This window comes from Neobacillus sp. D3-1R, from assembly GCF_052180215.1.
GTDB lineage: Bacteria > Bacillota > Bacilli > Bacillales > Cytobacillaceae > Pseudoneobacillus.
Genome location: NZ_CP197471.1, coordinates 3,400,938 through 3,458,608, shown reverse-complemented (window position 1 = coordinate 3,458,608; position 57,671 = coordinate 3,400,938). Strand labels below are relative to the sequence as shown.

Here is a 57,671-nt window from a genome sequence, read left to right as displayed (position 1 = left end):
AGAGCGACAAGGATTAAACTTAGAACCCTCATCCAAGGTGCAATTCGTTCTGCAGCATACACATAAATAGACATGAAAAGAGCCTCTATAAAAAAAGCATAAATTTCAATCTGAAAAGGTAAAGGCATGACTCTACCAATAACCTCCATAAATCCCGGCCATAGTAAAGACAATTGAACTCCAGCGATTGTCCCGGTTGGTATGCCCACTCCTAGTAATACAGCAAAAGCTTTTGTCCAACGCTTTGCCATAACGACATAATCCTGATCCTTTGTCTTTTGATACATAAGTTCTGCAACGATCATCATAAACGGGAGACCAACGCCAATCGTAGCAAATATAATATGGAAAGCCATAGTTGTCCCGAATAAGGAACGGGCAATGAATAAATCATCCATCATTTTTTCGTCCTTTCAGCATTTCATTATATTTCCATATTGTCTACAAAATGGTCTGGATTATGTATAAAAAAGAACACCTCCCCTAAAATAGAGAAGGTGTTCACAAATTATTCATTTAATGCTTTTGAAAGTACCTGCAAATTTTGATTCATTAAAGTAAAATACGTTTCCTTATTTTGAAGATTTTCTTCTGTAAGCGTCGCAAGGTTATGGAGTGTTAAAGGTTTTGCACCAATTTCGTTTTGTAATATTTTTCCTAACTTTGAACTTACATTTTGTTCAAAGAAAATGTAGTGGAGGTTTTTCTCATCAGCTATTTTCACAATCTCCTCTAAATCCTTTTGAGAAGGCTCTGATGCTGTAGATAAACCTGTAATACTAATCTGATGTAAGCCATAACGCTTTTCCCAATATCCAAAAGCCGAATGGGAAACAATGATATCTTTTTGTTTTGAATTAGAAATGGTTGTTTGAAAAGATGAATCTAATTGAGCTAGTTCTTTTGAGAGTTTTTGATAATTCGTTTCAAATGTTTCTTTTTTGTCTGGAAGTTTTTCTACTAGCGCATCTTTAATGGCTAAGGCAAGTTCATTCGCATAAACAGGATCTAGCCAGACATGAGGGTCTATATCACCATGCTCATGTTCTTCTTCATCATGACTGGCGGTTAAATCTGCAGGATTTAATTTTTCACCCGCAGCGACTAATGTAACATCTTCATTTTTTAAAGTTGTTTTAGCTTTCTCTACAAATCCTTCAAGTCCAAGACCGATATATATAAATAAATCCGAATCAGCTAATGTCATCATATCTCTCTGGGAAGGTTCAAAGGTATGCTCATCAGCACCAGCTGGGTAGATCGTATCAACGGTAACCAGGTCACCAGCAATTCTTTCCGTAAAATATTTAAGTGGATATACCGTTGTATAAACGGTTAATTTCCCAGAATCCTTATTGATGTCTTTCTCACTTGGTGCACAACCAGTTACGAAAGAACTAACGAGGAGTAGAAAAAACGAAAATATAAGTGCTTTTCTCATGTGTATTCCCCCTATATGAAACTTAAATCGTATTTATTCCGATTTAGAGCACAAAAAAATAGTAGTTATTATTATTTGTACTTTTATCAATTTTTAAATAAAATAGTATTAATAATTTTTAAATAAAATAGTGTTAATACGGAATCATTCCGATTTCCCTATAGTATCATACATAAATTTTTTCGATATGGCAAGGGAATATTTTGTAGAGGGAAAAGAGAACTTTTGAAAGAACTTTTTAGAAAGTTAGGTGATTATATGGAAAAAACAAGATTATTAGACAATATGTTAGCATACAATGAAAAATTTGTTGAAGAGAAACGCTATGAGGAATATGAAACTACCAAGTTTCCTAATAAGAAAATGGTAATTTTAACATGTATGGATACTCGTTTGCTGGAGCTCCTGCCGAAAGCGATCAATGCATCCAATGGAGATATTAAACTAGTTAAAAATGCGGGTGCTTTAATCATGCATCCTTTTGGAAGTATTATGCGAAGCATCCTAGTTGCTGTTTATGAATTACAGGCTGAAGAAGTCATGATCATTGGCCACTACGATTGCGGAATGAGTGGAATGAAGGCAGACCCACTTTTAGAAAAGATGAAATCAAAAGGTATTGCACAAGAAACATTTGAAACTCTTTCTTATTCAGGCATTAATGTTTTCGAATGGTTAGAAGGATTTACTTCTGTGAAAGATAGTGTGGCTCACAGTGTGGATATTGTAAAAAAACATCCATTAATGCCAAAGGATATTCCTGTTCACGGCTTAGTAATAGACCCTAAAACCGGAAAACTCGATTTAGTCATTAATGGATATAACGATTAATTTTTATTGTTTTTTTGATGCCGCCACTCATCAGGGACTGGATCAATTCCACCAGGATGAAGGGGATGGCATTTTAATATTCGTTTAATTGTCAACCAACCACCCTTAAAAGGACCAAAACGAGTGACCGCTTCTAATCCGTAATGAGAGCATGTAGGATAAAATCGACATGATGGCGGTTTTAACGGTGATATAACAACTTGGTAAAATCGTATCAAACCTATAAATACTTTTTTTATCATATTATCAGCTTCTTTTAGCAGTTTTTTTGGGATAATGTTCATTCCTTTATATGATTGAACATTATCATAATTTTTATAAATGTTCCAAAAAAATAAATTCAGTGTAAACTGATGAATTAACTCGGGATTTAATGTATAATAGAAAAATCAAGGGATAGAGGAGTGAACAACATGCCTTCAGTAGAAAGCTTTGAATTAGATCATAATGCCGTTAAAGCTCCGTACGTAAGACACTGCGGTGTTCATAAAGTAGGCAGCGATGGCGTTGTAAATAAATTTGATATTCGTTTTTGCCAACCAAATAAACAGGCAATGAAGCCTGATGTGATTCATACATTAGAACACTTATTAGCGTTTACCCTTAGAAAACATTGTGAAAAATATGATCATTTCGATATTATTGATATTTCTCCTATGGGATGTCAAACGGGCTATTATTTAGTTGTTAGTGGAGAGCCTTCTGTCGAGGAAATTATTGACCTACTTCATGATACGATGACTGATGCACTTGAAACAGTGGAGATACCAGCTGCTAATGAAACTCAATGTGGTCAAGCTAAATTACATGATCTTGAAGGGGCAAAACGTTTGATGCGTTTTTGGTTAGAGCAAAGTAAAGAAGATTTAAAACAAGTATTTGCCTAAATAGCAATAGCAAAAGGACTCATAGAATGTTATTTTTATGAGTCCTTTTGCTTGTTCAAATTTACTTCATCATTTGTATCAGGTTCCAATGGATTCGGGTCAATCGTATGTTTAAAGTCATATGCTTTTGAAGTGGTACCGACAGCTAATACAAGAACAACCAAAACAATAATAACGGCAACAATAATAAATATCGTCAACAATTTTTTCTCCCCCTAACCATTTATATAGTAGCATATTTTGGTATAAAATGAGCGAGGAAATCATAAAAAATAGGCTTTCCTTTATCGGATTAGCCTATTATAGATATGTATGATAAGGATTACATGAAAAAATCTAATGAATATTCCTTTGCGGGTAGATTGGAGCTCTCCGTTGACCATATTCTTCTTGAGCAAATTTACCTTTTAAACTTTCAATTAAATATACGCCCATAAGATTATATACTTCCTGTTTATCCATTTCTTGAATGATATGTAATAAATCTTCATATTCCATTTCCTCTAAAAAGGCAAACGCTAACATATCAATATCTTCTTCGTCACCAGTTAATTTGTCACGATATAGTTCATACAGTTCATCTACTAATTTCATTTGTTTCCACTCCCCTCTAAAAAATATAATCTTATTTATTCAATACCCTATAAAAAGGAAATTATTCCTTTTAGGGAAGTTTAATTTCAGAATAACGATATAATTTAAAACTTGCATAAATTATATACCATTGTGGGAAACGAATAATAGTATTAAATCAAAAATAAAAGAGGAAAAATCTCGACTTCTATTGTCGAAAAAAATCGTATTTTAGAGAATGGAAATGTATTAAACGAAAAGGAAGATGTGAAAAATGGATAACAAAAAGACTTATTATATTGAAGTTGCGACGGGAGAAATATCTCAAAGTGCAACTAGCTCCACCTGGAATTATAAAATTGAAGCAACGGATGAAGAAATCATAAAATTACGAGAATATTTCGACCAAAATTATTCAACAGAATGGCAGAACTTTTTCCGGGCCCATGTTCCTTTTGTTCAATACCATTATGATCGTGAAAATGATGCATATGACAAAACAATGAAAGAAGTTTATGGAATGCTTTATGAGCTTGGAGACGAAGAGGCGAAAAAACATATAGAGAGTATAGGAATTTTAGAATAGAACCTATGGATATTTATTTTCCATAGGTTTTGTTTTTTTTGTGTATAATTTAGAAAAGAATGATTCTGTAGACATTGTTGCTATTAGATTAGTGTTGACTTTCACTCCAGGTTGCTCGCTTTCCGCGGGGCGGGCGGTGAGCCTCCTCGGCGCTACTGCGCCTGTGGGGTACAAATGATCCCTCATCATGTGGATCATTTTACTTGGTCTCACCTGTCCCGCTGCTCCCGCAGGAGTCTCGCACCTTCCGTTCCAGTCAACTGTTTGATAAAAAATTAAATTTAAAAACAATATTCTTTTAGAAAGGCTTCTTTCGTAAAGTTTGTTGCTTTTTAGTTAATTTAGTTTTGACAGTCTGAGTTGATTGTAGCGGAGGGCACTTGACTCCTACGGGAAAAAGAGGGAAGTGGGAGACCCCACAGGCGCTTGCGCCGAGGAGGCTCCCATCCCTCCCCGTGGAAAGCAAGTGACTGGAGCGGAAATCAACGGACCAGTTATACGCTAAACAATAATTGATGTGAAAAAACTTTTAGAAAGATAAAGTTAAATCAAGGGGTTAGAAGGATGAAGGAATTTCTCGATTTTTTTGGTCATAATGTTCAATTTTTTGACGTTAATGAACCATTTTCTAGTGAAATAAAACATGTTTTAATCATATGTAAATTTAAAGATAACTGGCTATTAACCAATCATAAAAGCAGAGGTTTTGAGTTTCCTGGAGGAAAAGTGGAGCAAGGTGAGTCTTTAGAGGAAGCGGCCAAGCGAGAAGTCTGGGAAGAAACGGGTGCCATTTTAAAACAGTTAAGAGAATTAGGCACGTATAAAGTTTTTGATTCAAAGGGGCCATTCAGTAAAAAAGTTTATTTAGGTATGGTGGACCATTTAGAAATAACAAATCAGTACATGGAGACCAATGGACCTGTCCTGGTGGATAAAGAGCAGTTACGGCAAATAAGATTTCAAGATGACTTTAGTTTTATCATGAAGGATTCGGTAGTAGAAATTTGCTTAGAAAAAATAGATAAGGGTGCATTCTAAGAATGCACCCCAGATTACATTTTCAGTTAGTTATTTTTGATTAATTTCTTTTCAATAAAATCAACAAGCTGGTACATCAGGGTTGCGAAAAAGGCAATGACTAATAATGAGAGAAGCACTAATGTAAAGTTAAAAACTTGAAAACCATAGATAATCATGTACCCTAATCCTTTGGACGCGACGAGAAATTCACCGACAATGACACCCACCCATGACAATCCAACATTTACTTTTAAGGTAGAAATGATGGTTGGAAAACTTGCAGGCAAAATTGCTTCTTTAAAGCATTGGCTTCGCGTTGCTCCAAAGGTTTGCAAAACTTTTAGATAGTTTGGATCGACTTCTCGGAACGAAGTGTAAATGACGATTGTTGTGATGATGATGGAGATGATAGCTCCCATGGCAATCACGGATGTTAAGCCAGGACTTAAGGCAACGATTAAAATAGGACCTAATGCGACTTTAGGCATGGAATTCAGTATGACTAGGTATGGATCTAATACCTTTGATAGAAATGGTGACCACCAAAGGATAGTAGCTAGTAAGGTGCCTAAAAAAGTTCCTAGAATAAATCCAAATACGGTTTCCATTAGAGTGATTCCTGTGTTGGTGAGTAAAGTGCCATCTTGAATTTTGGTTATCAGTAATCCAAACACTTTTGAAGGAGAACTAAAAATTAATGGGTCAATCCATGTCCTTTGACTGGCTATTTCCCATACTGCAAAAAACAAAATAAAGATGAGGATTTGGTAGAAACGCACCCATTTTTTTTCGCGTTGTAAGGATTTTATATATTGCTGATGAAGGAGAGTAGTTTGATTATTTTCATTCAAGAGACTCCAACTCCTTCCATATCTTTTGAAATATAGTCGTATATAGCTCATGACTTCGAGCCTCAAAAGGGGTTAATTGACGTAACTCGTCCGGGATCGTAAACATTTTATGCACTCTGCCGGGGTTTGCCGCAAATAGATAGACTTTATCACTCATGGCAATGGATTCACCAATATCGTGTGTGACCAGAATCGCTGTTTTTCCGAATGCTTTCAGTGTATTTGATACCAAATCTTCTAGTTTAAGCTTTGTTTGATAATCTAATGCTGAAAATGGTTCATCAAGCATTAATATTTTGGGTTCAGTTGCTAGAGTACGAACTAATGCTACCCTTTGTCTCATACCGCCTGAAAGCTGCTTTGGATACTGCTTTTCTACTCCTTTTAACCCCATTTTACCGAGCAAATCCAATGCATATTGTTTGGTTTCATTGGTTAATTGATTAGATAGCTTTAGTCCTAACAAAATATTATCTTCAATCGTTTTCCACGGAAAAAGATAATCTTGTTGCAGCATGTATCCAATATGGTCATTCGATGTATCTATCGGTTTGGATTCGAGATAGACTTTTCCCTGTGTCGGGGATAGAAGACCAGCAATTATGGATAATAAGGTTGTTTTACCACAGCCGCTAGGGCCGAGGAAGGAGATGAATTCTCCCTCCTCAATTTGTATAGAAACATCGGAGAGGGCCGTTGTAGCCGATGTTTTAGTAAAATAAGTGTGATGTACATGATTAATCTCTAAAAAGCTCATTTGGCGGCCTCCCTGTCTTTTTAAATACTATTTCATAACACTGTTTGCAATTTTGGTATTAACAAGAGTCTTATAATCGATATGTTTTGGAAGTTCTCCGGCTTCGTCCATAATATCCTGTAGGTTATTCCATTCTTCTTCATCTAAAATTGGATCAGTAGCATAAGACCCTTGGCCTTTATAACGTTCAACAACCGTTGCAATCAATTCTTCATCCGTATCTGGAAATTGAGGTTTGATTACTTTTGCCACTTCTTGTGGAGAATGTGATTCTACCCATTGCTGCGCTTTATAAATAGCTCTAGTAAACTTCTCAACCATCTCGGCATTTTCTTTCATAGTGCTTTCTTTAGTCATAAATGTGGTATAAGGAACATGACCGGAATCTTTACCAAATGAAGCCACAATGTGTCCTTTTCCTTCACTTTCGAAAAGACTGGCAGTTGGTTCGAATAATTGGACATAGTCGCCTGTTCCAGATGCAAAGGCTGGAGCAATATTGGCATAATCAACATTTTGAATCAGTTCTAAATCATTGTGTGGGTCAATACCATGATTTTTCAAAACAAATTCACCAACCATTTGCGGCATACCGCCTTTTCGCTGCCCAAGGAAGGTGCTTCCTTTTAATTGGTCCCAAGAAAAGTTATCTATTTTCTCTCTTGAAACAAGGAAGGTACCATCCGTTTGGGTCAGTTGGGCAAAGTTAATGACTTTATCCTTGGCATCCTGGGCATATACATAAATGGAGGTTTCTGAACCCACAAGGGCAACATCCACACCACCAGAAAGAAGGGCAGTCATCGTTTTATCGCCACCTGGTACAGTGGTCACTTCTACATCAAGACCTTCATCTTTAAAAAATCCTTTTTCCAGGGCAACATATTGGGGAGCATAAAAAATAGAATGGGTTACTTCGGCTACTTTTACTTTTTGAACTTTGTCTTTTCCGCAAGCGGTTAAGGAAAACATGACAATGAAAATAATGAGCGATGTAAAGCCTATTTTGAACCAACTTTTTTTCATACCAAATTCCTCCTAACGTTTAAAAAAATGTTACGGTTAAATCAGCTATTCTTGAACAAATGGGCGATTTACCTATCTACGTTTATCCTATGAACAATTAAAAAATGTGTGAATGCCTAGATGATATTTTGGAAGGAAGTTATTTTTATGTATCGAAAAATGGAGGGAATAATAGAACAGCAAAGGTTTCCATCTCCAAATCCAAATATTGAACTTTCCATAGTTACTTTTCTATCTGACGGTTTAAAAGTGAAGGGACTTTTAGCAGAGCCAAAAACAGATGAAGTATTAGATGGTTTTCTTTATTTACGTGGTGGAATAAAAAATGTGGGCAAAGTACGTCCTGCTCGAATTGCGCAGTTCGCCTCTGAAGGATTTATTGTCTTTGCTCCCTTTTATCGTGGAAATCAAGGAGGGGAAGGGCATGAGGATTTCGCTGGTGATGACCGAGAGGATGCATTTTCAGCTTTTACCCTTTTAGCTTCACATCCAAAGGTAAAGAACGTGCATATTTTTGGATTTTCTCGTGGAGGCGTGATGGCATTGTTGACTGCTATTCAATTTCCAGAAGCTGCTTCTGTTGTTAGTTGGGGCGGTGTAACGGATATGTTCCTAACCTACGAGGAACGACTTGATCTTAGAAGAATGATGAAAAGAGTGATTGGTGGCACTCCAAATAAATATCCAGAACGATATGAATGGAGAACCCCTTTATTTCAAATAGAAAAGTTACAGCCACCTGTGCTGATTATTCATGGGGTTAAAGATCACAATGTATCTGTAGAACATTCCTATCAATTAGAGAAGGCTCTACAGGACCATAATAAGCCTGTGGAGAGCTGGTACTTCGAAGAGTTTACCCATTACTTCCCACCAGCTATAAACCGAAAAGTTGTCGCCGGCTTAGCACAATGGATGAAAAAACATAGTCAGTAATGATAAAATAAAAGAAGAATAGGTAAGGAGAGATGGAAATGGGTATGCCTTTAGAGTTAAATACACTTGTGGTAACAAAAGGACGAGAAAACAGAATAGCTGAAAATTTATTTGAATTAGTAAAAGAGGACTACCGTCTTTACCCAATTGATATTCCGTTAGACATTCGTAAAACTTTAGAAAGTGATTCGAGCGGAATATGTGTGATAAGAAGAGTAGAATGGGAAAATAAACAAACCAAAATTACATACGAACTAGTTTCGTTAAATTCAACGAATTAAATCGGGTTCCATTGGAGCCCGGTTTTTCTTTATAGAAGTCATAAAAGTGATGAAGGACAAAACACAAGAGGGAAAGCGCAAAAATGTCCATCATAAAAGTGATGAAGGACAAAACACAAGAAGGAAAGCGTGAAAGTGTCCATCATAAAGGTGATGAAGGACAAAACACAAGAGGGAAAGCGTGGAAGTGTCCATCATAAGGGGGATGAAGGACAAAACCAAAGAAGGAAAGTGCGGAAATGTCCGTCATAAAGGTGATGAAGGACAAAACACAAGAAGGAAAGCGCGGAAATGTCCATCATAAGTTTTTAATTTTTTAATATTTAAATCAAATAAAAAAGACCGGGCCACAAAGCCCGATCTCATCAATTTATGCAATTGGTCCGCCATTTTCTTCTATTTCGGCTGGAACATTTGAGAACTTCTTAAAGTTTTCACGGAATTTTGCCGCAAGTTCTTTTGCTTTCATTTCATAAGCTGCCTGGTCTGCCCAAGTTTTATTAGGCTGAAGAACCTCATCCGGAACACCAGGAATGTGTAAAGGAATATTCAATCCAAAGATGGAGTCTTGAACCGTTTCCACATTGGTTAATTCGCCTTCTAATGCAGCTTGAATCATAGCACGTGTATAAGCTAATTTCATACGATTTCCAACACCGTATTCTCCTCCAGTCCAGCCTGTGTTGACTAAGAAGACTTGAGAATTATGTTCGGTAATCTTTTTACCAAGCATTTCTGCATAAGTTGTAGCAGGTAATGGTAAGAATGGTGAACCGAAACATGTTGAGAAAGTAGCTTCTGGAGAAGTAACTCCACGCTCTGTTCCTGCTAATTTGGATGTATAACCACTTAAGAAATGATACATTGCTTGTTCTTTTGTTAATTTTGAAATTGGAGGCAATACTCCAAATGCATCTGCAGTTAAAAATACAATCGTGTTTGGATGTCCCGCAACGCTCGGATCGACAATATTATCAATAGCTTGTAACGGATATGCAGCACGTGTATTTTCTGTTAAGGAGTTATCATCATAATCTGCTAAACGTGTTTCATTATTTAATACCACATTTTCAAGTACAGTGCCGAATCGGATAGCATCAAAAATTTGTGGTTCCTTTTCGCGAGAAAGGTTAATACATTTAGCGTAACAGCCACCTTCAATATTAAAGACACCATTTGCTGACCATCCGTGTTCATCATCACCGATTAAACGGCGGTTTGGATCTGCAGATAATGTAGTTTTACCAGTACCGGATAATCCAAAGAATAGAGCTACATCACCTTCACGTCCTACATTGGCTGAGCAATGCATTGGGAAAATATCTTGTTCAGGCAACAAGTAATTCATAACAGAGAAAATGGATTTTTTCATTTCACCTGCATATTCTGTACCACCGATGAGGACAATTCGCTTCTCAAAGGATATAATAATAAATGTCTCTGAAATTGTGCCATCCACTGCAGGGTCGGCTTTAAAGTTCGGAGCAGATATAACAGTGAATTCTGAAGAATGTTCTAATAGTTCTTCCTCATTCGGTCGAATAAATAATTGATGAGCAAAGAGATTATGCCAAGCGTACTCATTAATAACTTGGATTGGTAGACGATATTTTTTATCTGCACCAGCAAAACCTTTAAAGACATAGACTTCATCTTTATCCTGCAAATAATGGATTACTTTTGTATATAGTCTAGAAAATGCATCTTCAGATATTGGTTGATTGACAGAACCCCAACTGATTTTTTCTTTAACTGAGGCTTCATCAACTATATATTTATCTTTAGGAGAGCGACCTGTATACTTCCCTGTAGTGGCTCTAACCGCTCCTGTTGAAGTTAATAAACCTTCGTTTCGAGTAAGAACTTTTTCTACTAGTTGTGGAACAGATAACTGGACTTGGATATTTTCGCTCTGTAATAATTGGTTTAATTCATTGCGAACGCCAACTGAATTCATTTTATGAATACCTTCCTTTTCCCTTTTTCCTTGGAATTAATTCTGAATAATCATCATTTTTTAAATCATGATATCTTGTTAAATAGTATAACACATTTAACTAATTAGTCTATACTATTCGGATAAATTAGGTAAAAAATTTTACATTTTCCTATCATTTTTCCATATCATTCATTTATATGAAAAATAATCAAAAAAAGCATTGACATCATTCGACATGGTGAGTTATGATTTTACCTTGAACGGATACTCTCTTATCCCGAGCTGGTGGAGGGACAGGCCCTATGAAACCCAGCAACCTACCCAATTTAATAAAGGATCTTACTGATCTTTATTTTTGGAAAAGGTGCTAAACCTGCGCAAGGTATCGACCTTGAACGATAAGAGTGAAAGGCGCGACAGCGAACTAATAACCTTTCCTCAAAAACATGGGAAGGTTTTTTTATTTGTTTTATGAAGTGACCTTTTAGAAATAGCAAAAGAGTTTAATTGTGAGTATACATTTTAATCTGTACATCATAAAAACTCAATGTTTTATTCATACTATAAGGGAATGAGTACCGTATCATAATGAGGTTTAATATAGGAGGAATTCGGATGTCAACAAAACGTCGTTTGTTCACTTCTGAATCAGTAACTGAAGGTCATCCTGATAAAATCTGTGACCAAATTTCTGATTCCATTTTAGACGCTATTCTAGCAAAAGATGCAAATGCTCGTGTAGCAGCAGAAACTTCTGTTACAACTGGTTTAGTTTTAGTAGCAGGTGAAATTACAACTTCTACATATGTAGATATTCCAAAGATCGTTCGCCAAACCATAAAAGACATAGGTTACAACCGTGCGAAATATGGCTTTGACTCTGAGACTTGTGCTGTTTTAACTTCTATCGATGAGCAATCAGCTGATATCGCAATGGGTGTTGACCAAGCTCTTGAAGCTCGTGAAGGACAAATGTCTGAAGAAGAACTTGATGCCATCGGTGCAGGGGACCAAGGTTTAATGTTTGGTTTTGCATGTAATGAAACAAAAGAGCTTATGCCTCTTCCAATTTCATTAGCTCACAAACTTGCTCGTCGTTTAACTTACGTTCGTAAAGAAGAGATTCTTCCATACTTACGTCCAGATGGTAAAACTCAAGTAACAGTTGAATATGATGAAAACGATAAGCCGGTTCGTATCGATACAATCGTTATTTCAACTCAGCACCATCCAGAAATTAGTCTTGAGCAAATTCAACGCAATTTAAAAGAACATGTTATCAATCCGGTTGTTCCTCAAGAATTAATCGACGAAAATACAAAATATTTCATCAACCCAACTGGACGCTTTGTTATCGGTGGACCTCAAGGTGATGCTGGTTTAACAGGACGTAAAATCATTGTAGATACTTATGGCGGTTATGCTCGTCACGGCGGTGGCGCATTCTCTGGTAAGGATCCTACAAAGGTTGACCGTTCTGCTGCGTACGCTGCACGTTATGTTGCAAAAAACCTAGTTGCTGCTGGTTTAGCTGAAAAAGTGGAAGTTCAATTAGCATACGCAATTGGTGTAGCACATCCAGTTTCCATTTCTGTTGATACATTTGGTACAGGTACTGTTGGAGAAGATGTATTAGTTGAACTTGTTCGTGAAAACTTTGACCTGCGCCCAGCAGGCATTATTAAAATGCTAGACCTTCGTCGTCCTATCTATAAGCAAACAGCTGCTTACGGACACTTTGGACGTACAGATGTTGATTTACCATGGGAAAGAACAGATAAAGCTGAAGCTTTAAAAACACAAGCAGCTAATCGTTAATTTCTATTCTAGAAAATGAAAGCATTCTTCATAGAAGAAAACATTGTATTATTCTTCTTTAAAACCAGGGAGTTACATTTTATGTAACTCCCGTTTTTATTTTTCGTCTTATAAAGTGTGAAGGAATAAAACCTCTAATTAAGGGAATAAAACGAATAGCTGGAAATTAAAGTATCCCTTTTTCTTCCTGTTTCGTAAAATTAGGACTATTGAACCGCTAAGTTTTCCGCTTTTTCAGTGCCATTTTTTAAAAAACAGTGGTAGTATTAGAGAGGATATTTTTTAAGACTATCTTGGTAAATTTTCAAAGAGAGAAACGGAGTAGGTGACTACATAATGTGTGGATTTATTGGTTGTGTCCATGATCAAGCACAACAATTTCGTGATGAAGATAAACAACTGTTTAAAAATATGAATAATGTCATTACCCATCGTGGTCCAGATGATGATGGCTATTATTTAGATGAATATATTCAATTTGGTTTTCGCCGTTTAAGTATCATTGATATTGAAAGCGGTCATCAGCCGTTAACGTATGAAAATGAACGCTATTGGATTCTTTTTAATGGTGAGATTTATAATTACGTGGAATTAAGAGAAGAACTGGTTAAGGAAGGCTTAACCTTTGCTACTCATTCTGACACAGAGGTAATCATTGCTCTTTACAGCCGTTTAAAAGAGAAAGCGGTTGAAAAGCTAAGAGGTATGTTTGCAATCCTTATCTGGGATAAGGAAGAACAAACACTCTTTGGAGCACGTGACTCCTTTGGAATTAAACCTTTATTTTTCTATCAGGATGCAGAGCGTACTTTGTTTGGTTCAGAAAAGAAAAGTATTTTATTAGCTTTAGAAAACACAGAACTCAATAGAGATGCTTTACAGTATTATTTGACCTATCAATTTGTTCCAGAACCTTATAGCATGACTGCTGGAATACAAAAATTAGAGCCAGGGCATTATTTTACGAAAAAAATCGGTTCGAAAATGGAAGTAAAGCGCTATTGGAGAGCTTCCTTCCACCCTGTACAAAAATCAGAATCTGACTTTGTGAAGGAAATAAAAGATGTTCTTTTTGATAGTGTCAAGATGCATATGCGCAGTGATGTGCCAGTAGGATCGTTTTTATCTGGTGGAATTGATTCATCGATCATTGCATCGATAGCAAAGGAATTCCATCCAGCTATAAAAACCTTTTCAGTTGGTTTTGATCATAATGGGTTTAGTGAAATTGATGTGGCCAAGGAAACAGCTGAAAAGTTAGGTGTAGAAAATATTAGTTATATCATATCACCGCAGGAATATATGAATGAAATTCCTAAAATTATGTGGCATATGGATGATCCACTTGCAGATCCAGCTTGTGTACCACTTTATTTTGTAGCACGTGAAGCTAGAAAGCATGTAACCGTCGTTCTTTCTGGGGAAGGTGCGGATGAATTATTTGGTGGATATAATATTTACCGTGAGCCGCAATCACTAGAAGTATTCAATAAAATTCCTCGTGTTGGTAAAGCTGTTCTTAAAGGAATCGCAAATGTTTTACCGGAAGGAACGAAAGGTAAAAGCTTTATTGAACGTGGTGTAACACCAATGGAAGAGCGCTATATTGGAAATGCCAAAATGTTTACAGAAGAGGAAAAACGCCATCTTTTGAAGGGCTATCAAGAAGGGTTAAACTATACAGATATTACAAAGCCTCTATATGCTGAAAGCAAAGGCTATGATCCAGTTGACCGCATGCAGTTTATTGATATTCACACTTGGATGCGTGGAGACATTCTCTTAAAAGCAGATAAAATGACGATGGCTCATTCCTTAGAGCTTCGTGTTCCTTTCTTAGATAAGGTTGTTTTTGATGTTGCTTCTAAAATTCCAACCAGTTTAAAAACAGCAAATGGAACAACTAAATATATCTTAAGAAAAGCGGCTGAAGGCATTGTTCCTGATCATGTTCTAAATCGTAAAAAACTTGGATTCCCTGTACCCATTCGCCATTGGTTAAAGGATGAAATGAATGATTGGGCAAAAAAAATAATCCGTGAAAGTAATACGGATCATTTAATCAATAAGGCCTATCTATTAAAGCTGCTAGAAGATCATTGCCAAAACAAAGCGGACAATAGCCGCAAAATTTGGACTGTGCTCATGTTTATGGTTTGGCATCAGGTGTATGTGGAAAAAGTTTATGATTTTGAAACGGCTTTGGTTGGAGATACTGTTCTACAACCCATGTAAGAACTATTGTGGAAGATAAGTAATCGCTTGTCTTCCCATTTGCACCCAAGATTCCTCGAAATCTTTAATGGGTGCTTTTTTATTTTTTTCTCCAGTTAAAGGATCATTAAAATAGATAAAGTTTTTGTCAAAGCCTGTTAAAAGAACCGAGTGTTCCCTGTAGGTCACTCTGACCTCTCCTTTTGGTGTTTGCCAGGTAATAAAGGAGTCATTCGATAACTTTTGATATCGGGTGTTGGTAATAACCCAAACTGGTCGGTGATCAGAAAGATGAATTTTTATTTCTTTAAAATCACTGCCTGTAAAATCCTTTATTCTCCCAGGAAGATACTTTTCGGCAAGCTGACGGATAGGTTCATGGTATACTCCCAAACCAGGCTCTTGAAAAGTATACATACTTCCAACGAAGCCTTCATTAGGATGGCCAAAATAGGTTTTCCCATTTTCTACTTTATAAGGTGTTCGATCTTTTGTTATTTCTTTAGCTAAGGTCATTTTATCAACGTTAATGTCTGCACTTTGCAATAGCATTGCAAGGCTAGTCACTTCACAGCCACGAGGCAATTCAGGATATTGACTAACGGTAGCTATATTTAATAAAACATGATCTTGTATCTTGATAATGGGTAATTCAGTTATGTCCTCTACCAAATAAGTGGATTTCATAACAGGATCCTTTATCCAATGTCTTAGAAGGTTAGTGGTTTTATTTGCGAGTTTTGTATCAACGATAAAAAAGCCTGTGATGAAACATAGTGCTAATAAAAATATCATTACACTTCTTAGCCTTTTTTTAAAAAGGAAAAAGAATAATAGGAAAAGAAGAGGTAAAATGATTAAAAGCAGGTTGGACATAGGATCACCTTAAAATCTTGATTGTATTAGGTCTTATCGGTTTATAATATAGAGAAGGTTTAGCGATTATTTTGAAGAGATTTATAGTACTGCGCCTTCTCAGCGTATTCTCTTGAAATACGTTGCATATCAGCGATATCTTCAGCATTGAGTTCGCGAATTACTTTTGCAGGTCTTCCGAATGCAAGCGTATTGGGTGGAATCTTTTTCCCTTGGGGTACAAGGCTTCCAGCTCCAATAAAAGCACCTTCGCCAATCTCTGCACCATCAAGAATGATTGAACCCATTCCAATTAAAGCCCGTGAGCGGATAATCGAACTGTGTAGAATAACTTGATGTCCCACAGATACTTCATCCTCAATAATAAGAGGATTATTTGGGCTCTGATGCAGAACACAATTATCTTGTATATTTACTTTGTTACCTATAATGGTTGGAGCCACATCACCACGAATGGATGTATTAAACCAAATGCCAGATTCATCTCCGATGGTAACGTCTCCTGTTATTGTAACGTAATCAGCAATAAATGCTGAAGAGGATATTTTTGGGTATTTTCCTTTGTATGGATAAATCATGGAAAGCTCTCTCCTTAACATCATGTAATAACTCGATTTTATCGAAAAGGGTAGGGAAAAGGAAAGATTTTGTTTCGATTCTTTAAAACCGCTTTTCTAAATATTAATATATAAAGGGGGAAGAGTTATGTGGAAATGGGAAACGGAAGGGGAAGCCAAAGCGGTTATCGTCATTGTTCATGGTGCATCTGAACATCATGGCCGGTATGGCTGGTTAATTGAAATGTGGCGCTCATCTGGTTATCATGTTATTATGGGAGATCTTCCAGGTCAAGGTTTAACCAGTCGCACTAGACGAGGTCATATTGATTCATTTGATGAGTACATATTTGAAGTAAAGGACTGGATTCAATCTGCCTATCAATTTGAATTACCTGTATTTTTGGTTGGGCATAGCATGGGAGGTTTAGTTTCCATCCGTTTATTACAGGAAGAAAGGTTAAATCTGGCAGGTGTCGTTTTATCTTCACCATGTCTTGGATTAATCCACACTCCTTCCAAGTTTTTAGATGTAATATCCCATGGAATTAATCTTATTTATCCAAGCTTGCGAATGGAATCAGGATTAACGGTTGATATGGCTACACGCAACTTAGAGGTACGCGAAATCGATTCAAATGATACTTTATACGTCACCAAAATGTCTGTACGCTGGTATAGAGAGCTGGTGACTGCTATGAAGCTTGCGTTTGATAAAAACTCGGTCATTCAAGACGTCCCTATGTTAGTGATGCAGGCCGGCGATGATAAAATCGTGAATAAAAATTCCGTCAGAGAGTGGTTTAATCAAGCTCCTTTATCAGAAAAAAGATTTAAGGAATGGCCAGAATTTTATCATGAGATTTTTAATGAACCAGACAGAGACATTGTTTTTCAATATACAAAAGATTTTATAGAAGGTCATTTGAGAACAATTGGCTATCTTATTTAGATTGCTGATTGGTGAGCCATTTAGAAAGAGGTTTGTTGAATGAAAATTCCCACTTCCTCTGTTGGATTGATGGGGCAGGTTTACTTTAAAATATTGCCAGCAGTTCATCAGGAATTAAACTATTGGAAAAAAAGAGCGGATCAAATCCCGAATGAGGAACTAAGGAAACAAGCTCTTGCAAGTATTGAGCATAAAACCTTTCATTGTGAAGGTGGAGGCATACTAGCAATCTTAGCTCAGAAGGATTATAAAAAAGCTATACGATTCATTGTTGCGTATCAAACGATTAGTGACTATTTAGACAATTTATGTGATCGCAGTACTTCCCTAGATCCGGAAGATTTTGCTGCCCTTCATGAATCGATGAATGACGCTGTATCGCTTAATAAAGAGAGTAAAAATTATTATCGAAATCGCATGGAACAAGATGATGGAGGATATTTACAGGAGTTAGTGGCAACTTGCCAAGAGGTGTTAGAAAAGACGAACCACTATCAGATCATTCAACAGGATTTAGTCACCTTATGCCGATATTATTGTGATTTGCAAATCCATAAACATGTGGTGGTTCATGAACGGGTGCCTAGACTTCAAACCTGGTTTGATACATACGCTGCAAGTCTGCCAGCTATGACATGGTATGAATTTTCAGCCTGCTCTGGATCTACTCTTGGCATCTTTTGTTTAGTATCTTATGCCATGAAAAAAGAATTTAAGCAGGAAGAAGCCAAAAAGTTGTATAATGGCTATTTTCCTTATATACAAGGTCTTCATATCTTACTGGATTATTTTATTGACCAAGAAGAGGATCGAACCGGCGGAGACTTAAATTTCTGCTTTTATTATGAAAATGAGGAAGTTTTATTTACACGTTTAACTCACTTTTTAAAAGAAGCTGATAGAAATACGGAAAATGTACCGCATCAAAAATTTCATCAATTAATAAACCGTGGCTTAATTGGCATTTATTTATCAGATGAAAAGGTCAAGCAACAACCACATGTAAAAAAGTTAGCAAAGGAATTGGTCAAGCAGGGTGGACCGATAAGTGCCTTTTTCTACTGGAATGGGCAAGCCTATCGTCGCTTTCAAAAAGGATCCGTTCAAGCCAATACACAAATGGTACAAAAAGAAAAAGCCTAACCAATCGATGGTTGGGCTCTTTCCTATCTTCTAATTTTTTTCTATCGCCACAATAAAAGGGGGATCGTTTTGCTGATTTAAAAATTGGTATAGTAAAACACGAGCTTCCTTTTGATCTAATTGTTTTACATATTCCATAAGCTGATCTTTTTCAATCGCTCCTTCTGGGTGACCATGATAAATAACGAGAACAATGATCGCTTCGGGTGTCATCATGTTCAAAAGCTGTTCAATGGCTAGGATAGTGGTATCAGGCTTTGTCACAATCGCTTTATCACTGCCAGGAAGATAGCCAAGATTAAAAATGGCTGCCTTGATTTTCCCATGCTCAAACAGAGGAATGAATTGCTGGAGCTTTTCATGCCCTTCTTGGAATAGGACAGCACGATGAACAACATGATGTTCCTCTAGCCGAGCTTGGCTGTTTAATACGGCCTGTTCCTGAATATCAAAGCCATAAACTTTCCCCTCATCGCCCACAAGATTTGCTAAAAACAATGTATCGTGACCGTTCCCCAATGTAGCATCCACTACAATATCACCAGGTACAACCGTTTTTTCGATAAGTGTTTTGGCGAACTGCAGTACTCGTTCAAGCTTCATGATTTGTTTTCACCCTACTTTGATAAAATTTACCTTGCCAGCTATTTCTTCTTTTTAGCTCTGCATCAATCGAATTTAAAACTTCCCATTTATTAACACTCCACATCGGTCCAATCATTAAGTCAATCGGACCATCTCCTGTAATACGATGAACGATCATTTCAGGTGGTAAAATCTCTAATTGATCACATACTAAATTCACATAATCATCAAATGATAAAAATTCGAGCATCCCTTTTTCATACTGCTTCACCATAGGAGTACCTTTGAGTAAGTGTAATAAATGGATTTTGATACCTTGAACATCTAGCTTGGCCACTTCTTCTGCTGTCTTCATCATCATTTCAGGGCTCTCAAGAGGCAGACCGTTGATAATATGCGAGCAAATACGAATTCCATGCTTTCTTAGTTTATTAACACCATCGATATAGCATTGAAAATCGTGGGCACGGTTAATTAGTAATGCTGTTCTTTCGTGAACGGTTTGTAGTCCTAATTCTACCCATAGGTAGGTTCGTTCATTTAATTCCGCTAAATACTCTACAACATCATCAGGAAGGCAATCCGGTCTTGTTGCGATGGATATACCCACTACTCCCTCTTGTTTAAGAACAGCTTCGAATTTTTCTCTTAACACACTAACTGGCGCATGTGTATTCGTAAAGGCTTGGAAATAAGCCATATATTTACCGTCTTTCCATTTATGATGCATTTTTTCTTTAATTTCATGAAACTGGGTTTCCAAGTCATCCACGCGATTTCCAGCAAAATCTCCGGATCCGGCAACACTGCAGAAGGTACACCCACCGTGTGCGACCGTACCATCACGATTAGGGCAATCAAAGCCGCCGTCTAAGGCAACCTTAAAGACTTTATGTCCGAATTCATGACGTAAATGATAATTCCAAGTGTGATACCTTTTATTGTCTGAGGCATATGGAAAAGGGTTTGTCTGAATCATGAGATCAGGCCCTCCTTTTTAAAAGTAATATCATATTTTATCATGATATGTTTGGTAATCCAATCGAATTAATCACACTTTCAATGTTAACTCCAATTTTGGAATCAATTAACTTTACGCATAAGTGATAGGAACTGCAGAGATGAACAAAATAAGATAGAAGCATTGCTTCTAAAATGAAATTCATTTTTAATGCTTAGGGAGGGTTATCCATGGCAACCCGTCAATCAATGGAAGACTTAATACAAAGATGTGAAGATGCAATTCGTTATGCTCAAGATCAATATCTTGATGCCAGCAAACAAGAACATTATACCGATGATCTATATACAAATGCACTTCAAGGCTTAGAGGATGTATTTAATGATTTAGCTGTTATGGCAAACAGTGCAAACTCTCAACAACGAGAACAACTACATCGGATGCGTCTTCAGCTCCAACAAGCCCAAAATAATATGATCTTACTTAGACATTAATGGGGAGGAACAAAAGTTGAAAAAACGCTCGAAGAAAAACAATCCGGAACAAAAAACACGAGATGGAATAAATAATCAAGATATTGAATTTGGTCAAGATTACGATGTCGTTAAAAAATCAAAGTATGCTTATGAAAACATGGGTAGTCAGCCTGTAAAATCAAAAATGCATCAAGAACAAGAACAAACAGGAAGAACAAGACACTAGGTTATTCAAGGAGGCCAATTGGTCTCCTTTTTAATTTTGGCAATGTTAGAGGTAATGTTGATTTTCTCTTAGTTACTATTTTATAGGACACAGAATCCGTTATTTGCATAAAAAAGTCGTATTTTCCTTGGTTATAGGACACAGATACCGTTATTCACCTTATTTCATTTGGAAAAGTCATATTTAGGTCAAATAACGGAACCACAGTCCTATAACATTAAAAAAACAAGCAATTTCCTAATATAACGGAACGTGTGTCCGTTAAAATTGATGGTTAAAAACCTTATGGATATTTGGGAGTAAAATTGCTAATTGGCAGTTTGTAAAATATTTTTGCACCAGAAAAAAATTATAGTTAACTTAGGTTATATAAAAAATGCCTTTGTTAATGAACATTGTTGATTGAAGCAGAAGCCGCGGAAACTTCGGTGTGAGTAAGGGTGAGGGAAAATCGTAGGCATAAACGCCGCGGAGGATTTCTGACCCCCCACTTAAAGCGAAGCGCTTGGAGCGGAAATCAAAAACTTCACTAGTTTTACCGATATTCCCCTTGTTCATATCACAATTTTAGAGCCGCTAAAAACGGAAAAAATCCAATTGGTTCCTGTGCCAGAATGTCATCAAGCTAAATAACCAATTAAAAACTTAAGCGCATTAACGTGCCGGGGGTCTGACCCCCGGCACGTTAATGCGCTTAAGTGAGTTTTCTTTCCAGTTTTAAATATATGTATAAAATCGTTGCACTTCGTGAGAAAAACCACTAAAATTGTTTTGGTGTTCGAAATAGTGAAGTGTAAAGGAGCGTTTTTCATGCCTCGTGCCTTATGGCTCTTAATCATTGGGATGGCAGTGAATGTAACAGGCTCTTCTTTTTTATGGCCTTTAAATGCAATCTATATTCATGACCATTTAGGTAAATCATTAACGGTAGCTGGGTTTGTTCTTATGTTAAATTCAGCAGCAAGCGTAGTAGGAAATTTGTTCGGTGGAAGTTTATTCGACAAAATTGGTGGATATAAATCGATATTATTAGGAATAGGGGTTACTCTTTTAGCATTAATTGGACTAACTTTCTGGCATGGTTGGCCAGAATATGTTATTTATCTAACGATTATCGGATTCGGTTCAGGGATGGTATTCCCTTCAATGTATGCGATGGCGGGTGTCGTTTGGAAAGAGGGAGGGCGTAAAGCCTTCAATGCCATCTATGTAGCACAAAATCTTGGAGTTGCAGTTGGTGCAGCTCTTGGAGGATTTGTAGCATCGTATTCATTTGATTGGATTTTCCTGGGCAATACAATTCTTTACGTTGTATTTTTCTTCATAGCACTTCTTGGATATAAAAACATTTCTCCAAATACTGGTGCCACAGCTTCTATTTTAAAAAATAGCCAGCGTATTAAAAATCATTCGAGACTTTATGCATTACTAATTCTTTGCTTTGGTTACTTATTATGTTGGGTTGCCTATGTCCAATGGCAAACAACAATTGCCGCATACACTCAAGAGATTAATATCACCATTGAACAATACAGTATACTATGGACGATCAATGGGGCAATTATTGTTTTAGGTCAACCAATCATGAACCAATTAATCAAAAGTGTAAAATCTGTAAAGTCACAGATTATGATTGGGACGATCATATTTGTTGTTTCCTTTGCGGTTGCAGCAAGTGCAGAGCAGTTTATGTGGTTTATTGCAGCTATGGCAATTCTTACAGTAGGGGAAATGCTTATATGGCCTGCTGTTCCAACGATTGCAAGCCAATTGGCACCTGAAGGAAGAGAAGGATTTTACCAAGGAATTGTTAATAGTACGGCAACGGGCGGAAGAATGATTGGTCCAGTATTGGGTGGACTATTAGTCGATATATATGGAATGTCTATGTTATTTACTGTCATGATTGGATTATTTGTTTTAGTCATTTTATCTACAGCCATCTATGACCGTAATATAAAAGAAAAAAAAGAGCTTAAAGCTGTTTAATAGTTTTAAAAAGCCTGTTTAATGACAGGCTTTTTTTATATGTATAAAATTGTCAGAAAAGTGTGATAAAATAAATTAGAGCTTAACACAGTTAAAGATGACAGAAGATTTTAGGAATATAGGAGGAATATTTTGATGGTTCAAGATAAGGTTGTATTTATAACTGGCGGAGCCCAAGGTATTGGTTATGAGATAGGAAAAAAATTTGCTTCCAATGGTGCAAAAGTAGTTTTAACTGATATGAACGAACAACAAGTGAAACAAGCCTCGCAAGAATTAAGAAATGAAGGTTTTGAAGCAATAGGCCTTAAATGCGATGTGACATCTGAGGAAGAAATAAAAAATTCCATCGAAGAGACGGTTTCACATTTTGGGAAATTAGATATTTTAATCAATAATGCTGGTTTACAATATGTGTCTTTTATAGAGGATTTTCCAACTGTAAAATTTGAGTTTTTAATCAAAGTAATGCTGACTGCACCTTTTATTGCCATTAAGCATGTCCTTCCCATCATGAAAAAACAAAACTCGGGCAGGATTTTAAATATGGCATCGATTAATGGTTTAGTTGGCTTTGCTGGTAAAGCTGCTTACAATAGTGCGAAACATGGTGTCATTGGTTTGACAAAGGTTGCTGCCTTAGAGGCTGCATCCTTTGGAATTACCGTTAATGCTATTTGCCCTGGATATGTGGATACACCTCTTGTACGAAACCAGCTAGCAGATCTTGCCCAAACAAGGAATGTACCCTTGGAAAAAGTATTGGAAGAGGTTATTTACCCACTAGTACCCCAGAAACGGTTATTATCTGTTGAGGAAATAGCTAATTATGCTGTTTTTTTAGCTAGTGATGGAGCTGCAGGAATAACTGGGCAAGCGGTTGTTATCGATGGAGGTTACACGGTTCAATAAAGAATTTATTGGAGTGTCTCTTTTTAGAGATGCTCTTTTTTATCAATAAATTTTTAAATGAAATGAAAAAGTTTGTTTAAAAAGAGTTTTTCGAGGTAATAATAATCAAGCAAGGTTCATTGCAATTTTGTGTATTTTTACAATCTAGGAGGCAACAAAAAATGGAACGTGGTAAAGTAAAATGGTTTAACAGCGAAAAAGGATTTGGATTCATTGAGCGTGAAGGAGGAGAAGATGTGTTTGTTCACTTCTCAGCCATTCAAGGTGAAGGGTTCAAGTCACTTGACGAAGGACAAGAAGTGACTTTTGACATTGAAAATGGACAACGTGGTCCACAAGCAACAAACGTTCACAAAGCTTAATAAACCAACGATAAACAGGCCCAAAGATTTGGGGCCTGTTTTTATTATTGTCTTTTTTGGTATATTCATGGTCTTAATTTGGAATATTACGGCTTATAGTAGCAAAATAAGGATGGATATTATGGGATTACCATTGTTTTTTGTTCTAACACTTTTGTTTACAATGATATTTTATTTTCAAAAAAAGTCATTAACACTCATACAAAATTCACTTGTCTTCTTAGTAGTCAATTTTTTAACAACCAATTATTTAACGATTGTGTCTTTAAATTTAAATTGGTTAAAAATAACAGAGGATCATTTTTTATTTATAGCTATTCTTTTATATAGAGATGTGATTATGCCTGTTATCATATTAATCTTTATTAATGCATTTTTTTATGTCATTACGTTAAAAAATAAACTATTTCTTTTCATACTCTCTTTCATCTTCGTACAGGTAATCGAGGTACTATGTACTTTTTTTGATCTAATTACATATATAGAATGGAATTATTTTTTCTCAGCGGCAACTCATACCTTATTTTTATTAATTGGCTTAGGTCTTTCTAAGGCTGTTATATATGCTGGTGAAAAGGGGCTAGGCTCATGATCATTATTTATGAAAAATCTTTTGATACAAATGAATGGTTTATCATCATATCGTTAATTGCACTAAATACATTAATACTCATAACGCCTAAACTTTTTTCTTTTGTAGAAGGGCTCGTCTATTATTTATTTGGCGTCTTCTTTGTCACCTTTTTTGACCACACCCTTAGTGTTATTCCTTGGGACTATTATGATGTAAACGATAATTCTAAGTTTCAATTTATGGACTTATTATCCTATATTATGAACGGACCTTATGCTTATTTTTTTGTATATCTATATTCGAAATTGAAAATTCATGATTTTACTACTATCCCTTATTTGGTTGTTTGGTCTGGTTTTTCTGTTTTATTAGAATGGGTTGGTTTAAATATAGGTTTGTTTCACTATGACAAGGGTTACTCCTTACGGTGGTCTTTTCCGATTTATATGACAGTACAAATGATTTTGATTTTTTTGCATCTTAAAATTAAAAAAAGTAGGAATAGGGCTATTTAAAATAGCTCTATTTTTTTGCATAATAAAGAAGATTGGAAGTTTTTAACACTGTGAGGATTAATCGATGTTTATTAAAATTGAAAGATTACAGGAAAAAGATACAGGAGCTTTATTTGAATTTGAAACGGTAAATCGGGCATTTTTTGAAACCCAAGTGCCTAGCAGGGGAGACAACTACTATGTTTTTGAGCATTTTAAAAGCATTTTAGTAGATTTATTACAGGAACAAGAAGATGAAACATCATTCTTTTACTTAATCAAAAATGAATTAAACACTATTGTGGGCAGAATCAATTTAGTCGATATTAATCGGGAAAAGAATATTGGGTTTATCGGATATCGAATAAGAGAAACATTTTTAAAAAAGGGAATTGCCACAAAAGCATTGAAACTTATGTTAGAAAAAGCTCCTAGCCTGAATGTATCTGAAATTCATGCCAAAACCACATATAACAAGATCGGATCTCAAAAGGTGTTAGAACATAATGGGTTCTTGCAAGACCTAGATATCCATGTCCAGATTACGTTCATTATGTTTGGAAATCTTAAATAAATCTGTCATTAAGAGTATCAATGGAGAAGCATTTGCATATACTGCATACTAAACTTTTAAAAGAAACATTCTTGCATAAAAAATAAAAATCGTCTACAATATGGTAAAATAATGATATCAACTATGATAAGGAATAGTAATGGTGCATAGCTTGAATTAGAGAGTTGACGGTCGGTGAAAGTCAACCAAGCACATCATGAACTCGCCTTTTGAGTTGCAAGTGTGAATGAACAGTAGTACTTGCCGTATGCCGCGTTAAGGTTGAATGAAGCGAGTGCATTTTGCACTAATGTGGGTGGTACCGCGGGAGATACATAATATCCTCTCGTCCCTTTTATAGGGATGAGAGGTTTTTTATTTGGAAAAATTAAGTTAGTCAATAAGAGTAGGAGGATCACAAATGAGTTTCAATCATCAACAAATTGAAAAGAAGTGGCAACAATACTGGGAAGAAAATAAAACCTTTAAAACGAGTGATGAAAAAGGAAAGCGTAAGTTTTACGCATTAGATATGTTTCCATATCCATCTGGGGCAGGATTACATGTAGGGCATCCTGAAGGCTATACAGCAACGGACATTCTTTCTCGAATGAAGAGAATGCAAGGTTATAATGTTCTTCATCCAATGGGTTGGGATGCATTTGGCCTTCCAGCCGAACAATACGCGATTGATACTGGGAATGACCCTGCAGAATTTACTGAAAAAAATATTAATACCTTCCGCCGCCAGATTAAATCATTAGGTTTTTCTTATGATTGGGATCGTGAAATTAACACAACAGATCCAGATTATTATAAGTGGACACAATGGATCTTTATTCAGCTTTATAAGAAGGGATTAGCTTATATTGATGAAGTAGCGGTAAACTGGTGTCCAGCGCTTGGAACCGTTTTAGCAAACGAAGAAGTCATTGATGGAAAAAGTGAACGTGGAGGACATCCAGTAGAACGTCGTCCAATGAAGCAATGGATGTTAAAAATCACGGCTTACGCGGACCGTCTAATTGATGACCTTGATGAATTAGATTGGCCAGAAAGCTTAAAGGATATGCAACGCAACTGGATCGGCCGTTCTGAAGGAGCGGAAGTAACCTTTGAAATTGATGGTCACGATGAAAGATTTACGGTATTCACGACTCGCCCAGATACTTTATTCGGTGCCACATATGCGGTATTAGCTCCTGAGCACCCTTTTGTAGAAAAAATTACTTCTGCTGATCAAAAGGACGCAGTTACAGCTTATTTAGATCAAATCAAGAGTAAGAGTGATCTTGAAAGAACTGATTTAGCAAAAGATAAAACAGGTGTTTTCACTGGTGCATATGCTGTAAACCCAACTAACGGTGAAAAGATGCCAATCTGGATTGCAGACTATGTATTAATGAGTTATGGAACCGGGGCAATCATGGCAGTTCCAGCCCATGATGAGCGTGATTATGAATTTGCTAAAAAGTTTGAGCTACCAATTAAAGCGGTAGTTGCTGGTGGGGATATTGAAAAAGAAGCATACACTGGTGATGGAGAACATATTAATTCAGAATTCTTAAATGGTCTAAATAAAGAAGAAGCTATTTCACAAATGATTTCTTGGTTAGGGGAAAAGGGAATCGGAACGAAAAAGATTACCTATCGTTTACGTGATTGGTTATTCAGCCGTCAGCGTTATTGGGGTGAACCGATTCCAATCATTCATTGGGAAGATGGCACCATGTCAGCTGTTCCAGAAGAAGAACTTCCATTAATGCTACCAGTAACAAAAGAAATCAAGCCATCTGGAACTGGGGAATCACCACTTGCTAATATCACGGAATGGTTAAATGTCGTGGATCCTGTAACCGGTAAAAAAGGTCGCCGTGAAACAAACACGATGCCACAATGGGCGGGTAGCTCTTGGTACTATATCCGTTATATTGATCCTAAAAATGAACAAGTCCTTGCAGATCCAGAAAAAGTAAAAGAGTGGCTTCCAGTTGATATTTATATCGGTGGTGCTGAGCATGCCGTACTTCACTTACTATATGCTCGTTTCTGGCATAAAGTTCTTTATGACTTAGGGGTAGTTTCAACAAAAGAGCCATTCCAAAAACTATTTAACCAAGGAATGATTCTAGGGGAAAATAACGAAAAAATGAGTAAGTCAAAAGGGAATGTTGTGAATCCGGATCATATTGTGGAAAGTCATGGAGCAGATACCCTACGTCTATATGAAATGTTCATGGGTCCTTTAGAGGCATCCATTGCTTGGTCTACAACAGGCTTAGATGGATCTCGTCGATTCTTAGATCGTATTTGGCGCTTATTTGTAGAAGAAAATGGGCAATTGAATCCTAAAATTCAAGATGGTGGAGATGCATCAAATCTTGAAAAAATTTACCATCAAACAGTGAAAAAGGTAACGGATGATATTGAAGGAATTCGCTTTAATACCGCTATTTCTCAATTAATGGTGTTTATCAATGAATCCTATAAAGCAACCGTTCTACCTAAGAGCTTTATGGAAGGCTTTGTTAAACTTCTATCTCCAATTGCTCCTCACCTTGCAGAGGAACTTTGGGAGAAATTAGGCCACTCAGGAACCATTACTTACGAAGCTTGGCCTGCATTTGATGAAGCGAAACTTGTGGACGATGAAGTAGAAATTGTTGTTCAAGTTAATGGCAAAGTAAAAGCTAAATTGATGGTTGCCAATGACGCTACAAAAGAAGCGCTTGAACAAATTGCTATGGAAGAAATCAAAGATCAAATTGAAGGAAAAACGGTACGTAAAGTAATTGCAGTTCCTGGTAAACTTGTAAATATTGTGGCAAACTAAGTAGTGTGAAATGCCAAATATTAGGCTGGCGCTTGTAGCCAGCCTTTTTAAAACTGAAAAGGAGTGTTTAATCATGGAAGAATTAAAAACCATTACTACTGAAGAATTAAAGAAAAAACTTGAATCTGGCGAAAAGCTAGATCTAATCGATGTACGTGAAGACGAAGAGGTAGCAACTGGAATGATTCCTGGAGCCAAGCATATCCGTATGGGCACCATCCCTGAAAACTTGCACCAATTAGACAAGGATAAAGAATATATCATGATTTGCCGCTCAGGTAATCGCAGCGGAAACGTTTGTCACTATTTGCAAGAGCAAGGTTATAAAGTTCGTAATATGGTCGGTGGCATGATGAACTGGTCTGGAGAAACGAAGTAGTCTGCTGGAGTATCAGTCTCGTTATGGAAAGTCGAGCATAAATTTAAGAAGTCGAGCATAAGTTTCGGAGAGTCGAGCATATGTTTCGAAAAGTCGAGCATAAGTCTTGGAAAGTCGAGCATAAATTTAAGAAGTCGAGCATATGTTTCGAAAAGTCGAGCATAAGTCTCGGAAACTCGAGCATATGTTTCGAAAAGTCGAGCATAAGTTTCGAAAATCCGAGCATAAGTCTCGGAATCTCGAGCATATATCTAAAAAAGTTGCTAATATATCATTACTTTTTAGATAATATAAGCTAAAATTTATGTTTTTCCAAAGAATTAATAATTTTCGACCCAATTTTCTCAAAAGAGCATTTCGTTTATGTTCAAATCATAAAAAATCTCACCCCGATTCCACTCGAATCGGGGTTTTTCATCCACTCTCTCCAATTTAAAAAATGAAATCTATCTCAAAATAAAGTAAACTAGTATAGAATTCTCTCCAAGGAGGTGCCCTTTTTGACATTAGGTCCACGTATATTAAAGACGGGTATTTCCGTTGCATTGTCATTATTTATATGTACTATTTTTAACCTTGAGCCTGCTGTATTTGCAGGTGTTGCGGCGATTTTTACGGTTCAACCTTCTATTTACCGCTCATGGAAGCAGGTACTCGATCAATTAAAGACGAATACACTAGGAGCAGCAATTGCTCTTTTTATGATTTATTTTATCGGAAGAGATCCTTTTACTATTGGGATTGTGATGATTGTTGTCATTATGATTTGTATGAAAATGAAGATGGAGAGCTCCATTTCATTAACATTAGTGACAGTTTTAGCGATTATGATGGCTCCTCCACATGAGGATATTACGTTTGCTGTAAATCGTTTTGGAATTATCCTTGTTGGAATGATTTCTGCTTTCCTCGTGAATCTATTCATTTTGCCTCCAAAATATAAAAATAACTATAAAGAAAAGGTTCATGTTGTTTTTCAGAGAATGTCGCTCCTGATGCGTACAGCTATTTCAAATGAAATGACAGAAAAGTCGTTTCAACAGGATACTGAAAAATTAAAAGAGGATATTAAACGATTAGAAGAAATTTTTAATATTTTAGATGAAGAGCGGGGGAAAATGTCAAAATTAAACCCTCAGGATGTTAGGGAGCTAGTTGTTTTTAAACAGATGCTCAAAACGCTACAGCAAGGTTCTGAAGTATTAGATGTAGTGGAAGAACATTATTTTCAAAGTGCAAATGATGAAGAGGAAAACCAATTATTTGATCGCCAATTAGAGAAGCTCACAAAATATCATGAACTAATTCTTCTGAAATTTGACCAAAAAATCAAAAAAGAAGACGAATTAACAGAAAGTATTATCAGTGAATGTGGATTATTTTTAGAACAGATAATGGATATTTATCGCGATGACCGTGGACAAAAATTAAGACTTGTTGTCATTGGTTCTTCTATTTTTGAATACGCCTTTCAATTAAAACGTCTCGATCAATTAATTGACTATTATTTGAAAAAGACAACCAAAAAAGCTTAAGCCAAAGACGAGGGCACTGAAAAACTTTCGTTTTTCAAAAGTGTGCTTGAACCATTAAAGTAAAAAAGACAGTTCACATCCATTTTTTTGGATTCCGAACTGTCTTTTTGTGTTTTGAGTAGTTATTCTATTCCCTATTTTTGGTTCATTAGCGTCAATATTCTTTTCACATTCACTGTGAAGATAGCCATTGCCCCTTGCAAATGCATGCCAATTAGACCCGAGGAATCTGCAACATCATACCCGTGTCTATGTTTCAATTCGCTATTCTTAGCTTCTATTTTATATCGCTCCATCGATTTCTCTTTAAAATAGTCGCTTTCTTGAAATTTTATTTGTTCTGTATGCACATTTGATTTAATGCTTACAGAGTAACTCTTACTTTTAGCACCTTCCTTATAACATCCGTCTTTAAATGGACAAACTCTACATTTTTCTACATCAAAATAATAAGTGTCTACTTGATTGACAGCTACATCTTTTTTTCCTTGTCTAGCTTTCCTTATTGCCAGATGTCCAGCTTTACAAACGTACATCCCAGCGTCTTTATTAAATTCAAACTCTTCTTCTTTTTTACGATATCCTTGAGTAACAGAAGGGTTTAATTTAGCTACTAAATTTATTTCATTTGTATTTGCGTACTCGATATTTCCCTTTTCAGAATAAGCAGTATCACCGATTATCGTTTTTACTTCCATCCCAGCTTTTTTACTTTTCTCGACTAATGTTTCTAATTGTTTTCCATCATTCTTTTCGCCTGTTGTAATCACTGCGGCAGTGATAATCCTTTCTTCACTCATTGCCAGATGTGTTTTATAGCCAAAAAAGGAAGAATCAGCTGTCTTATGACCCACTCGCGCATCTGGATCATTGGACATCTGAAGCTGTTCATTCATATCTTCAAGGGTTTCTTTTAGTAAGTTCATTTTTTCTTTCACTTTTGGGTATTCACGGATTACCTCATTATTTTTGGCTACATCCATTAGCTTTTGGCAATACTCGATTTCATCTTCTAATACATCTGTGGAGGATTTTGGTGGAAACTGATTCTTAATACTTTCATCAATTTGATAGATTGCTTTTCGAAGAAGCTTTGATTTATCCATCAATATTTCTTTAGGAGACTTTTGATTATAACGAGCTTTCGAGTGAGTGGCATCCACAATAACAGAATTACTTTTGATAATTTCCTTTTCAATCGCTATTTCTACCGTTTTATTAATAAGTAAATCTAAAAGATTAACATCTTTTAAACGTATTTTTCGAAATTTTGTCAAAGAACTCGGGTCAATGACTTCTTCTTCAGGAGACATGTCTAGAAAATATTTAAACGACATATCGTACTTTGAACGTTCTACAATATCAACATCCGATAAGTCGTGTATAGATTTTAAAAATAGATATTTAAACATACGTATTGGGTGAATGGCATTTCTTCCATTATCGTGACAATAATTGTCCTTGAGTTCCTCATACACAAAGGAAAAATCAATGAGTTCATTCACTTTTCGAAGCATATTATCTTTTGGCACGATAATATCGTAAAGTGCCATGTATGGACTAAAACTCAAAGACTGTTGGTTTGGAATCATCTATAACACACCCGCTTTATATTAGTACATCAATTATACGACAAAAAAGTACCCCTTTCTTCAAAAAAATTTGAAGGAAGGGGTACTTTTAAAATATTTGAGAGACTTTTTCAGTGCCCTCGCCAAAGACTTAAGCTTTTTTTGGTAATAACTTGTCTTTACCCATTAACCCCTGAAGGAATCCTACTAAATAAAATTCTGAATATTTAGTATAAATTCTATAAAAATTGGTAAAGCTAGATAAAAAGGTTTGAAAGCAAGGGGAGAGGGACTTTGATTCAGGTTAAGGTATTTGATCATGAACATGAAAAAGATTTAGAGTCTGATATGAACACTTTTCTAAAAAAGATTGATGAGGATAAGCTATTAGATATTAAATATAATGTAGCAGCCATCCAGGAAGAAGAAGATGAGCAAATCTATTGTTTTTCAGCAATGGTTATATATCGGGCATAAAAAAGGAGAAATCATAAAGATTTCTCCTTTATAATAGGTTAAAGGTATAACTTTTTGGGACTTCGAAAATTGTCTAGCTCCAGCGCCTAGCCCCTCGAGGTCAAATAACCTCTCGTGTAAGAAGTCAAAGTTCAGACTTCTTACACGAGAGAACATTTGCTTGTCGGGGCTTCCCAAGGCGCTTGCGCTTTTCTATTTATTTGCTGCATTCATTCCTGCCAATCTTCCTGTCACGAGCGCAGAGGTAATATTATAACCTCCAGTATAGCCGTGAATATCTAAGATTTCTCCACAGAAGAATAAACCATTCATTACTTTTGATTCCATCGTTTTTGGGTCAATTTCTTTTACAGAAACACCACCGCCGGTAACAAAGGCTTTTTCAATAGGCAAAGTTCCATTTACTTGAAAAGTGAAGCTTTTGCAACTCTTAGCTAAAGAGCGAATTTTATCATTCGATACATTTGCGCCTTGCATGGAGGGGTCAATCCCATTCACATCAAACAAAAAGGATAAATACCTTTCTGGTAAAAAGCCTTTTAAACTATTCTTAATCGCTTTTTTCGGATCTTCTTTTAGAGACTTCATTATGTCTTGAAAAATATTTTCCTCTGACAAATCAGGAAAAACATCAAGGCTCATTGTTACTTCTTTTAAATCCCACTTTTTCATGGCTTTTACTACAAATTGACTGCAGCGAAGAACAGCTGGACCGCTAACACCGAAATGAGTAAAAATCATATCCATTCTGTGAGTAATGAGAGGTTTTCCTTTAGGATTTAATACACTTAAAGAAACATTTTGTAGGGATAGTCCTTGTAACGTTTTTTCTTTAATAAATGGTTCATTGGAGGTAACAGGTACCTCGGTCGGAAATAAATCCGTTATGGTATGACCAGCCTTTTTAGCCCATGCGTAACCATCCCCTGTTGAACCGGTATGTGGTACAGATTTTCCGCCTACGGCTAAGACAACAGAATGAGTGGAAAAACGTTCACCATGTTTTAATAAAACATCCTTTACTCGACCATTTTCATATTCGATTGTTTCAACAGGTGAATTGGTCAGGATTTTAACATTCAACTCAGCCAAACGGGACAATAAAGCATCGACAACAGATTGTGCTTTATCGGTTACTGGAAACATTCGCCCGTGGTCTTCTTCTTTCAGTTTAATTCCGAGATTTTCAAAAAAAGCGATAATATCCTCATTACTGAATAAGGAGAAAGCACTGTATAAAAAACGTCCATTACCCGGAATATGTTTAATTATGTCATCAATCGGAAGACGATTCGTTACATTACAGCGACCTCCTCCTGAAATAGCCAATTTCCTGCCGAGCTTATCCCCTTTATCAATTAAGAGGACCTTTGCCCCTTTTTCGCCAGCTGCAATAGCAGCCATTAATCCTGATGGCCCTCCGCCAATCACTATTACATCGTATTGCATTTCTTCACCAACTTTATCGATTCTATTCTTGTTATTATAGCGATTTTTAATGAACAAGAAAAGAATGCGAAAAAAGTAGCATCCGTTGAAAAGAAGAGGTAAACTACTAATAGTGAAAAAAAGCCTTAATTCAGGTGGGATTATATGTCATCAAAGCTATTAAGAGGGACGTTTATATTATCTTTAGGAACCCTCATATCAAAAGTACTTGGTTTACTGTATGTTATTCCGTTTTATCATATTGTTGGTGCCCATGGGACAACTCTTTATCAATTTAGTTATGTGCCTTACACCATTTTTATAAGTATAGCTACAGCTGGAATTCCTCTTGCTGTTTCAAAATTCATTTCCAAATACAATGCTCTAGAAGAATATGCCGTTGGGCGAAAGTTATTTAAATCCGGTCTTATCATTATGATGATCAGCGGTATTGTTTCATTTTTAATCATGTATCTTTCCGCACCGTTGATTGCAAAAATGAGTATCTCTGGGGAAGAAGTAGACATAAGTATTAATGACGTGATAACCGTTATTCGTGCTGTTAGCTTCGCATTAATTGTTGTGCCATTTATGAGTTTAATTAGGGGATTCTTTCAGGGACATCAGTCGATGGGACCTTCAGCTGTTTCTCAGGTTGTTGAACAAATTGCTCGTATTGTATTCCTATTAGGTGGGGCATTTGTGGTTCTAAAACTATTAGATGGTAGTCTTGTAACAGCCGTAAGCGTTGCAACTTTTGCCGCATTTGTAGGTGCGATTGGAGGTTTACTCGTTCTTTTTTGGTACTGGTATAAACGTAAGCCGCACCTTGATGAATTACTAGAGCAAGATAAGGGAACCATTGAAATTTCATTGAAAAGTATGTACAAAGAAATCATTGTATATGCTGCTCCTTTTGTCTTTGTAGGTATTGCTAATCCATTATTTCAGTTTATTGATCAAATTACGTTTGACCGTGCGATGACGGCAATTGGTTTAAAGGCACAAGCCAGTATGGCCTTTTCCATTTTAAATTTTGAATCACATAAACTCGTGATTATTCCTGTTTCTCTTGCTACGGCCTTTTCTTTAACACTTGTTCCTACCATAACAACGGCATTTGTTGCAAATGACCTAAAAAGTATGAATCGACAATTAAATCAAACCTTTCAAGTTTTATTGTATTTAACATTACCTGCTGTCCTTGGATTATCGTTACTAGCAGCCCCTTTTTATACTGTTTTTTATGAATACATGCCATTTGGTACGGATGTACTGAGAGCATACGCACCCGTTGCCATTTTGTTTGCCTTATTCTCTGTAACGGCTGCCATATTACAAGGAATAAATGAACAACGATTTACCATTTTAAGTTTACTTGTCGGATTGCTCATTAAATTATCCTTAAATATACCGTTAATTAAATTGCTGGAAACAAAAGGGGCCATCCTAGCAACAGCACTTGGCTATAGTGCGGCAATTATTATCAACTTTTTTGTGATTAAAAAATATGCAGGTTATCCTTTGCAATTTGTGTGGAGAAGAAGTCTTTTAATTGTCATTTTCTCTGGTGCCATGCTTGCTGCTGCCTCTATTACGTATTGGGTTTTAACTTTATTTTTATCAACGGAATCAAAATTCCAATCTCTCATTTTGATTGGTATATGCGCATTTGTAGGAGCTGCTGTTTACTTTTATCTTAGCTTCCGATCAAAGCTTGTCTACTTTTTATTCGGTGACAGAGCCGTTCGTATAAAGGAAAAATTAAGATTACGAATTTAAAATGGGTGACTCAAAATTCGAGTCACCCTCCTTTTTAATCTTTAAAGTTTCTAAAATTGGTTTACCACTGCTCATTCCATTGTTGATATCCAAGCTGTCTTTCCACTCTTCTAAGTCGGCGATTTAGTTGGTCTACACGACGGTCTAGTTGTTGGACCTGTCTTTCAAGTCTGTCTAATCTTCTATCAACTTGACCGCCTCCACCGCCAGGAAAACCACCGCCAGGAAAGCCGCCACCTGGGAATTGACGATAGTCCTGAGTTTGATATTCTGGAGTTGGGTAAAATAACCCTTGATCATATGGATGATAATACATAGCATTCGCTCCTCTTTTTTTTTATCTAAACACGATATTAGTCTATGAATAAATTCATTTTATTGTTTAGACGTTTGCCTATATATACTAGTGGAGGTCAAAAATGAGAATTGATAAAATGCTTGCTAACCTTGGTTTTGGAAGTAGAAAAGAAGTAAAAAAATTATTAAAAGATGGTGCTGTTCAAATAAATGGAGTGAAGACAAAGGATGCAAAAGAGCATATTGACCCGAATAAGGATATCGTAACCATTCATGGAGAAGAAGTAGTGTATAAGGAATTTATCTACTTGTTGATGAATAAACCAGCAGGTGTCATTTCTGCCACGGAGGATAATCGAGATGAAACTGTCATTGACTTACTTGAACTAGAGGATCAAGTCTATGAACCATTTCCTGTTGGCCGTTTAGATAAAGATACGGAAGGACTTTTGTTAATAACCAACGATGGTCAATTAGCTCATCGTTTACTTTCACCAAAAAAACATGTCCCCAAAACCTATTTTGCTGTTATTGAAGGAGAAGTGACAGAGGAAGATATCCTTGCCTTTCGAAAAGGGGTTACGTTAGATGACGGATATGAAACGAAACCAGGAGAATTAGTGATATTAAAGTCAGGGTTAATGTCCGATATCGAATTAACCATTACAGAAGGCAAGTTCCATCAGGTCAAAAGGATGTTTCAAGCAGTTGGAAAAAGAGTTGTTTACTTAAAACGAATCTCAATGGGACCTTTAAAGCTGGATGAAACGTTAGAGCTTGGGGAATACCGTGAATTAGCTGATGAGGAATTAGAAGAACTCATGAATTTTCAACCATAAAAAAAATCGCCTTATAGGCGATTTTTTTCATTTATTCTTATGATGAAATTTTCACTTTTTTATCTGTTGTTGTCCACATGCCACGGCTTGGGCTTTCTACTAGGTTATTGTATGCCAAGACATTTAAATCTCGTTGAATGGTGCGAGGAGTGATAGCAAATTCCTCTACTAGTTCTTGTGTAGTAACAAGCCCTTTCCTGTTAATAAACATGTAGATGGATTTGATGCGGTTTAACATCCGGTTAGTTGAAGGCTTCAAAAAACCACTCCCTATCCTTTATTAAAACCAAAGGCAAATTCCTGCGACCGACACATCCTTTAAGAAGATGTTTCTCAACAAATATGTAGTTTTCTTTTTTCCAGACATCTCCTTTTTCCTATAGAAATTAGTGAATCTAAGAAGTTCTGTCTACAATTCTATTTTACCCTATATTATCAGAACATTTCCACTAAAGCCAAAAAAATTTCATCCCCCTTTTAAAGTTTTGTATTTATACATATGGGATTGGACAGGCAGGATATGATTATTTGTGTGAATTTTTTGAAAAATAATCACAAAAAAGGAAATATTTCCTGTATTCGATTTCGAAGGTATTCCTATATAATCAATAAGTATGAAATTTTTAAGGAAGGTTGATGAGATTGGACCATACTTCACTACGTGAACAGCTTGTTCATCCAAGAGAAAATATTTATTTTGCTTTAGTATTGTTATTTGGAATCTTAACATATATCTTTTTTGTTTTTTCGATAATAGGAATTTTTATTATTGGGGCATTGATTCTTGTTTCCTTTTTCCTGCATGGATTGATGGTAGCTGGAATTCGCCGTAACGGAGTGAAATTAGGGGAAAGACAGTTCCCTGAGCTCTATGCAAAAGCAACACAGGTTTCACAAGATATGGGCCTAACAAGTGTGCCAGATATTTATGTAGTTGAATCAGAAGGAATTTTGAATGCCTTTGCTACAAGGTTCTTTAGAAAAAATATGGTTGTATTATATTCGGAAATTTTTGAATTAATAGAGAGAAATGCAGAAAAAGAGGTATTATTTGTTTTGGCACATGAATTTGCCCATTTAAAGAGGAAACATGTGTTAATTAGCTTTCTTTTATTGCCAGCCATGTGGGTTCCTTTTATTGGAAATGCTTATTTACGCGCTTGTGAATATACTTGTGATCGTTATGCCGCATACTATGTGCAATCATTAGAAGCATCCAAAAATGCCTTAACGATATTAGCGATTGGGAAGGAAATGTATCACAAGGTAGACCATGAGGTATATATGGAACAAATTGAATCTGAGTTTGGCTTTTTTGCATGGTTAAATGAGAGATTATCCACTCATCCTCATTTACCAAAAAGACTCTATGCATTGTCGCAATTTTTCACTGAAGAACCGGTAACAAATTTAAAGGAACCGACTAAGAAAATCTTACCTGGATTGAGTATTGTATTTTTACTGTCTATATTATTAGTAGTTGGCGGCTGGCTTGGGTTTAAAGCATTAGATAAATTAGACCTATTGTCTAATCTGGAAGATGAATTTGCTCCAGCTTCTCCTTTAATGAAAGCTGCCAGTGAAAACGATACGGAACAAATAGAAATTTTAATAGCGGATGGTGCCAATATTAATGAACAGGATGATGAGGGCTCTACTGCTCTTGACTGGGCCATTTTCAACGGTCATTATGAAGCCTTTGCCCTATTACTCGAAAAAGGAGCCGACCCAAATACAGTCGATACCTATGGAACGACTCCCTTAATGAATGCCGTATTTAATGAAAATGTTCAGATGGTAGAAGTCTTACTAGAGCATGGTGCAAATCCAACGATTAAAGATACAGAAGGATATACGGCTCATGATTATGCCAAGGACTATGACAACACCGAAATCATGAAACTATTACAAAATAAATAACAAATTTTAACTACTCCTATCCTTGGGAGTAGTTTTTTTTTGATAGAAGTGGGAAAATACCCTTATGAGAAATTTTACTGGAGGATCATAAAGATATGATAAATTGGATGAATGAAGTAGAAAAGCGTAAAGACGAATTAATTAAAGAAACACAACAACTTTTACATATTAAGAGCCTTTTAGATGAAGAGAATGCAACAGAAGAAGCACCACTGGGACAGGGTGTAAAGGATGCCTTAATGTTCATGCTTAACCTTGGGGAAAAAGATGGTTTTACGAATAAAAACGTAGGTAACTTAGCTGGGCATTTAGAATTTGGCCAAGGTGAGGAATTACTAGGTATCTTATGTCATGTGGATGTTGTTCCTGAAGGTGATGGATGGACCAGTGACCCATTCGGAGCAGAGATTCGAGATGGAAAGATTTACGCCCGTGGTGCACTGGATGATAAAGGTCCTACAATGGCAGCCTACTTTGCGATGAAAATCGTAAAGGAGCTAAACCTTCCATTATCTAAACGCGTTAGAATGATTATTGGAACGGATGAGGAAAGTAATTGGCGTTGTGTGGAACACTATTTTAAATATGAAGAGATGCCGACGATTGGATTTGCCCCAGATGCAGATTTCCCTATTATTTATGCAGAAAAAGGAATTGCCGGTTTCGATATGGTTTACAACTTAACTTCAGCTAAGGAATCCAATGAGGAGATTGAAGTTTTAGAATTAACTTCTGGTAGAAGATCAAATATGGTACCAGACTTTGCAAAAGCATCCCTTCTCATCAAGACTGAGCATACAAAGCTAATACAAGACTTTGATTCTTATTTAAAGGAACATCAGCTAACAGGAAAATATTATATAGAAAATGGTGTGTTTTTTCTTGAAGTAGAGGGGATATCCGCACATGGGATGGAACCGAACAATGGGAAAAATGCTGGACTTTATCTTGCTCATTTTTTAGCAAAACAAGAAATAGATGAATCTTCGAAAATGTTTTTTCATTTTATTTCAGAGTATCTTTTTAACGAATCTAGAGGAAATAAACTGGGCGTAAATTATCGAGATGATATCACAGGAGACTTAACCATTAATATCGGAACATTGTCTTTTGATAAAAATAAAGGCGGACGTCTAGGAGTAAGTCTGCGCTATCCGGTAACGAATGATATGGATAAAACGAAAGAAAATCTTGAAAAGATTTTAGCCGAATATGGTTTCACAATCGGGAACTACTCTGACTCGAAGCCACATCATGTTGATGAAAATGATAAGTTAATCCAAACACTTAAAAAAGTTTATGAGGAACAAACAGGAGAGAAAGCAGAACTGATATCGATCGGTGGTGGCACCTATGCACGTTCTTTAAAATCAGGTGTCGCTTTCGGACCACTGTTCCCAGGAAGAGAAGATATTGCTCATCAAAAAGATGAGTACATGTATATAGAAGATTTATTGAGAGCAACAGCCATTTATGCTCAGGCTATCTATGAATTAGCCAAAGCATAAAAAATGTAAAATAACACTCTAACAGGGTGTTATTTTTTTCAACTGTTTTCGAAAGAACATCACTAATTTTTTCATAATATCAATAGGAATTAAACAAAATAAGGCACATGATAGAAGAATGAAGGTTAGGTGATAAGGATGTCTGATAAAACACATTACTTTTTAGCCGTGCAGTTACCTGAGAATATCAAAAATGATTTAAACCATTCTAAAAGTCACTTTCAAGAATATCTTTCTTTCCAAAGATGGGTCCACCAAGCAGATTATCATATTACGCTTGCTTTTTTGGGGTTTGCCACTCAAAATCAACTTAAAGAAGTAGAAAAGTTGGTTTCTAATCAGATTAGGGAAGAGAAGGACTTTTTACTAGAGATATCTCATCTTGGAACATTCGGAATGAAAACATCCCCTAGGATTTTTTGGGCTGGATTAAATAAAAGTACAGAACTGGATACCCTCCGTGATAAAGTTTTTTATGCTTGTGAACAAGCCGGTTTTGAGCTGGAAAAAAGGCCATTTCATCCACATATTACTCTAGCAAGAAAATGGTCAAGCGAGGAATCATTTCATTCAAGCTTACTAGAAAAATCAAATTTGTTTCTGGAAAATCCGCTTTCTTTTCAGGCAACTAATGTCGTTTTGTATAAAACCAATCTTTTACAAACGCCAAAATATGAAAATTTGATTACCTTTTCGCTTCAATCATAATAAATTATATATACATAGTAGTTAGAAAGCAGGTTACTTGGATGGGGCAATTAATCAAACTTGAAGATTATGTTTCAAGATATGAACAAAATATATACCATTATCCATCTCGTTTTGTCAGATTAAAAAAACAACAATGGGATAAATTGAAAGATAGCATCCATAATCAAGAGCTATCAGCATTAGGGCAAGAGTTTTGGGAGGAGGATCCAAAACCGGCTCTTATTGATAAACTAAAAGTCATGTTTAAAAGAGGAAATAAAAATTCTTACGATAAAATGGATGAAAATCCTCAAGAAGAAAATATGGATGAAGAGGAAACATCTTTTCAATTTTCAACTAGATTTTCACATCTTCCTGCAAACGAGGAAGATATGAAACATCAATTTTTAGATCAGCTTTTTCGTTTTCAATTAAAATGGGCTTCATCCACTATTACGGAAAAGTCTCACATGAATACACAATACTTTTTTGACGAACGTCTAAAGTTTTTTGTTCAAAGATTTCCAGATACCTTTTTAGTTCTTTATCATCCGATTTTTCTTTTGAAAAATGCACCAATTGAAACTGAAATCATTTGCATTACTCCTACTGATACTTGGTGTATAACATTTTTAGAGGATGAAGAAAATGCTGTTTTTCTAGGAGGAAGCGAGCATTTTTGGACAAAAAGAATTGGACAATTAGAAAAAAAGGTGTTAAATCCGCTAATAGCCTTACAACGTACAGAGAAAATTGTTCGCAATATCTATCAGTTAAACGAAATAGACCTGCCTATTCATAAAGTGGTTTTAAGTCGGAATGGTTATATTGACTTTCCGCATGCACCTGAGGATGTAAGATTATTTGAAAAACGAAATTATGAAGAATGGTTTCAAACCATGCGTAAATTGAAATCACCGCTTAAGCATATTCAATTGAAAAGTGCGCAATCACTTCTTGAATATTGCCAAACAACTAGTTATAGACGTCCTGAGTGGGATACCTATGATATAGAGGAAGAAATAAAAGGGGAATAAAAACAAATCTTATACGAAGAAATAATTCCTGACACGAAAGATTTTGAAAAGGAGCTGAAGACCAAAAGTGATTTCCATCAAGCGAAATTTTTTTGCTTATTTAGATGATTTAAACGTGATCACGATTCTTCTTCCTTTTTCCTATCATGAAGGAAACTCTAATCTATTTTATATCCTAGATGGTGATCAAAAATATTCGCTTCAAATTAAAGAAAAACATACTCTTACAGAATTCAATAAGTATATTTGTGATTTCGACACAACATTAGAGTTTGGAAGAACTTACTGGATAGTGGACGAATTTGATACAAAAACCGATTTACAAGTTGGGGCTGTCATTAGAACAAATGAATTTGATTCATTATTTTATTATGACGGAAACGATTTAGGTGTGTTTTATAATGAGCATTCTACAAAGTTTACATTATGGGCTCCAACTGCAACACAGGTTAATATTAAAATTATCTCTCCAGAAGGAAGTTCTGAAGTAGTGTCTATGTGCAGGGAAGAAAAAGGCATATGGACCTATAAAAAACAAGGGAATTTAGAAGGTTTTACGTATACTTACCTTGTATGTGTAAATTTAAGATGGAGAGAAGCAGTAGACCCATATGCTACTGCAGTAACCGCCAATGGTAAGGAAGGCGTTATCATTAATTTAGAAAAAACTAGACTACCTAAACCGATTCTCCCTCCGTTTACTCACCCAGTAGATGCTATTATATATGAAACACATATCCGTGACTTAACTATCCATCCTCAGAGTGGCATTCATCAAAAAGGTAAATATATAGGAGCTGCTGAAACGAATACTTCTAGTTTAGAAGGTGGACTAACAGGGCTTTCTTACATGAAAGAATTGGGAATTACTCATGTTGAATTTTTGCCTGTTCAAGACTTTGAAGGGGTAGACGAACTAGGAAATTTTTCTGAGTATAACTGGGGTTATAACCCTATTCATTTTAATGTTCCAGAAGGTAGCTATTCAACGAATCCTCGTGATCCTTATTCAAGGATTCTCGAATTAAAACAACTTGTTCGTACGGTCCAGGAAAATGGTATTCGTGTCATATTAGATGTTGTGTATAACCATGTATATGACAGAGAAAATTCTACTTTTGAAAAAATTGTTCCAGGGTATTTTTTTAGGCATGATGAATTTGGAATGCCTTCGAACGGTACAGGGGTTGGGAATGATATTGCTTCTGAACGACTAATGGTCCGAAAATTTATTATTGATTCTGTTCGATTTTGGGTACAGGAATATGGTATCGATGGCCTAAGATTTGATTTAATGGGAATATTGGACATAGAGACAATGGAGCAGGTGAGAGAAGTAGTAGAACAGTTAGATCCTAGCTTTTTAATGATTGGAGAAGGATGGGATTTAAATACTCCACTTCCGACACAGGAGAAAGCAATACTGAAGAATCAATTCAAACTTCCAAAAATAGCACAATTTAATGATGTTTTCCGTGATTCTATAAAAGGAAGTACCTTCAACCTTCAAGATAAAGGTTTTGTATTTGGAAATCATGATAAAATAACCCAAACGAAAATGGTTATTTCTGGTAGTATTGGGTTAACTGAAAGTGAATCAGGTATTTTCCAAGAGCCAAGTCAAACCGTAAATTATTTAGAATCTCACGATAATCATACCATGTGGGATAAATTTTTAATGATACAACCTGAGGAAAAGGAAGAGGATTTGAGAAAGTACCACCTTTTGGCAAGCACCATTCTGCTTCTTTCTCAAGGAGTCCCTTTTTTGCATAGTGGTCAGGAATTTTTCAGAACAAAAGAAAAGATTGGGAATAGCTATAATTCTCCTAATAAAATAAATTGGTTGGATTGGAAAAGAAAACAAACCTATCTTAAAGATATCGAATATTTAAAAGGAATCATTGAACTTAGAAAAAGCAATCAAGCATTTAGGCTGCGTTCAGCATCTCAAATACGAACTCATTTTGAATGGCTTCCCTTATCAGAGCCAATACTGGGATATCGTTTAAAGGACATTCATTCCTATGGGGAATGGTCTGAAATAGTGGTTATTTTCAATCCCTTAAAAAGCACCCAAACCATTCCACTTCCTATAAAGGGAGAGTGGTTTCTACTAGCTAATCATCAATTTGCAGGTGCTACTAAAAAAAATATACTTCATTCGAACACGGTATTAATAGAACCGATAAGTGCAATTGTAATAGGCCACATTAAATAATCAAGCCACTTCCGCTTTTAAATTTTATCTTGACGACAAAAGGGAATTAGGGATAAAATCTATAAGATAGCTATTGTGAAATAATTGCTCAATAGCTGTTTTTTTATTTTACTTTTAACCTCTAACTTTTGACGATAACGTTTTTGTAAATTGCACAAATTGAAGGTGAACCATCTTGGAACATTTACTTGGACAGGAATGGGAAATTGTTCCTGCTGGCGGCGCAACGGGTGAGGCTTTTTATGCTCAATACGAAGAGCAAAAGCTCTTTTTAAAACGAAATTCTTCACCGTTTTTAGCTGTTTTGTCAGCAGAAGGAATTGTCCCTAAACTTGTTTGGACGAAAAGATTAGAAAATGGGGACGTCATTACTGCACAGCAGTGGATGGACGGAAGAGAATTGAAACCGTCTGAAATGTGTGCAGACCAGGTGGCAAAGCTTCTAAAAAAAATCCATCGTTCCAAGCCATTACTTGGGATGCTGAAACGTCTAGGTAAATCGCCTCTGCAACCAGAAACCCTCCTTCGAACACTCAAAGAAGGGCTTGAATTGGATATTATTAAAATTCCATCCGTACAACGTGTGTTGGAATTTTTAAACGATGAACTTGTCCATATACAAACAGAAGAAAAAACGGTTTGCCATACCGATGTTAATCATAATAACTGGCTCTTAACCGAAGAAAAGGAACTCTTTTTAATTGATTGGGACGATGCAATGATTGCAGACCCCGCTATTGATTTAGGGCAACTTTTATATTGGTACATACCAAAAGATAGCTGGGCTAGTTGGCTTGAACTTTATGGAATAAAGCTAACAGAGCATTTAGCTCTAAGAATGCGTTGGTATGTGTTTGCCCAGACTATTAACTCTATTCAATGGTATAAAAGTAAAAATCGTCTAGGTGAAATGAATAAGTGGATTGACTATTTAGAAGTCATTTAGGAAAATTGATCAATATTATTCACCCATTGTGCTAATTGAGCTTGATTGGTCGTAATATGTTCATCCAAGTTAGGAGTATTCACACCATCTTGACTATAGGTATAGATTTCTTGTAAAACGTTCTTAATGTTATGATTAATATCATTATTCACCATTAAAGATTTTACAAGGCGTTCAAGCTGTTCACACTCTGAAACAGAACCACAACAATCTGTCTGATGGTTGTTTAAAATATCTTTCAATAAATTTACTTGATCTTGAGAATTTATGGGCATTGTTATAATCACCTTTCGCCTAATTATAAAAAAGGAATTCACATTTTAGATTGTGGATTCTTTTTTATGTTTATGCACAGGATACACTTATACACTAAATATATTTCAACTTGCCAGAATTCCTGATTACATGATATGGTTTGAACGAAAATGTTTAATGAGGAGTGTCAAAATGAGACAAAGAAATAAACCGTGGGCAAAAGAGAAAATGAATCAATACCCACAATATGTAATTGCGAATCCAGAGCAACACAAAGGAAAATGGTCAGAGGTTTTTGACAAAAATCAACCTCTTCATATAGAAATCGGAACTGGAAAAGGTCGTTTTATTACTGGAATGGCCAAATCGAATCCTCATATCAATTATCTTGGAATCGAGTTAGCAGATAGTGTTATTGTCTCTGCGTTAGAAAAACTTATCGATGAAGAGCTTCCTAATGTAAAATTACTTAATGTTAATGCTGAGGATCTTGAAAAATACTTTGCCAAAAGTGATGTTGACCGTGTGTATTTGAATTTCTCTGATCCATGGCCTAAATATAGACATGCCAAAAGAAGATTAACGTTTGAAAGTTTTCTGCGTATTTACGAAAATATACTTGTGGATGCTGGGGAAATACACTTTAAAACCGATAACCAAGGCTTATTTGAATATTCGTTAACGAGCTTTTCGAAATATGGTTTATTATTGACATACGTCAACCTTGATTTACATCAAAGTGATTTTGAAGGTAATATTATGACTGAATATGAAGAGAAATTTTCTCAAAAAGGAAATCGAATTTATCGCTGTGAAGTGAAATACCAAAATAAAAAATAAGCAAAGTTGGCCAATTCAGATGAGTTGGTCTTTTTCTATTAAGGGAAAAAGGGTTAATGATGGACAAAAGAGTTCGAGTACAGAGTTAGAATGTCCATCATGAAGGTAATGATGGACAAAACGGTTCGAGTACAGAGTTAGAATGTCCATCATGAAGGTAATGATGGACAAAAGGGTTCGAGTACAGAGTTAGAATGTCCATCATGAAGGTAATGATGGACAAAAGGGTTCGAGTACAAAATTAGAATGTCCATCATGAAGGTAATGATGGACAAAAGGGTTCGAGTACAAAATTAGAATGTCCATCATGAAGGTAATGATGGACAAAAGAGTTAGAGTACAAAATTAAAATGTCTGTCATAAAGGTAGTGACGGACATAGTTAGGCAAGGTATGGTTATTAATGTCCATCATGAAATGCATGCTGCTAATAAAATTTTGAATAAGAAAAAAAATATCAAAGTAAAAACAAGGTGAATTATTATTTCTAATTTTCTAAAAATGGTAAAATGAAACGAGGAAAGGGTGAGCAGAATGGAAACACTTAAACTGAAGGATGTAAAGTTTACTTGGCTTTCAGGCGGGGTCACGAACTTAGATGGCGGAGCTATGTTTGGTGTAGTGCCGAAGCCGTTATGGGAAAAAAGATATCCTTGTAATGAGAAAAATCAAATCGAATTACGTACAGACCCAATTCTTATTCAATGGAGTGGTAAAAATATTCTTGTTGAGTCTGGTATTGGAAAGGGAAAATTATCCGATAAGCAAAAAAGGAATTTTGGGGTTACGGAAGAGTCCAATCTTGAAGAAGATCTAGCGTTGTTAGGTTTGGCCACATCGGATATCGATTATATATTAATGACCCATTTACATTTTGATCATGCTTGCGGTTTAACTAAATTAGAAGATGAAAAGTTTACATCTGTTTTTCCTAAAGCTAAGATTATTACCTCTGATACTGAATGGAACGAAATGCAAAACCCAAATATTCGCTCGGCTAATACGTATTGGAAGGAAAATTGGGAAGCAATTACAGAGCAAGTTGAGACTTTTACTGATTCTTGGGAGCTTGGTCCAATCAAACTGATCCATACTGGCGGCCATAGTGATGGACATTCCATTTTAATGATAAAAGATGAGATGGGAACAATTATACATATGGCTGATTTAATGCCGACACATGCTCATCATAACCCGCTTTGGGTGATGGCTTATGATGATTATCCAATGGATTCGATTTATGCAAAAGAAAAATGGATACCGCATGGGATGCAGGAAAACGCCTGGTTTATCTTCTATCATGATGCTATTTATCGAGCAGTAAAGTGGGATGAAACGGGAAAAATAACAGAGGCTATAAAAAGAGAAAAATAGAAAGAAGGGTTTCTCCTTCTTTCTAAATGGCTGTTTTCGTATAGATTGTGGTTTTAGGACTCTCTTAATAAGCGCTCAGCTCTTTTCTTCATTTCAATACGTGTTTCAACATCATATATAGTGAAATTCCTATTTATTAATTAGAAAAAGCAACAAAGTTTCAGAAAAGAGCCTTCTAAATAGGATACACATCCAATAAAGTACCTGTTTTGGCATCTGCTACAAATTCAAATTGTTCAGGTTTTCCATTGCTGTCGTTTCTTGAAATCCCACCTTTATAAACTTGATAAGATACATGGTTTTTCTGAAACGGCTCAAGCTTCATGTGAATCCATGAGCCAGAAATAGGACCTTGTTCTTTAAATTGTCTTTTAGTATTTTCAAGAACTTTTTCGGCAGATAAATAAGTTTGGGATGTTATATATTTATTTGTTGCATAGCCACTAATCGCACCAACTGCTACACCTAATAAAAAAGACTTCCATTTCATAACCCTGGCCCCTTTCATGTTGGGTCTTCTTTTAAAATAAGTATACCTTACAACAAATGCAGTTGCGAATGGATTTGGGTAAGTAAAATAATTAAATAGTGGTCACGGGTCTGGAATTTTTGTAAAATACAAAATATACATATGTTTCGTTTTCATAAAGAATTCAGGAGGAGCTAATAAAATGAATCAAGATACTTTAGAACTATTTAAAACATTAACAGAATTACAAGGCGCACCTGGAAATGAATATCTAGTACGTAAGTTTATGAAAGAACAATTAACAGCGTACTCAGATGAAATTATCCAAGACAAGCTTGGAAGTGTTTTCGGGGTTAAAAAAGGAGATTTAAATGGACCTACTGTTATGGTAGCTGGCCATATGGATGAAGTAGGATTTATGGTTACATCCATTACGGATAATGGAATGATTCGTTTTCAAACGTTAGGTGGATGGTGGAGCCAGGTTTTATTAGCTCAGCGAGTTCAAATTATGACAGAACAAGGTCCAGTGGTAGGTGTTATTGGATCCATACCACCACATTTATTGGATGAGGCAAAACGCAGTAAACCTATGGAAATTCAAAATATGCTCATCGATATTGGAGCAGATGACCGTGAAGACGCAGAAAGAATAGGTATCCGTCCAGGTCAACAAATCGTTCCAATCTGCCCATTTACACCAATGGCTAATCCTAAGAAAATCTTAGCAAAGGCCTGGGATAATCGTTATGGATGCGGATTATCTATTGAATTATTGAAAGAACTAAAAGATGAAAAATTGCCAAACCTATTATATTCTGGTGCAACAGTGCAGGAAGAAGTGGGGTTACGCGGTGCACAAACAGCTGCTAATATGATAAATCCAGATATATTCTTTGCTTTAGATGCGAGTCCAGCAAATGATATGTCAGGCAGTAAAAATGAATTTGGTCAATTAGGTAAAGGAACGCTATTGCGAATCCTTGACCGTTCTATGGTAACTCACAGAGGAATGAGAGAATTTGTTCTTGATACGGCTGAAACTCATTCCATTCCTTATCAATACTTTGTTTCTCAAGGTGGAACAGATGCTGGAAGAGTGCATACATCTAACAATGGTGTACCAAGTGCAGTTGTCGGGATTTGCTCTCGTTATATTCATACACACGCTTCCATCATTCATGTTGATGATTATGCAGCGGCAAAAGAATTACTTGTCAAGCTAGTGAAAGCTTGTGACAAAACGACTGTCGATAGTATTAAACAAAATAGCTAAGAAATGCTAAAGGTATAGGTCAAACTATGCCTTTTTCAATTTTTATGAAAGTATTTAGTATGGATACATATATCTGGAGGTAGAAAGCAAGATGAAAATTATCATTGGATCAAAAAATCCAGCAAAAATTGAGGCAGTTAAAAGGGCATTTACTGGAGAATATGAATTTGTTCCGTTGGATGCGCCATCAGGAGTGAGCAATCAGCCTTTTTCGGATGAAGAAACCATACAAGGAGCGGTAAATCGTGCTGAAAATGCTTTAAAGTTAGGCGATGGAGATATAGGGATTGGATTGGAAGGTGGAGTCCAAGAAACTTCGTTTGGTTTATTCCTCTGTAATTGGGGTGCATTGGTCATCAAAGGGCAGTCCCCACTGATGATTGCTGGGGGGGCAAGAATCCCATTACCTGAAGAAATTTCGGTTCGATTAAGAGGTGGAGAAGAATTGGGACCTATTATGGATGATTACACAAAAAAAGATAATATTCGAAAGAAGGAAGGTGCAATTGGAGTTTTTACTAATGGAGCCATTGACCGCTCTACTATGTTTACTCACTTGACGAAATTATTAGTAGGACAGTTTGACTATTATACGGAAATTAACAATAGAATAAAATGATACAAAATAACTGTATAAGGTGTCTTAAAATCGATTAAAAAAGACAAAAATAGGCAAAAAGACCATTAAAGGGTTGCTTGACTACTTAAAGGAACGGTATCATATAAGGTGATGATTCCTTTGAGGGGGAAGAAAAATGAGAGTCTTAATGTTGATATTTTTATCATTTGTCGTATTGGTTGGATGTTCAGCATCCTTAAATGAACAAAGCAATAAAACGATTAAAACTATTCAAGACCAATTAAAAACAAAACCAAAAAAGGCGAATAAAAACTTGGGAGAGATAGAAGCTTATTTACCATTTGGTTATGAAATAGAAAAAATTTCTCAAAATAATGTCATTTTAAAAAATGGCTCAAAAACCTATATCTTATTTTACAATCAACATGAAGATGAACAAAGTGATGTTGTTTATAAATCTACTTTAAATCAGCATAAGAAAATAGATACAAACAAGCATTGGAAGAACGAAGATCAATTTAGTTATTTACTTATCGATAATTATGAAAAAGATATGAATGAATTAATAGTTGGAATTGGCGGAGTTAAATTAACCTCTGAAGTAAAGACTAGCAGCTTATCGACAGAGGCAGTTCAAATGATGGAAATTGTACAGTCAGTTAAGGTAAAATCAAAAGAGTAAGAATAAAAAAGAAAGTAATCATTGATATAAAAGGATGGATTTACATGAGAAAGTTAGAATCAATGGAGCAATTTGAAGAACTTCGTGAAAACGGAAAACATATATTTTTATTCTCAGCTGATTGGTGTCCGGACTGTCGTTTTATTGAACCTTTTCTTCCTGAGGTAGAAGCAAAGTTTGCAGAATATGAATGGGTATATGTGGACCGAGACCAATTTATTGATCTATGTATCCAACAAGATGTATTTGGAATTCCAAGTTTTATTGCTTTCCATAACGGTAGTGAACTAGGGCGTTTTGTAAGTAAGGACCGAAAAACACAAGAAGAGATTGAACAGTTTATTCTAGGGTTAAAATAACAATAAGCTAAATTCCCCTTCGTCTTTCTTTCAGGCGAAGGTTTTTTCATGTAGAATGGAAAAGATACATCCCTTTTAGGAGGAAAAATCGTTATGAAAATGGATACTACGAAAATGAAAAAAGAATTAGAAAATCGATTGAAGGGACCTAATCGATCTATTTCATATAATCGGGAAAAAGATGAGTTAAAGATTGTAAATGTAAGGACAGGTAAAGGTATCACCATTGCCTTACCAGGGATTGTGGCTAAGTGGCATCAGGATAAAGAAAAGGCAATTGATGAGGTTGTTTATTATGTAGAGGAAGGCCTAAAAGTGATGGGCTCCGAAAATACATTATTGGGAAACGATAAAAAAATCTTTCCTATCATACGGTCTACTTCATTTCCTCTAGAATCTGGAGAAGGTAAGACTTTTTTAACAGAAGAACATACTGCAGAAACAAGAATCTATTATGCTCTGGATTTGGGACAATCGTATCGTTTAATTGACGAACAAATGGTAACGAAAGAGAACATCTCTCCAAAGCATATAAAAGAAACAGCATTATTTAATGTAAGATCATTATCAACAGAAGTGAAGAGAGACACAGTTGCTGGAAATGTATTCTATTTTGTTTCAACCAATGATGGCTATGATGCAAGTAGGATTTTAAATGAATCCTTCCTTAAGCAGATGGAAAATGAAATAAGTGGAAATATGGTTTTGGCTGTGCCTCACCAAGATGTATTAATTATTGCTGATATTCAAAATAATACAGGATATGATGTATTAGCTCAAATGGCGATGGCTTTCTTTGCAAATGGAAAGGTTCCAATCACCGCTTTATCGTTCGCCTATGAAAATGGAGAATTAGAACCCATGTTCATTCTAGGAAAAAATCGAAAAGAGTAAAAATGAAGATCACCTAATGGTGATCTTTCAGACTGTAGCCAAACTCGTAGAAATATGGGGTTGGCTGCAGTTTTTTTAAAATTATGTGTCTGATGCGAGTGAGAATTTTAAATAGCGGATTGTAGGTCCGGTAAATGTTTTCTCTTATTTTTATCGGACACAGCGTACGTTATTTGTGTCAATTTACGCTATTTGGAGGTGTTATCGGACACAGGATACGCTATTGGCTTATCATCGCACAAAAATGGGAACCTTTTACCTCGGTAGCGGAACGTGTGTCCTATAAGGGGGAGAAAACACCCATATTTTTATAAATAGCGGATTGTAGGTCCGATAAATGGTTTCTTTTATTTTTTGCGGACATAGGGAAAGCAGCATGCTGTTTACACCTCAAAAAGTTATGTTATTGTTCTCCCTCTCAACCGAACGGGTTAAGATGGACTCCTTAACTTTTGTCGACACCCTGAGAAGATCACGTAATGGTGATCTTTTTTTTAGTCAAAAATATCTAAATTAATATTTATTGTCGAAATTTCAAGAATTACTGCTAAAATAGGAAGGGTAGGAAGCTAGAAGATTAGAAAGAGTGATTTAGTTTGAGTTGGTTAAATAAGTTTTTAAAGGTTTTTCAAAATAAAGAAGAAGCTAAAAATATCGAAGAATTTGAGGAAATATACTACGAAAAAACAACTAGAAATGATAATAGAGGTAAAGAGCTAGATGCCAAAGTGGTATATCAATATCCAAAGGCGAATTTTCGTTTTCCTTTAATTCCTGATAAAAATCATGAGAGACAATTGAAGGAAAGAGATTCTAAAAGAGACTCTTCCATTGAGCGGCCTAAACGTCCTGTCAAAGAACAAAGATTTCAAGAGGAAAGAGCAAAAGAAAAAGACTCTTTTCAGGAGACTAATGGACCGAAAAAGGATTCATTTCAAAATGGAAAAAGTTTACCTATAAAGAAAAAAGAATCCATTGAACCTAGTAATAACAAACTTGCAGGTTCTAATAAAATTTCAAAAAAGAATAGTCGACCATTTCAACCGACAGAAATTCCTTCGCCTATTTATGGGTTTGCTAAACGTCCAGATAATACGGAAGTTGTAGAATTTGAGTTAAATGATGGAGAGGCTTCTAATCAAATACACACAGCTCCTTCCCCTACTATTTATGGGAATGACGTTAAGGATGTTTACGAGAATATCCATGCAAATAAACTTGAAGTTGCAGAAAAACCTTATAATCAAGAAATCCCTGTCGAGACTATTTATGATGAACAAAACTTAATCATTGAATCCGATGTTTTCATAGAAGGTTCTATTGAAAAAGAAGAAGATCTCATCATGGAGGAAGATCGGAGTTTTGCGGATACCGAGGATAGCTCGGAATTAGAGATGGAATCGATCGAAGATGAGGTATTTTTGGAAGAAGACATAGACAATCGAGCACCCGATTCTGTAACAGAGATGGAAGAAGATACAGAAAGTCAAGCATCTGAATTTACTATAGAGATGGAAGATGCCACAGGAAATCATGCATATGAATTTATAGCGGAGATGGAAGAAGACATTGATAATCAAGCACCTGAATCTATAACAGAAATGGAAGAAGATTTTGATAATCAGAAAACTGAATTCATAGCTGAAACGCATGAAGATTTCGAAACGGAAAGAAATCTAAACAAAGTAGAGGAAGAAGCTCCAACTCGTTCTCATTTACCTTTTAACGTTTTAATGTTAAAACAGGATAGGCGTTCTTTAGAACAAAAATCATTACTCAATAAAAATATGGAATTACCTAAGCAAACTCAAGAGCCAGCCCATCAAGTTCCACAACCAAAAGTAGAACCAGTGGCAGAGGAAAGGATTATACAAAGAGCGGAAAACATCCTGTCAGAGCCAATTAATGATTCGTATATATTTCCAGAATTAGAGCTTTTAAATCCTCCAGTTACCCGATTTGCGCAAGAAAATGTCGATTGGATTGAAAACCAGGAGTACCTGTTAAATGAGGCTCTGAAAAATTTTGGAGTAAGAGCAAGTGTTGTAAATATTACACAAGGCCCATCGGTTACTCGATTTGAAGTACAACCGGAACCAGGAGTTAAAGTAAATAAAATCACGAATCTTTCAGATGATATTAAATTAAGTCTTGCTGCAAAGGATATTCGAATTGAGGCACCTATCCCAGGTAAGCATACGATAGGGATCGAGGTTCCTAATAAAAAGAGTCGTCCTGTTCTTATTTCAGAGATTATCAAAACGGAAGCATTTCGAAACAGTTCCTCTCCATTAACTGCCGTGTTAGGTCTTGATATTTCTGGGGCACCTATTGTAACGGATTTAAAAAAGATGCCACATGGACTTATCGCAGGTGCAACAGGTTCTGGTAAAAGCGTATGTATCAATTCGATATTAGTATCATTACTTTATAAAGCTAGTCCATATGATTTAAAGCTTTTATTAATTGATCCTAAAATGGTTGAACTGGCACCTTATAACCATATTCCACATTTAGTAAGTCCTGTCATAACAGATGTGAAGGCAGCAACAGCAGCACTTAAATGGGCTGTAGATGAAATGGAAAGAAGATATGAGTTATTTGCTCATGCAGGTGTTAGGGATATTAATCGATTTAATGAAATCGCCGAAGAACATAAACGTTATTCAGAAAAACTTCCGTTTATTGTTATTATTATCGATGAGTTAGCTGATTTAATGATGATGTCTCCAGCGGATGTAGAGGAATCGATATGTCGTATTGCCCAGAAAGCAAGAGCATGTGGAATCCATCTAATCATCGCGACCCAAAGGCCATCTGTTGATGTTATTACTGGGTTAATAAAAGCGAATGTACCAACTAGAGCCTCTTTTTCTGTTTCATCCCAAATTGATTCCCGAACAATTATTGATATTAGTGGTGCAGAAAAGCTATTAGGAAAAGGTGACATGCTATTTTTAGAGAATGGTTCTTCTAAACCTGTCAGATTACAAGGAACGTTCGTCTCCGACGCAGAAATCGATTTAGTTGTTCAGCATGTGCGTGACCAAATGGAGCCGCAATATTTATTCCACCAAGAAGAATTATTGAAAAAGGCTCAGGTTGTGGAGGAAGAGGACGAGTTGTTCTATGAAGCTTGTGAGTACGTCATTGACCAGGGTGGTGCGTCCACGTCAAGTCTGCAAAGAAGATTTAAAGTGGGTTATAACCGCGCTGCAAGGTTAATCGATATGATGGAACAACAAGGATTCATCTCTGAACCTAAAGGGAGTAAACCACGAGATGTGTTAATAACGGCTGAGGAATTAGAGCAAATTCAAGAGACAAGTAGTAGTACATTCCTATAATTAATGGTATTCTTTAGTGACATGAACTTCATACTAAGGTAAAGACTATGAACGTTACTTGGGAAAAGATATTGGATTTCAAGGAGCACTCTGGATGAAAGAGATAGAATTAAAGTTACAAGGTAAAATAAAACGATTAACCAATCATACATTTAATTTTGATGAACGTGTAAAAGAGGGATGGTTTTCAGCTGTTTATTTCCTAAAAACAAAGGAAATTGTACAAAAGTTCCATTCAGATAATATAGTGACCATGCAATTTTTTCAAAAGGACCATGCCGTTCTTTGTGGAACAGATGAAGTAATTGCCTTGATTCATACCTTTGCTAATAATCCTGAAGAACTGGAAATCTATTCTTTAAAGGATGGAGATAAAATCACTCCATTTGAAACGATTTTAACAATTAAAGGTCCATATCAAAGCTTTGGATTTCTGGAAGGTATGATTGATGGTATTCTTTCAAGACGAACATCTGTTGCCACTAATGTTTAAAATGTCATGAAAGCTGCTGCAGTAAGTGGTGTGCAAAAGCCTGTCATCTTTATGGGAGATCGTGATGATCACTTTATTACACAAGCCGGTGACGGATACGCAGCCTATATAGGGGGAGCGACGGCACAAGCAACACATGCAATGAATGAGTGGTGGGGGAAGCAAGGTATGGGAACCATGCCGCATGCTCTGATTCAATTATTTAATGGGGATATAGTGGAAGCTACGCACGCCTACCGAGAAACGTATCCGCAAGATGAATTAATTTCTTTGGTTGATTATAATAATGATGTCATAACTGATGCGCTAAAGGTTGCCAGAGTATTCGGAGAAGAGTTAAAAGGGGTACGAATTGATACCTCTAGAACTTTAATTGATCAATACTTTTTGCGTAATCAACATCTACTTGGTACTTTTGACCCGCGTGGTGTGAATGCTGAACTTGTTTTCGCATTAAGAAAGGCACTTGATGAAGAAGGATACTCTCATGTTAAAATTGTCGTAAGTGGCGGGTTTAATGAGAATCGAATCCTTGACTTTGAAGAACGCGGCGTACCAGTTGATATGTATGGAGTAGGTAGCAGTTTACTAAAAATCAAGATCGGCTTTACCGGAGATAATGTTCTTCTGAATGGAAAGCATCAAGCTAAGGCTGGAAGGAGATACCGTCCAAATCCAAGGCTTGAAAAAGTGGAAATGGAATAAAATGATGAATGAAAAGGAAGAAAGCGTATTTGATCTTGTATCATACCGAGACCAAAAACAGCTTCAAGCTGAAAAAAATGCAAAAAGTATCTATTCTTTAGCAACTGATTTTGCGATACGTTATTCCAATATACGAGAAAAGGTAAGAGCAAAACATCTTTTCCGCCAACAAATATATTTTCATCAAGAACTTCCTTTACCAAACTATTTGGAAGAACTTTTTCAACAATGGTTTCTTTTTGATTATCACACGATCCAAGGAGAAACGATGTTTAGTTTATTTTTAAAGAATTACTCCAATCGGTTGACAGAACCCGAAATGATTCTAGGGGCACTATTTTTAACAACGTATGTAGAGCCCTTCGAAATCATTGAGGTTAGTCAGGAAAGCCGAACTATGTTAGTAAGGGATGCCCTTGAAGCAAAAAAATTCACCATTACCTTGTGTTCCAATGAGATTACATACGGAAATAAAGGGGAATATGTTTTTCTAAGAAGGCTTCCACTTGTTACGAAAGATTGGGCAGTTGGACCAGTCTTTTCAGTTCCATCTAACGAATTAGCGAAACAGGTTATTTTCTCTTTTATGGAAAGTAAAAAGAACAATTCTTCCCTAACATGGAGAGCCTTTTTAAAAAGGCAGGGATACTTTTTGTTGGCACAAGTCCCATTAAAATAGTGTTCCTTATTATTTGGTGTTATACTGTGTAAATAATGATAACTTAGAATGATAAACTGATTATCAAGAAGCAAAAATAGTTAAATATCATATAATGTTTTACAGAAAGATGTTGCTTGGAGGTTCTTTATATGACTATTTACCATTTCGTAGGTATAAAGGGTTCTGGAATGAGTGCATTAGCACAAGTCCTTCATGATATGAAATATGAAGTCCAAGGCTCTGATTATGAAAAGCGATTTTTTACTCAACAGGCCCTCGAACAATCTGGAATAAAGATCCTTCCTTTTCAAAAGGAGAATATCCAGCCAGGGATGACAATCATAGCTGGTAATGCATACCCTGATACCCATGAGGAAATACAAGAAGCCATGAAACTTGGGTTACCGGTTGTCCGTTATCATCGGTTCTTAGGCGATTTTATGCAAAACTTTAC

The 57,671-nt window shown here is 35.9% G+C and carries 59 protein-coding genes, 1 pseudogene, 1 riboswitch and 1 other annotated feature (2 of these 62 cut by a window edge); of the genes and pseudogenes, 41 read left to right on the top strand and 19 right to left on the bottom strand.

Features of this window, described 5'->3' with window-relative positions; all coding sequences use genetic code 11:
* Together ACSBPO_RS17740 and ACSBPO_RS17735 are read right to left on the bottom strand one after the other, a co-directional pair.
* On the bottom strand, positions 1-398 hold the 5' end (the start) of the coding sequence (locus tag ACSBPO_RS17740) for a cytochrome ubiquinol oxidase subunit I (RefSeq protein WP_442600402.1). It extends 964 nt beyond the left edge of the window; only the first 398 of its 1,362 coding nucleotides appear in the window; the start codon lies at positions 396-398; the stop codon falls past the left edge of the window.
* A 110-nt stretch (positions 399-508) separates the two neighbouring features.
* Positions 509-1,441, bottom strand: coding sequence for a metal ABC transporter substrate-binding protein (locus ACSBPO_RS17735; RefSeq protein ID WP_442595644.1), 933 nt, complete (start codon positions 1,439-1,441; stop codon positions 509-511).
* 258 nt (positions 1,442-1,699) lie between these two features.
* Between ACSBPO_RS17735 and ACSBPO_RS17730 the strand changes: the two genes are divergently transcribed.
* Complete coding sequence (locus ACSBPO_RS17730; protein ID WP_442595642.1) at positions 1,700-2,272, top strand: beta-class carbonic anhydrase; 573 nt, start codon at positions 1,700-1,702, stop codon at positions 2,270-2,272.
* Here ACSBPO_RS17730 and yidD read toward each other — a convergent pair.
* Positions 2,269-2,514 (bottom strand): membrane protein insertion efficiency factor YidD, encoded by a 246-nt coding sequence (gene yidD / locus ACSBPO_RS17725; RefSeq protein WP_442595641.1) that lies wholly within the window; start codon positions 2,512-2,514, stop codon positions 2,269-2,271. The two genes, ACSBPO_RS17730 and yidD, sit on opposite strands and share 4 nt — an antisense overlap.
* 171 nt (positions 2,515-2,685) lie before the next feature.
* Between yidD and ACSBPO_RS17720 the strand changes: the two genes are divergently transcribed.
* Complete coding sequence (locus ACSBPO_RS17720; protein WP_442595639.1) at positions 2,686-3,159, top strand: S-ribosylhomocysteine lyase; 474 nt, start codon at positions 2,686-2,688, stop codon at positions 3,157-3,159.
* Positions 3,160-3,194: 35 nt separating this feature from the next.
* Here ACSBPO_RS17720 and ytzI read toward each other — a convergent pair whose 3' ends face one another.
* Together ytzI and ACSBPO_RS17710 are read right to left on the bottom strand one after the other, a co-directional pair.
* Complete coding sequence (gene ytzI / locus ACSBPO_RS17715) at positions 3,195-3,362, bottom strand: YtzI protein (protein ID WP_442595637.1); 168 nt, start codon at positions 3,360-3,362, stop codon at positions 3,195-3,197.
* 133 nt (positions 3,363-3,495) lie between these two features.
* A complete protein-coding gene (locus ACSBPO_RS17710) occupies positions 3,496-3,753 on the bottom strand; it encodes a DUF6154 family protein (RefSeq protein WP_442595635.1) in 258 nt (85 codons plus the stop codon).
* 253 nt (positions 3,754-4,006) lie between these two features.
* Here ACSBPO_RS17710 and ACSBPO_RS17705 point away from each other — a divergent pair, with 253 nt between their 5' ends.
* Both ACSBPO_RS17705 and ytkD read left to right on the top strand, forming a co-directional pair.
* Complete coding sequence (locus ACSBPO_RS17705) at positions 4,007-4,318, top strand: hydrolase (RefSeq protein WP_442595633.1); 312 nt, start codon at positions 4,007-4,009, stop codon at positions 4,316-4,318.
* A 564-nt stretch (positions 4,319-4,882) separates the two neighbouring features.
* Complete coding sequence (gene ytkD / locus ACSBPO_RS17700; RefSeq protein ID WP_442595630.1) at positions 4,883-5,356, top strand: RNA deprotection pyrophosphohydrolase; 474 nt, start codon at positions 4,883-4,885, stop codon at positions 5,354-5,356.
* Between the two features lie 26 nt (positions 5,357-5,382).
* On the opposite strand, the gene ACSBPO_RS17695 is transcribed toward ytkD, so the two are convergent.
* The 3 genes from ACSBPO_RS17695 to ACSBPO_RS17685 are packed head-to-tail and all read right to left on the bottom strand — an operon-like array spanning position 5,383 to position 7,918.
* Positions 5,383-6,189, bottom strand: a complete 807-nt coding sequence (locus ACSBPO_RS17695; protein ID WP_442595628.1) for an ABC transporter permease — start codon at positions 6,187-6,189, stop codon at positions 5,383-5,385.
* Complete coding sequence (locus ACSBPO_RS17690; RefSeq protein ID WP_442595626.1) at positions 6,182-6,946, bottom strand: ABC transporter ATP-binding protein; 765 nt, start codon at positions 6,944-6,946, stop codon at positions 6,182-6,184. Before ACSBPO_RS17690 ends, ACSBPO_RS17695 begins: the two co-directional genes overlap by 8 nt.
* Before the next feature lie 27 nt (positions 6,947-6,973).
* Positions 6,974-7,918 (bottom strand): ABC transporter substrate-binding protein, encoded by a 945-nt coding sequence (locus ACSBPO_RS17685; RefSeq protein ID WP_442600401.1) that lies wholly within the window; start codon positions 7,916-7,918, stop codon positions 6,974-6,976.
* A gap of 201 nt (positions 7,919-8,119) precedes the next feature.
* On the opposite strand from ACSBPO_RS17685, the gene ACSBPO_RS17680 reads away from it, so the two are divergent.
* Both ACSBPO_RS17680 and ACSBPO_RS17675 read left to right on the top strand, forming a co-directional pair.
* Positions 8,120-8,908: an alpha/beta hydrolase family protein gene (locus ACSBPO_RS17680; protein WP_442595624.1), complete on the top strand. Its 789-nt coding sequence runs from the start codon at positions 8,120-8,122 to the stop codon at positions 8,906-8,908.
* A gap of 38 nt (positions 8,909-8,946) precedes the next feature.
* Positions 8,947-9,189, top strand: a complete 243-nt coding sequence (locus ACSBPO_RS17675; RefSeq protein WP_442595622.1) for a DUF2584 domain-containing protein — start codon at positions 8,947-8,949, stop codon at positions 9,187-9,189.
* Between the two features lie 370 nt (positions 9,190-9,559).
* Here the strand turns inward: ACSBPO_RS17675 and pckA are convergent, their stop codons facing one another.
* Complete coding sequence (gene pckA, locus ACSBPO_RS17670; RefSeq protein WP_442595620.1) at positions 9,560-11,146, bottom strand: phosphoenolpyruvate carboxykinase (ATP); 1,587 nt, start codon at positions 11,144-11,146, stop codon at positions 9,560-9,562.
* 251 nt (positions 11,147-11,397) lie between these two features.
* Positions 11,398-11,533: riboswitch (SAM riboswitch) on the top strand.
* 210 nt (positions 11,534-11,743) lie between these two features.
* Between pckA and metK the strand changes: the two genes are divergently transcribed.
* A complete protein-coding gene (gene metK, locus ACSBPO_RS17665) occupies positions 11,744-12,946 on the top strand; it encodes a methionine adenosyltransferase (protein ID WP_442595619.1) in 1,203 nt (400 codons plus the stop codon).
* A gap of 336 nt (positions 12,947-13,282) precedes the next feature.
* Positions 13,283-15,181 (top strand): asparagine synthase (glutamine-hydrolyzing), encoded by a 1,899-nt coding sequence (gene asnB, locus ACSBPO_RS17660; RefSeq protein ID WP_442595617.1) that lies wholly within the window; start codon positions 13,283-13,285, stop codon positions 15,179-15,181.
* Positions 15,182-15,184: 3 nt separating this feature from the next.
* Here asnB and ACSBPO_RS17655 read toward each other — a convergent pair whose 3' ends face one another.
* Both ACSBPO_RS17655 and ACSBPO_RS17650 read right to left on the bottom strand, forming a co-directional pair.
* Positions 15,185-16,036, bottom strand: coding sequence for a C39 family peptidase (locus ACSBPO_RS17655; RefSeq protein ID WP_442595615.1), 852 nt, complete (start codon positions 16,034-16,036; stop codon positions 15,185-15,187).
* 59 nt (positions 16,037-16,095) lie between these two features.
* Positions 16,096-16,614, bottom strand: coding sequence for a gamma carbonic anhydrase (locus tag ACSBPO_RS17650; RefSeq protein ID WP_442595613.1), 519 nt, complete (start codon positions 16,612-16,614; stop codon positions 16,096-16,098).
* Positions 16,615-16,741: 127 nt separating this feature from the next.
* Here ACSBPO_RS17650 and ACSBPO_RS17645 point away from each other — a divergent pair, with 127 nt between their 5' ends.
* Complete coding sequence (locus tag ACSBPO_RS17645; RefSeq protein WP_442595612.1) at positions 16,742-17,545, top strand: alpha/beta hydrolase; 804 nt, start codon at positions 16,742-16,744, stop codon at positions 17,543-17,545.
* Positions 17,546-17,584: 39 nt separating this feature from the next.
* Positions 17,585-18,688, top strand: a complete 1,104-nt coding sequence (locus ACSBPO_RS17640) for a tetraprenyl-beta-curcumene synthase family protein (RefSeq protein ID WP_442595611.1) — start codon at positions 17,585-17,587, stop codon at positions 18,686-18,688.
* A 30-nt stretch (positions 18,689-18,718) separates the two neighbouring features.
* Here the strand turns inward: ACSBPO_RS17640 and ACSBPO_RS17635 are convergent, their stop codons facing one another.
* Together ACSBPO_RS17635 and ACSBPO_RS17630 are read right to left on the bottom strand one after the other, a co-directional pair.
* Positions 18,719-19,291 carry a class I SAM-dependent methyltransferase gene (locus ACSBPO_RS17635; RefSeq protein ID WP_442595610.1) on the bottom strand — a complete coding sequence of 191 codons (573 nt, stop codon included), beginning with the start codon at positions 19,289-19,291 and terminating at the stop codon, positions 18,719-18,721.
* Complete coding sequence (locus tag ACSBPO_RS17630; protein WP_442595608.1) at positions 19,281-20,252, bottom strand: TIGR01212 family radical SAM protein; 972 nt, start codon at positions 20,250-20,252, stop codon at positions 19,281-19,283. The genes ACSBPO_RS17635 and ACSBPO_RS17630 overlap by 11 nt, the downstream gene beginning before the upstream one ends.
* 212 nt (positions 20,253-20,464) lie before the next feature.
* Between ACSBPO_RS17630 and ACSBPO_RS17625 the strand changes: the two genes are divergently transcribed.
* The 11 genes from ACSBPO_RS17625 to ACSBPO_RS17575 all read left to right on the top strand — a co-directional run bounded on the left by ACSBPO_RS17625 (position 20,465) and on the right by ACSBPO_RS17575 (position 30,567).
* Positions 20,465-20,728, top strand: coding sequence for a YtzC family protein (locus ACSBPO_RS17625; protein WP_442595606.1), 264 nt, complete (start codon positions 20,465-20,467; stop codon positions 20,726-20,728).
* A gap of 16 nt (positions 20,729-20,744) precedes the next feature.
* Positions 20,745-20,936: a glycogen biosynthesis protein GlgD gene (locus ACSBPO_RS17620; RefSeq protein WP_442595604.1), complete on the top strand. Its 192-nt coding sequence runs from the start codon at positions 20,745-20,747 to the stop codon at positions 20,934-20,936.
* Positions 20,937-21,746: 810 nt separating this feature from the next.
* Positions 21,747-22,925 carry an MDR family MFS transporter gene (locus ACSBPO_RS17615; protein ID WP_442595602.1) on the top strand — a complete coding sequence of 393 codons (1,179 nt, stop codon included), beginning with the start codon at positions 21,747-21,749 and terminating at the stop codon, positions 22,923-22,925.
* 135 nt (positions 22,926-23,060) lie between these two features.
* A complete protein-coding gene (locus tag ACSBPO_RS17610; RefSeq protein ID WP_442600400.1) occupies positions 23,061-23,837 on the top strand; it encodes a 3-hydroxybutyrate dehydrogenase in 777 nt (258 codons plus the stop codon).
* 161 nt (positions 23,838-23,998) lie between these two features.
* Positions 23,999-24,199 (top strand): cold-shock protein, encoded by a 201-nt coding sequence (locus ACSBPO_RS17605; protein WP_442595600.1) that lies wholly within the window; start codon positions 23,999-24,001, stop codon positions 24,197-24,199.
* Positions 24,200-24,320: 121 nt separating this feature from the next.
* Positions 24,321-24,791 carry a hypothetical protein gene (locus tag ACSBPO_RS17600; protein WP_442595598.1) on the top strand — a complete coding sequence of 157 codons (471 nt, stop codon included), beginning with the start codon at positions 24,321-24,323 and terminating at the stop codon, positions 24,789-24,791.
* Positions 24,788-25,288, top strand: coding sequence for a hypothetical protein (locus ACSBPO_RS17595; protein WP_442595596.1), 501 nt, complete (start codon positions 24,788-24,790; stop codon positions 25,286-25,288). Before ACSBPO_RS17600 ends, ACSBPO_RS17595 begins: the two co-directional genes overlap by 4 nt.
* A 64-nt stretch (positions 25,289-25,352) precedes the next feature.
* The gene (locus tag ACSBPO_RS17590) at positions 25,353-25,841 is read left to right on the top strand and encodes a GNAT family N-acetyltransferase (RefSeq protein ID WP_442595594.1); all 489 of its coding nucleotides are present in this window, start codon (positions 25,353-25,355) and stop codon (positions 25,839-25,841) included.
* 114 nt (positions 25,842-25,955) lie between these two features.
* Positions 25,956-26,177, top strand: a binding site (T-box leader).
* Between the two features lie 64 nt (positions 26,178-26,241).
* Positions 26,242-28,653, top strand: coding sequence for a leucine--tRNA ligase (gene leuS, locus ACSBPO_RS17585; protein ID WP_442595592.1), 2,412 nt, complete (start codon positions 26,242-26,244; stop codon positions 28,651-28,653).
* A 73-nt stretch (positions 28,654-28,726) separates the two neighbouring features.
* Positions 28,727-29,032, top strand: a complete 306-nt coding sequence (locus ACSBPO_RS17580; RefSeq protein ID WP_442595590.1) for a rhodanese-like domain-containing protein — start codon at positions 28,727-28,729, stop codon at positions 29,030-29,032.
* Positions 29,033-29,532: 500 nt separating this feature from the next.
* On the top strand, positions 29,533-30,567 hold the full coding sequence (locus ACSBPO_RS17575; protein WP_442595589.1) for an FUSC family protein: 1,035 nt from the start codon (positions 29,533-29,535) through the stop codon (positions 30,565-30,567).
* 134 nt (positions 30,568-30,701) lie between these two features.
* On the opposite strand, the gene ACSBPO_RS17570 is transcribed toward ACSBPO_RS17575, so the two are convergent.
* Complete coding sequence (locus ACSBPO_RS17570) at positions 30,702-32,159, bottom strand: IS1182 family transposase (protein WP_442595587.1); 1,458 nt, start codon at positions 32,157-32,159, stop codon at positions 30,702-30,704.
* A 273-nt stretch (positions 32,160-32,432) separates the two neighbouring features.
* On the opposite strand from ACSBPO_RS17570, the gene ACSBPO_RS17565 reads away from it, so the two are divergent.
* Positions 32,433-32,615, top strand: coding sequence for a sporulation protein Cse60 (locus ACSBPO_RS17565; RefSeq protein ID WP_442595585.1), 183 nt, complete (start codon positions 32,433-32,435; stop codon positions 32,613-32,615).
* Positions 32,616-32,807: 192 nt separating this feature from the next.
* On the opposite strand, the gene ACSBPO_RS17560 is transcribed toward ACSBPO_RS17565, so the two are convergent.
* Positions 32,808-34,064 carry an NAD(P)/FAD-dependent oxidoreductase gene (locus ACSBPO_RS17560; protein WP_442595583.1) on the bottom strand — a complete coding sequence of 419 codons (1,257 nt, stop codon included), beginning with the start codon at positions 34,062-34,064 and terminating at the stop codon, positions 32,808-32,810.
* Between the two features lie 144 nt (positions 34,065-34,208).
* On the opposite strand from ACSBPO_RS17560, the gene ACSBPO_RS17555 reads away from it, so the two are divergent.
* Positions 34,209-35,825 carry a putative polysaccharide biosynthesis protein gene (locus ACSBPO_RS17555; protein WP_442595581.1) on the top strand — a complete coding sequence of 539 codons (1,617 nt, stop codon included), beginning with the start codon at positions 34,209-34,211 and terminating at the stop codon, positions 35,823-35,825.
* Between the two features lie 61 nt (positions 35,826-35,886).
* Here the strand turns inward: ACSBPO_RS17555 and ACSBPO_RS17550 are convergent, their stop codons facing one another.
* The gene (locus tag ACSBPO_RS17550; RefSeq protein WP_442595579.1) at positions 35,887-36,141 is read right to left on the bottom strand and encodes a hypothetical protein; all 255 of its coding nucleotides are present in this window, start codon (positions 36,139-36,141) and stop codon (positions 35,887-35,889) included.
* Positions 36,142-36,244: 103 nt separating this feature from the next.
* On the opposite strand from ACSBPO_RS17550, the gene ACSBPO_RS17545 reads away from it, so the two are divergent.
* A complete protein-coding gene (locus ACSBPO_RS17545; RefSeq protein WP_442595577.1) occupies positions 36,245-36,961 on the top strand; it encodes a pseudouridine synthase in 717 nt (238 codons plus the stop codon).
* A 37-nt stretch (positions 36,962-36,998) separates the two neighbouring features.
* Here ACSBPO_RS17545 and ACSBPO_RS17540 read toward each other — a convergent pair whose 3' ends face one another.
* On the bottom strand, positions 36,999-37,220 hold the full coding sequence (locus ACSBPO_RS17540; protein ID WP_442595575.1) for a DeoR family transcriptional regulator: 222 nt from the start codon (positions 37,218-37,220) through the stop codon (positions 36,999-37,001).
* 377 nt (positions 37,221-37,597) lie between these two features.
* Between ACSBPO_RS17540 and ACSBPO_RS17535 the strand changes: the two genes are divergently transcribed.
* The 6 genes from ACSBPO_RS17535 (at position 37,598) to ACSBPO_RS17510 (ending at position 45,283) form a co-directional block, all read left to right on the top strand.
* Positions 37,598-38,881: a M48 family metallopeptidase gene (locus ACSBPO_RS17535; RefSeq protein ID WP_442595574.1), complete on the top strand. Its 1,284-nt coding sequence runs from the start codon at positions 37,598-37,600 to the stop codon at positions 38,879-38,881.
* A 95-nt stretch (positions 38,882-38,976) separates the two neighbouring features.
* On the top strand, positions 38,977-40,389 hold the full coding sequence (gene pepV / locus ACSBPO_RS17530; protein WP_442595572.1) for a dipeptidase PepV: 1,413 nt from the start codon (positions 38,977-38,979) through the stop codon (positions 40,387-40,389).
* A gap of 138 nt (positions 40,390-40,527) precedes the next feature.
* Positions 40,528-41,097 (top strand): RNA 2',3'-cyclic phosphodiesterase, encoded by a 570-nt coding sequence (gene thpR / locus ACSBPO_RS17525; protein WP_442595570.1) that lies wholly within the window; start codon positions 40,528-40,530, stop codon positions 41,095-41,097.
* A 41-nt stretch (positions 41,098-41,138) separates the two neighbouring features.
* Positions 41,139-42,116, top strand: coding sequence for an NERD domain-containing protein (locus ACSBPO_RS17520; RefSeq protein WP_442595568.1), 978 nt, complete (start codon positions 41,139-41,141; stop codon positions 42,114-42,116).
* 67 nt (positions 42,117-42,183) lie between these two features.
* Positions 42,184-44,337, top strand: a complete 2,154-nt coding sequence (gene pulA, locus ACSBPO_RS17515; protein ID WP_442595566.1) for a type I pullulanase — start codon at positions 42,184-42,186, stop codon at positions 44,335-44,337.
* Positions 44,338-44,512: 175 nt separating this feature from the next.
* The gene (locus ACSBPO_RS17510) at positions 44,513-45,283 is read left to right on the top strand and encodes a phosphotransferase (RefSeq protein WP_442595564.1); all 771 of its coding nucleotides are present in this window, start codon (positions 44,513-44,515) and stop codon (positions 45,281-45,283) included.
* On the opposite strand, the gene ACSBPO_RS17505 is transcribed toward ACSBPO_RS17510, so the two are convergent.
* The gene (locus tag ACSBPO_RS17505) at positions 45,280-45,558 is read right to left on the bottom strand and encodes a YtzH-like family protein (RefSeq protein WP_442595562.1); all 279 of its coding nucleotides are present in this window, start codon (positions 45,556-45,558) and stop codon (positions 45,280-45,282) included. The genes ACSBPO_RS17510 and ACSBPO_RS17505 overlap by 4 nt on opposite strands.
* A gap of 172 nt (positions 45,559-45,730) precedes the next feature.
* On the opposite strand from ACSBPO_RS17505, the gene trmB reads away from it, so the two are divergent.
* Together trmB and ACSBPO_RS17495 are read left to right on the top strand one after the other, a co-directional pair.
* Positions 45,731-46,378 (top strand): tRNA (guanosine(46)-N7)-methyltransferase TrmB, encoded by a 648-nt coding sequence (trmB, locus tag ACSBPO_RS17500; protein ID WP_442595560.1) that lies wholly within the window; start codon positions 45,731-45,733, stop codon positions 46,376-46,378.
* Between the two features lie 533 nt (positions 46,379-46,911).
* The gene (locus tag ACSBPO_RS17495) at positions 46,912-47,751 is read left to right on the top strand and encodes a YtnP family quorum-quenching lactonase (RefSeq protein WP_442595558.1); all 840 of its coding nucleotides are present in this window, start codon (positions 46,912-46,914) and stop codon (positions 47,749-47,751) included.
* 175 nt (positions 47,752-47,926) lie between these two features.
* Here ACSBPO_RS17495 and ACSBPO_RS17490 read toward each other — a convergent pair whose 3' ends face one another.
* Positions 47,927-48,241, bottom strand: coding sequence for a PepSY domain-containing protein (locus tag ACSBPO_RS17490; RefSeq protein WP_442595556.1), 315 nt, complete (start codon positions 48,239-48,241; stop codon positions 47,927-47,929).
* Positions 48,242-48,422: 181 nt separating this feature from the next.
* On the opposite strand from ACSBPO_RS17490, the gene ACSBPO_RS17485 reads away from it, so the two are divergent.
* From ACSBPO_RS17485 to murC, 9 genes and pseudogenes are all read left to right on the top strand, one after another.
* Complete coding sequence (locus ACSBPO_RS17485) at positions 48,423-49,496, top strand: M42 family metallopeptidase (protein ID WP_442595554.1); 1,074 nt, start codon at positions 48,423-48,425, stop codon at positions 49,494-49,496.
* Between the two features lie 91 nt (positions 49,497-49,587).
* Complete coding sequence (locus ACSBPO_RS17480; RefSeq protein ID WP_442595552.1) at positions 49,588-50,115, top strand: DUF84 family protein; 528 nt, start codon at positions 49,588-49,590, stop codon at positions 50,113-50,115.
* Between the two features lie 136 nt (positions 50,116-50,251).
* Positions 50,252-50,758, top strand: coding sequence for a hypothetical protein (locus ACSBPO_RS17475; RefSeq protein WP_442595550.1), 507 nt, complete (start codon positions 50,252-50,254; stop codon positions 50,756-50,758).
* 44 nt (positions 50,759-50,802) lie between these two features.
* Positions 50,803-51,117, top strand: a complete 315-nt coding sequence (locus tag ACSBPO_RS17470) for a thioredoxin family protein (protein ID WP_442595548.1) — start codon at positions 50,803-50,805, stop codon at positions 51,115-51,117.
* 93 nt (positions 51,118-51,210) lie between these two features.
* On the top strand, positions 51,211-52,011 hold the full coding sequence (locus ACSBPO_RS17465; RefSeq protein ID WP_442595546.1) for a DUF1444 domain-containing protein: 801 nt from the start codon (positions 51,211-51,213) through the stop codon (positions 52,009-52,011).
* Positions 52,012-52,607: 596 nt separating this feature from the next.
* Complete coding sequence (locus tag ACSBPO_RS17460; RefSeq protein ID WP_442595545.1) at positions 52,608-55,358, top strand: DNA translocase FtsK; 2,751 nt, start codon at positions 52,608-52,610, stop codon at positions 55,356-55,358.
* A gap of 94 nt (positions 55,359-55,452) precedes the next feature.
* Positions 55,453-56,556, top strand: a pseudogene (locus ACSBPO_RS17455) (nicotinate phosphoribosyltransferase).
* 1 nt (position 56,557) lies between these two features.
* A complete protein-coding gene (locus ACSBPO_RS17450; RefSeq protein WP_442595543.1) occupies positions 56,558-57,235 on the top strand; it encodes a hypothetical protein in 678 nt (225 codons plus the stop codon).
* 131 nt (positions 57,236-57,366) lie between these two features.
* Positions 57,367-57,671 carry the 5' end (the start) of a UDP-N-acetylmuramate--L-alanine ligase gene (gene murC / locus ACSBPO_RS17445; RefSeq protein ID WP_442595541.1) on the top strand. Its footprint extends 997 nt past the window's final position, so the window shows 305 of its 1,302 coding nt (coding positions 1-305); its start codon is at positions 57,367-57,369; its stop codon lies beyond the right edge, outside the window.

What these genes read in the sequence shown, in the direction of transcription:
- ACSBPO_RS17735 (WP_442595644.1), bottom strand. Translation starts at nt 1,441, where the DNA reads ATGAGAAAAGCACTTATATTTTCGTTTTTTCTACTCCTCGTTAGTTCT.
- ACSBPO_RS17730 (WP_442595642.1), top strand. Translation starts at nt 1,700, where the DNA reads ATGGAAAAAACAAGATTATTAGACAATATGTTAGCATACAATGAAAAA.
- yidD (WP_442595641.1), bottom strand. Translation starts at nt 2,514, where the DNA reads ATGATAAAAAAAGTATTTATAGGTTTGATACGATTTTACCAAGTTGTT.
- ACSBPO_RS17720 (WP_442595639.1), top strand. Translation starts at nt 2,686, where the DNA reads ATGCCTTCAGTAGAAAGCTTTGAATTAGATCATAATGCCGTTAAAGCT.
- ACSBPO_RS17710 (WP_442595635.1), bottom strand. Translation starts at nt 3,753, where the DNA reads ATGAAATTAGTAGATGAACTGTATGAACTATATCGTGACAAATTAACT.
- ACSBPO_RS17705 (WP_442595633.1), top strand. Translation starts at nt 4,007, where the DNA reads ATGGATAACAAAAAGACTTATTATATTGAAGTTGCGACGGGAGAAATA.
- ytkD (WP_442595630.1), top strand. Translation starts at nt 4,883, where the DNA reads ATGAAGGAATTTCTCGATTTTTTTGGTCATAATGTTCAATTTTTTGAC.
- ACSBPO_RS17690 (WP_442595626.1), bottom strand. Translation starts at nt 6,946, where the DNA reads ATGAGCTTTTTAGAGATTAATCATGTACATCACACTTATTTTACTAAA.
- ACSBPO_RS17685 (WP_442600401.1), bottom strand. Translation starts at nt 7,918, where the DNA reads ATGTTTTCCTTAACCGCTTGCGGAAAAGACAAAGTTCAAAAAGTAAAA.
- ACSBPO_RS17680 (WP_442595624.1), top strand. Translation starts at nt 8,120, where the DNA reads ATGTATCGAAAAATGGAGGGAATAATAGAACAGCAAAGGTTTCCATCT.
- ACSBPO_RS17675 (WP_442595622.1), top strand. Translation starts at nt 8,947, where the DNA reads ATGGGTATGCCTTTAGAGTTAAATACACTTGTGGTAACAAAAGGACGA.
- pckA (WP_442595620.1), bottom strand. Translation starts at nt 11,146, where the DNA reads ATGAATTCAGTTGGCGTTCGCAATGAATTAAACCAATTATTACAGAGC.
- metK (WP_442595619.1), top strand. Translation starts at nt 11,744, where the DNA reads ATGTCAACAAAACGTCGTTTGTTCACTTCTGAATCAGTAACTGAAGGT.
- asnB (WP_442595617.1), top strand. Translation starts at nt 13,283, where the DNA reads ATGTGTGGATTTATTGGTTGTGTCCATGATCAAGCACAACAATTTCGT.
- ACSBPO_RS17655 (WP_442595615.1), bottom strand. Translation starts at nt 16,036, where the DNA reads ATGTCCAACCTGCTTTTAATCATTTTACCTCTTCTTTTCCTATTATTC.
- ACSBPO_RS17650 (WP_442595613.1), bottom strand. Translation starts at nt 16,614, where the DNA reads ATGATTTATCCATACAAAGGAAAATACCCAAAAATATCCTCTTCAGCA.
- ACSBPO_RS17645 (WP_442595612.1), top strand. Translation starts at nt 16,742, where the DNA reads ATGTGGAAATGGGAAACGGAAGGGGAAGCCAAAGCGGTTATCGTCATT.
- ACSBPO_RS17640 (WP_442595611.1), top strand. Translation starts at nt 17,585, where the DNA reads ATGAAAATTCCCACTTCCTCTGTTGGATTGATGGGGCAGGTTTACTTT.
- ACSBPO_RS17635 (WP_442595610.1), bottom strand. Translation starts at nt 19,291, where the DNA reads ATGAAGCTTGAACGAGTACTGCAGTTCGCCAAAACACTTATCGAAAAA.
- ACSBPO_RS17630 (WP_442595608.1), bottom strand. Translation starts at nt 20,252, where the DNA reads ATGATTCAGACAAACCCTTTTCCATATGCCTCAGACAATAAAAGGTAT.
- ACSBPO_RS17625 (WP_442595606.1), top strand. Translation starts at nt 20,465, where the DNA reads ATGGCAACCCGTCAATCAATGGAAGACTTAATACAAAGATGTGAAGAT.
- ACSBPO_RS17615 (WP_442595602.1), top strand. Translation starts at nt 21,747, where the DNA reads ATGCCTCGTGCCTTATGGCTCTTAATCATTGGGATGGCAGTGAATGTA.
- ACSBPO_RS17610 (WP_442600400.1), top strand. Translation starts at nt 23,061, where the DNA reads ATGGTTCAAGATAAGGTTGTATTTATAACTGGCGGAGCCCAAGGTATT.
- ACSBPO_RS17605 (WP_442595600.1), top strand. Translation starts at nt 23,999, where the DNA reads ATGGAACGTGGTAAAGTAAAATGGTTTAACAGCGAAAAAGGATTTGGA.
- ACSBPO_RS17600 (WP_442595598.1), top strand. Translation starts at nt 24,321, where the DNA reads ATGGGATTACCATTGTTTTTTGTTCTAACACTTTTGTTTACAATGATA.
- ACSBPO_RS17595 (WP_442595596.1), top strand. Translation starts at nt 24,788, where the DNA reads ATGATCATTATTTATGAAAAATCTTTTGATACAAATGAATGGTTTATC.
- ACSBPO_RS17590 (WP_442595594.1), top strand. Translation starts at nt 25,353, where the DNA reads ATGTTTATTAAAATTGAAAGATTACAGGAAAAAGATACAGGAGCTTTA.
- leuS (WP_442595592.1), top strand. Translation starts at nt 26,242, where the DNA reads ATGAGTTTCAATCATCAACAAATTGAAAAGAAGTGGCAACAATACTGG.
- ACSBPO_RS17580 (WP_442595590.1), top strand. Translation starts at nt 28,727, where the DNA reads ATGGAAGAATTAAAAACCATTACTACTGAAGAATTAAAGAAAAAACTT.
- ACSBPO_RS17570 (WP_442595587.1), bottom strand. Translation starts at nt 32,159, where the DNA reads ATGATTCCAAACCAACAGTCTTTGAGTTTTAGTCCATACATGGCACTT.
- ACSBPO_RS17560 (WP_442595583.1), bottom strand. Translation starts at nt 34,064, where the DNA reads ATGCAATACGATGTAATAGTGATTGGCGGAGGGCCATCAGGATTAATG.
- ACSBPO_RS17555 (WP_442595581.1), top strand. Translation starts at nt 34,209, where the DNA reads ATGTCATCAAAGCTATTAAGAGGGACGTTTATATTATCTTTAGGAACC.
- ACSBPO_RS17550 (WP_442595579.1), bottom strand. Translation starts at nt 36,141, where the DNA reads ATGTATTATCATCCATATGATCAAGGGTTATTTTACCCAACTCCAGAA.
- ACSBPO_RS17545 (WP_442595577.1), top strand. Translation starts at nt 36,245, where the DNA reads ATGAGAATTGATAAAATGCTTGCTAACCTTGGTTTTGGAAGTAGAAAA.
- ACSBPO_RS17535 (WP_442595574.1), top strand. Translation starts at nt 37,598, where the DNA reads ATGAGATTGGACCATACTTCACTACGTGAACAGCTTGTTCATCCAAGA.
- pepV (WP_442595572.1), top strand. Translation starts at nt 38,977, where the DNA reads ATGATAAATTGGATGAATGAAGTAGAAAAGCGTAAAGACGAATTAATT.
- thpR (WP_442595570.1), top strand. Translation starts at nt 40,528, where the DNA reads ATGTCTGATAAAACACATTACTTTTTAGCCGTGCAGTTACCTGAGAAT.
- ACSBPO_RS17520 (WP_442595568.1), top strand. Translation starts at nt 41,139, where the DNA reads ATGGGGCAATTAATCAAACTTGAAGATTATGTTTCAAGATATGAACAA.
- ACSBPO_RS17505 (WP_442595562.1), bottom strand. Translation starts at nt 45,558, where the DNA reads ATGCCCATAAATTCTCAAGATCAAGTAAATTTATTGAAAGATATTTTA.
- trmB (WP_442595560.1), top strand. Translation starts at nt 45,731, where the DNA reads ATGAGACAAAGAAATAAACCGTGGGCAAAAGAGAAAATGAATCAATAC.
- ACSBPO_RS17495 (WP_442595558.1), top strand. Translation starts at nt 46,912, where the DNA reads ATGGAAACACTTAAACTGAAGGATGTAAAGTTTACTTGGCTTTCAGGC.
- ACSBPO_RS17490 (WP_442595556.1), bottom strand. Translation starts at nt 48,241, where the DNA reads ATGAAATGGAAGTCTTTTTTATTAGGTGTAGCAGTTGGTGCGATTAGT.
- ACSBPO_RS17485 (WP_442595554.1), top strand. Translation starts at nt 48,423, where the DNA reads ATGAATCAAGATACTTTAGAACTATTTAAAACATTAACAGAATTACAA.
- ACSBPO_RS17480 (WP_442595552.1), top strand. Translation starts at nt 49,588, where the DNA reads ATGAAAATTATCATTGGATCAAAAAATCCAGCAAAAATTGAGGCAGTT.
- ACSBPO_RS17475 (WP_442595550.1), top strand. Translation starts at nt 50,252, where the DNA reads ATGAGAGTCTTAATGTTGATATTTTTATCATTTGTCGTATTGGTTGGA.
- ACSBPO_RS17470 (WP_442595548.1), top strand. Translation starts at nt 50,803, where the DNA reads ATGAGAAAGTTAGAATCAATGGAGCAATTTGAAGAACTTCGTGAAAAC.
- ACSBPO_RS17465 (WP_442595546.1), top strand. Translation starts at nt 51,211, where the DNA reads ATGAAAATGGATACTACGAAAATGAAAAAAGAATTAGAAAATCGATTG.
- ACSBPO_RS17450 (WP_442595543.1), top strand. Translation starts at nt 56,558, where the DNA reads ATGATGAATGAAAAGGAAGAAAGCGTATTTGATCTTGTATCATACCGA.